Source organism: Methylobacterium sp. 142-1Y (assembly GCF_057747795.1).
Map to the genome: position 1 here is coordinate 3042501 of NZ_CM173224.1, position 55127 is coordinate 3097627.

Annotated in this window: 52 protein-coding genes (1 of these 52 only partly in view); 30 read left to right on the top strand and 22 right to left on the bottom strand. The window is 70.4% G+C overall.

Annotated elements, in window-relative coordinates; genetic code table 11:
* Window positions 1-71: 71 nt before the first annotated feature.
* Both AC3AOF_RS13795 and AC3AOF_RS13800 read right to left on the bottom strand, forming a co-directional pair.
* Complete coding sequence (locus AC3AOF_RS13795) at window positions 72-1352, bottom strand: MFS transporter (protein ID WP_236990266.1); 1281 nt, start codon at window positions 1350-1352, stop codon at window positions 72-74.
* Window positions 1353-1475: 123 nt separating this feature from the next.
* Complete coding sequence (locus AC3AOF_RS13800; RefSeq protein ID WP_488348822.1) at window positions 1476-2018, bottom strand: gamma-glutamylcyclotransferase; 543 nt, start codon at window positions 2016-2018, stop codon at window positions 1476-1478.
* 156 nt (window positions 2019-2174) lie between these two features.
* Between AC3AOF_RS13800 and AC3AOF_RS13805 the strand changes: the two genes are divergently transcribed.
* The 3 genes from AC3AOF_RS13805 to AC3AOF_RS13815 all read left to right on the top strand — a co-directional run bounded on the left by AC3AOF_RS13805 (window position 2175) and on the right by AC3AOF_RS13815 (window position 6212).
* On the top strand, window positions 2175-3332 hold the full coding sequence (locus AC3AOF_RS13805; protein WP_236990265.1) for a DUF2125 domain-containing protein: 1158 nt from the start codon (window positions 2175-2177) through the stop codon (window positions 3330-3332).
* 49 nt (window positions 3333-3381) lie between these two features.
* The gene (locus AC3AOF_RS13810; RefSeq protein ID WP_488348823.1) at window positions 3382-5217 is read left to right on the top strand and encodes an aminopeptidase P family protein; all 1836 of its coding nucleotides are present in this window, start codon (window positions 3382-3384) and stop codon (window positions 5215-5217) included.
* Between the two features lie 488 nt (window positions 5218-5705).
* Window positions 5706-6212: an SgcJ/EcaC family oxidoreductase gene (locus tag AC3AOF_RS13815; protein WP_236990263.1), complete on the top strand. Its 507-nt coding sequence runs from the start codon at window positions 5706-5708 to the stop codon at window positions 6210-6212.
* A 30-nt stretch (window positions 6213-6242) separates the two neighbouring features.
* On the opposite strand, the gene AC3AOF_RS13820 is transcribed toward AC3AOF_RS13815, so the two are convergent.
* Window positions 6243-6413 carry a hypothetical protein gene (locus AC3AOF_RS13820; RefSeq protein ID WP_236990262.1) on the bottom strand — a complete coding sequence of 57 codons (171 nt, stop codon included), beginning with the start codon at window positions 6411-6413 and terminating at the stop codon, window positions 6243-6245.
* Window positions 6414-7242: 829 nt separating this feature from the next.
* On the opposite strand from AC3AOF_RS13820, the gene AC3AOF_RS13825 reads away from it, so the two are divergent.
* The 7 genes from AC3AOF_RS13825 (at window position 7243) to AC3AOF_RS13855 (ending at window position 14193) form a co-directional block, all read left to right on the top strand.
* Window positions 7243-8202 carry a sulfonate ABC transporter substrate-binding protein gene (locus tag AC3AOF_RS13825; protein ID WP_488348824.1) on the top strand — a complete coding sequence of 320 codons (960 nt, stop codon included), beginning with the start codon at window positions 7243-7245 and terminating at the stop codon, window positions 8200-8202.
* Window positions 8203-8337: 135 nt separating this feature from the next.
* Window positions 8338-9183 (top strand): transporter substrate-binding domain-containing protein, encoded by an 846-nt coding sequence (locus tag AC3AOF_RS13830; protein ID WP_488348825.1) that lies wholly within the window; start codon window positions 8338-8340, stop codon window positions 9181-9183.
* A gap of 34 nt (window positions 9184-9217) precedes the next feature.
* On the top strand, window positions 9218-9958 hold the full coding sequence (locus AC3AOF_RS13835) for an amino acid ABC transporter permease (RefSeq protein WP_488348826.1): 741 nt from the start codon (window positions 9218-9220) through the stop codon (window positions 9956-9958).
* A gap of 44 nt (window positions 9959-10002) precedes the next feature.
* Window positions 10003-10725 (top strand): amino acid ABC transporter permease, encoded by a 723-nt coding sequence (locus tag AC3AOF_RS13840; protein WP_488348988.1) that lies wholly within the window; start codon window positions 10003-10005, stop codon window positions 10723-10725.
* 10 nt (window positions 10726-10735) lie between these two features.
* Window positions 10736-11518 carry an amino acid ABC transporter ATP-binding protein gene (locus tag AC3AOF_RS13845; protein ID WP_236990258.1) on the top strand — a complete coding sequence of 261 codons (783 nt, stop codon included), beginning with the start codon at window positions 10736-10738 and terminating at the stop codon, window positions 11516-11518.
* Between the two features lie 4 nt (window positions 11519-11522).
* A complete protein-coding gene (locus AC3AOF_RS13850) occupies window positions 11523-12854 on the top strand; it encodes an MmgE/PrpD family protein (protein WP_488348827.1) in 1332 nt (443 codons plus the stop codon).
* Window positions 12855-12873: 19 nt separating this feature from the next.
* A complete protein-coding gene (locus tag AC3AOF_RS13855) occupies window positions 12874-14193 on the top strand; it encodes an LLM class flavin-dependent oxidoreductase (RefSeq protein ID WP_488348828.1) in 1320 nt (439 codons plus the stop codon).
* Between the two features lie 540 nt (window positions 14194-14733).
* On the opposite strand, the gene AC3AOF_RS13860 is transcribed toward AC3AOF_RS13855, so the two are convergent.
* A complete protein-coding gene (locus AC3AOF_RS13860; protein ID WP_236990254.1) occupies window positions 14734-15438 on the bottom strand; it encodes a class I SAM-dependent methyltransferase in 705 nt (234 codons plus the stop codon).
* A gap of 99 nt (window positions 15439-15537) precedes the next feature.
* Between AC3AOF_RS13860 and AC3AOF_RS13865 the strand changes: the two genes are divergently transcribed.
* The 3 genes from AC3AOF_RS13865 to bioB all read left to right on the top strand — a co-directional run bounded on the left by AC3AOF_RS13865 (window position 15538) and on the right by bioB (window position 17840).
* Complete coding sequence (locus AC3AOF_RS13865; RefSeq protein ID WP_488348829.1) at window positions 15538-16188, top strand: GntR family transcriptional regulator; 651 nt, start codon at window positions 15538-15540, stop codon at window positions 16186-16188.
* A 105-nt stretch (window positions 16189-16293) separates the two neighbouring features.
* Window positions 16294-16851 carry a biotin transporter BioY gene (locus AC3AOF_RS13870; RefSeq protein WP_488348830.1) on the top strand — a complete coding sequence of 186 codons (558 nt, stop codon included), beginning with the start codon at window positions 16294-16296 and terminating at the stop codon, window positions 16849-16851.
* Window positions 16848-17840 (top strand): biotin synthase BioB, encoded by a 993-nt coding sequence (bioB, locus tag AC3AOF_RS13875; protein ID WP_488348831.1) that lies wholly within the window; start codon window positions 16848-16850, stop codon window positions 17838-17840. Before AC3AOF_RS13870 ends, bioB begins: the two co-directional genes overlap by 4 nt.
* A gap of 587 nt (window positions 17841-18427) precedes the next feature.
* Here bioB and AC3AOF_RS13880 read toward each other — a convergent pair.
* From AC3AOF_RS13880 to AC3AOF_RS13900, 5 genes are all read right to left on the bottom strand, one after another.
* Window positions 18428-19651, bottom strand: a complete 1224-nt coding sequence (locus AC3AOF_RS13880; protein WP_236990250.1) for a DUF2336 domain-containing protein — start codon at window positions 19649-19651, stop codon at window positions 18428-18430.
* Between the two features lie 35 nt (window positions 19652-19686).
* On the bottom strand, window positions 19687-20733 hold the full coding sequence (locus AC3AOF_RS13885; protein WP_236990249.1) for a transglycosylase SLT domain-containing protein: 1047 nt from the start codon (window positions 20731-20733) through the stop codon (window positions 19687-19689).
* Between the two features lie 142 nt (window positions 20734-20875).
* A complete protein-coding gene (locus tag AC3AOF_RS13890) occupies window positions 20876-21178 on the bottom strand; it encodes a type II toxin-antitoxin system ParD family antitoxin (protein ID WP_488348832.1) in 303 nt (100 codons plus the stop codon).
* Between the two features lie 513 nt (window positions 21179-21691).
* Window positions 21692-22318, bottom strand: a complete 627-nt coding sequence (locus AC3AOF_RS13895) for a flavin reductase family protein (RefSeq protein WP_488348833.1) — start codon at window positions 22316-22318, stop codon at window positions 21692-21694.
* A 171-nt stretch (window positions 22319-22489) separates the two neighbouring features.
* Entirely contained in the window at window positions 22490-23053 is a 564-nt protein-coding gene (locus AC3AOF_RS13900) for a nitroreductase family protein (protein WP_488348834.1), read from the bottom strand.
* A 164-nt stretch (window positions 23054-23217) separates the two neighbouring features.
* Here AC3AOF_RS13900 and AC3AOF_RS13905 point away from each other — a divergent pair, with 164 nt between their 5' ends.
* From AC3AOF_RS13905 to AC3AOF_RS13925, 5 genes are all read left to right on the top strand, one after another.
* Entirely contained in the window at window positions 23218-25698 is a 2481-nt protein-coding gene (locus AC3AOF_RS13905) for a YfhO family protein (protein ID WP_488348835.1), read from the top strand.
* Window positions 25670-26602 carry a hypothetical protein gene (locus AC3AOF_RS13910; protein ID WP_236990244.1) on the top strand — a complete coding sequence of 311 codons (933 nt, stop codon included), beginning with the start codon at window positions 25670-25672 and terminating at the stop codon, window positions 26600-26602. The genes AC3AOF_RS13905 and AC3AOF_RS13910 overlap by 29 nt, the downstream gene beginning before the upstream one ends.
* A gap of 180 nt (window positions 26603-26782) precedes the next feature.
* On the top strand, window positions 26783-27310 hold the full coding sequence (locus tag AC3AOF_RS13915) for a TadE/TadG family type IV pilus assembly protein (RefSeq protein WP_488348836.1): 528 nt from the start codon (window positions 26783-26785) through the stop codon (window positions 27308-27310).
* Entirely contained in the window at window positions 27310-28041 is a 732-nt protein-coding gene (locus AC3AOF_RS13920) for a TadE/TadG family type IV pilus assembly protein (protein ID WP_236990242.1), read from the top strand. Before AC3AOF_RS13915 ends, AC3AOF_RS13920 begins: the two co-directional genes overlap by 1 nt.
* Window positions 28026-29477 carry a pilus assembly protein TadG-related protein gene (locus AC3AOF_RS13925; RefSeq protein WP_488348837.1) on the top strand — a complete coding sequence of 484 codons (1452 nt, stop codon included), beginning with the start codon at window positions 28026-28028 and terminating at the stop codon, window positions 29475-29477. Before AC3AOF_RS13920 ends, AC3AOF_RS13925 begins: the two co-directional genes overlap by 16 nt.
* Here AC3AOF_RS13925 and AC3AOF_RS13930 read toward each other — a convergent pair.
* On the bottom strand, window positions 29467-30153 hold the full coding sequence (locus AC3AOF_RS13930; protein WP_488348838.1) for a TetR/AcrR family transcriptional regulator: 687 nt from the start codon (window positions 30151-30153) through the stop codon (window positions 29467-29469). The two genes, AC3AOF_RS13925 and AC3AOF_RS13930, sit on opposite strands and share 11 nt — an antisense overlap.
* Before the next feature lie 76 nt (window positions 30154-30229).
* Here AC3AOF_RS13930 and AC3AOF_RS13935 point away from each other — a divergent pair, with 76 nt between their 5' ends.
* Window positions 30230-31363: an HlyD family secretion protein gene (locus AC3AOF_RS13935; protein ID WP_488348839.1), complete on the top strand. Its 1134-nt coding sequence runs from the start codon at window positions 30230-30232 to the stop codon at window positions 31361-31363.
* The gene (locus AC3AOF_RS13940; protein WP_488348840.1) at window positions 31360-32916 is read left to right on the top strand and encodes an MDR family MFS transporter; all 1557 of its coding nucleotides are present in this window, start codon (window positions 31360-31362) and stop codon (window positions 32914-32916) included. Before AC3AOF_RS13935 ends, AC3AOF_RS13940 begins: the two co-directional genes overlap by 4 nt.
* A gap of 10 nt (window positions 32917-32926) precedes the next feature.
* On the opposite strand, the gene gluQRS is transcribed toward AC3AOF_RS13940, so the two are convergent.
* Window positions 32927-33760 (bottom strand): tRNA glutamyl-Q(34) synthetase GluQRS, encoded by an 834-nt coding sequence (gluQRS, locus tag AC3AOF_RS13945; protein ID WP_236990237.1) that lies wholly within the window; start codon window positions 33758-33760, stop codon window positions 32927-32929.
* A gap of 6 nt (window positions 33761-33766) precedes the next feature.
* Between gluQRS and AC3AOF_RS13950 the strand changes: the two genes are divergently transcribed.
* Together AC3AOF_RS13950 and AC3AOF_RS13955 are read left to right on the top strand one after the other, a co-directional pair.
* A complete protein-coding gene (locus tag AC3AOF_RS13950) occupies window positions 33767-34468 on the top strand; it encodes a DNA-3-methyladenine glycosylase family protein (protein WP_488348841.1) in 702 nt (233 codons plus the stop codon).
* Window positions 34469-34519: 51 nt separating this feature from the next.
* Entirely contained in the window at window positions 34520-35200 is a 681-nt protein-coding gene (locus AC3AOF_RS13955; RefSeq protein WP_488348842.1) for an alpha/beta hydrolase, read from the top strand.
* Here the strand turns inward: AC3AOF_RS13955 and AC3AOF_RS13960 are convergent.
* A complete protein-coding gene (locus AC3AOF_RS13960; RefSeq protein WP_488348989.1) occupies window positions 35197-35979 on the bottom strand; it encodes an HpcH/HpaI aldolase family protein in 783 nt (260 codons plus the stop codon). The genes AC3AOF_RS13955 and AC3AOF_RS13960 overlap by 4 nt on opposite strands.
* A 372-nt stretch (window positions 35980-36351) precedes the next feature.
* Between AC3AOF_RS13960 and purC the strand changes: the two genes are divergently transcribed.
* Window positions 36352-37146, top strand: a complete 795-nt coding sequence (purC, locus tag AC3AOF_RS13965; RefSeq protein ID WP_063928401.1) for a phosphoribosylaminoimidazolesuccinocarboxamide synthase — start codon at window positions 36352-36354, stop codon at window positions 37144-37146.
* A gap of 318 nt (window positions 37147-37464) precedes the next feature.
* Here the strand turns inward: purC and AC3AOF_RS13970 are convergent, their stop codons facing one another.
* The 4 genes from AC3AOF_RS13970 to AC3AOF_RS13985 are packed head-to-tail and all read right to left on the bottom strand — an operon-like array spanning window position 37465 to window position 42204.
* Window positions 37465-39087: a glycosyltransferase gene (locus AC3AOF_RS13970; protein WP_488348843.1), complete on the bottom strand. Its 1623-nt coding sequence runs from the start codon at window positions 39085-39087 to the stop codon at window positions 37465-37467.
* Window positions 39084-41054: a glycosyltransferase gene (locus tag AC3AOF_RS13975; protein WP_488348844.1), complete on the bottom strand. Its 1971-nt coding sequence runs from the start codon at window positions 41052-41054 to the stop codon at window positions 39084-39086. The genes AC3AOF_RS13970 and AC3AOF_RS13975 overlap by 4 nt, the downstream gene beginning before the upstream one ends.
* 8 nt (window positions 41055-41062) lie before the next feature.
* A complete protein-coding gene (locus AC3AOF_RS13980; protein WP_236990232.1) occupies window positions 41063-41680 on the bottom strand; it encodes a hypothetical protein in 618 nt (205 codons plus the stop codon).
* A gap of 20 nt (window positions 41681-41700) precedes the next feature.
* Entirely contained in the window at window positions 41701-42204 is a 504-nt protein-coding gene (locus AC3AOF_RS13985; RefSeq protein WP_236992796.1) for an invasion associated locus B family protein, read from the bottom strand.
* A gap of 280 nt (window positions 42205-42484) precedes the next feature.
* On the opposite strand from AC3AOF_RS13985, the gene AC3AOF_RS13990 reads away from it, so the two are divergent.
* Window positions 42485-42850 (top strand): hypothetical protein, encoded by a 366-nt coding sequence (locus tag AC3AOF_RS13990; RefSeq protein WP_236990231.1) that lies wholly within the window; start codon window positions 42485-42487, stop codon window positions 42848-42850.
* A gap of 130 nt (window positions 42851-42980) precedes the next feature.
* Here the strand turns inward: AC3AOF_RS13990 and AC3AOF_RS13995 are convergent, their stop codons facing one another.
* Window positions 42981-43724 carry a M48 family metallopeptidase gene (locus tag AC3AOF_RS13995; RefSeq protein WP_236990230.1) on the bottom strand — a complete coding sequence of 248 codons (744 nt, stop codon included), beginning with the start codon at window positions 43722-43724 and terminating at the stop codon, window positions 42981-42983.
* A 169-nt stretch (window positions 43725-43893) separates the two neighbouring features.
* Complete coding sequence (locus tag AC3AOF_RS14000; protein ID WP_488348845.1) at window positions 43894-45165, bottom strand: polyhydroxyalkanoate depolymerase; 1272 nt, start codon at window positions 45163-45165, stop codon at window positions 43894-43896.
* Between the two features lie 316 nt (window positions 45166-45481).
* Here AC3AOF_RS14000 and AC3AOF_RS14005 point away from each other — a divergent pair, with 316 nt between their 5' ends.
* The 4 genes from AC3AOF_RS14005 to AC3AOF_RS14020 all read left to right on the top strand — a co-directional run bounded on the left by AC3AOF_RS14005 (window position 45482) and on the right by AC3AOF_RS14020 (window position 48308).
* Window positions 45482-46849: an ActS/PrrB/RegB family redox-sensitive histidine kinase gene (locus AC3AOF_RS14005; protein ID WP_236990228.1), complete on the top strand. Its 1368-nt coding sequence runs from the start codon at window positions 45482-45484 to the stop codon at window positions 46847-46849.
* Between the two features lie 43 nt (window positions 46850-46892).
* Window positions 46893-47492, top strand: coding sequence for an ActR/PrrA/RegA family redox response regulator transcription factor (locus AC3AOF_RS14010; protein WP_236990227.1), 600 nt, complete (start codon window positions 46893-46895; stop codon window positions 47490-47492).
* Window positions 47493-47698: 206 nt separating this feature from the next.
* On the top strand, window positions 47699-47992 hold the full coding sequence (locus AC3AOF_RS14015; RefSeq protein ID WP_488348846.1) for a hypothetical protein: 294 nt from the start codon (window positions 47699-47701) through the stop codon (window positions 47990-47992).
* Window positions 47979-48308: a DUF6883 domain-containing protein gene (locus tag AC3AOF_RS14020; RefSeq protein ID WP_488348990.1), complete on the top strand. Its 330-nt coding sequence runs from the start codon at window positions 47979-47981 to the stop codon at window positions 48306-48308. The genes AC3AOF_RS14015 and AC3AOF_RS14020 overlap by 14 nt, the downstream gene beginning before the upstream one ends.
* A gap of 59 nt (window positions 48309-48367) precedes the next feature.
* Here the strand turns inward: AC3AOF_RS14020 and AC3AOF_RS14025 are convergent, their stop codons facing one another.
* A complete protein-coding gene (locus tag AC3AOF_RS14025; RefSeq protein ID WP_488348847.1) occupies window positions 48368-49966 on the bottom strand; it encodes a gamma-glutamyltransferase family protein in 1599 nt (532 codons plus the stop codon).
* 219 nt (window positions 49967-50185) lie between these two features.
* On the opposite strand from AC3AOF_RS14025, the gene AC3AOF_RS14030 reads away from it, so the two are divergent.
* Window positions 50186-50365, top strand: a complete 180-nt coding sequence (locus AC3AOF_RS14030) for a hypothetical protein (protein ID WP_488348991.1) — start codon at window positions 50186-50188, stop codon at window positions 50363-50365.
* A 10-nt stretch (window positions 50366-50375) separates the two neighbouring features.
* Window positions 50376-51935 (top strand): OpgD/OpgG family glucan biosynthesis protein, encoded by a 1560-nt coding sequence (locus tag AC3AOF_RS14035; protein ID WP_488348848.1) that lies wholly within the window; start codon window positions 50376-50378, stop codon window positions 51933-51935.
* 59 nt (window positions 51936-51994) lie between these two features.
* On the opposite strand, the gene AC3AOF_RS14040 is transcribed toward AC3AOF_RS14035, so the two are convergent.
* From AC3AOF_RS14040 to AC3AOF_RS14050, 3 genes are all read right to left on the bottom strand, one after another.
* Window positions 51995-52267 carry a Txe/YoeB family addiction module toxin gene (locus AC3AOF_RS14040; RefSeq protein WP_236990223.1) on the bottom strand — a complete coding sequence of 91 codons (273 nt, stop codon included), beginning with the start codon at window positions 52265-52267 and terminating at the stop codon, window positions 51995-51997.
* Window positions 52264-52545 carry a type II toxin-antitoxin system Phd/YefM family antitoxin gene (locus AC3AOF_RS14045; protein WP_236990222.1) on the bottom strand — a complete coding sequence of 94 codons (282 nt, stop codon included), beginning with the start codon at window positions 52543-52545 and terminating at the stop codon, window positions 52264-52266. The genes AC3AOF_RS14040 and AC3AOF_RS14045 overlap by 4 nt, the downstream gene beginning before the upstream one ends.
* A 318-nt stretch (window positions 52546-52863) precedes the next feature.
* Window positions 52864-55127 carry the 3' portion of a glycogen/starch/alpha-glucan phosphorylase gene (locus tag AC3AOF_RS14050; RefSeq protein ID WP_488348849.1) on the bottom strand. Its footprint extends 262 nt past the window's final position, so the window shows 2264 of its 2526 coding nt (coding positions 263-2526); its start codon lies off the right edge, out of view — the gene reads right to left on this strand; the stop codon is at window positions 52864-52866.

Here is a 55127-nt window from a genome sequence, read left to right on the forward strand (position 1 = left end):
GTGACGGCCGCGATAGCATCACGGCGGCCTCCGGCCTGTCCAGTGGGACCCCGGGGCAATCCCCGGCGCAGTCACGGGCCGGCCGAGGCCTCCACCGCGCCGCGGTGCGGCTCGGCCCCTTCAGGCGGCTTCGACTGGCTGCAGGCGGCCCCGGCGCCGTCCTGCCCTCCGGGGGCGCAGGTCTCCTCCAGCCACAGCGCCAGGACCAGGGCGAGGACGGCGGGAGCCGCCAGGGCCAGGAAGGCCCAGGTCCAGCCGAGATGGAGCGCGAGGAGGCCGCCGACCCAACCCGAGAGGGCACCGCCCACGCCCTGCACCGCCGCAACGGTGCCGAGCGCCGTCTGGGTGCGGCCCGTGCCCCAGGTCAGGTCCGCCACCACCACCGGCACCGCGACGCCGATCACCCCCGAGGCGACGCCATCGAGCACCTCCGCCAGGACGAGCCAGTACGGATCGGACAGGAACGCCGAGAGGAGCGCGCGGACCGGAAGCACTGCACAGGCGACGAGGAGGAGCTGGCGCCGGCCGCGCCGGTCGGCCAGCGACCCGGCAAAGAGCGCCACCGGGATCATCACGGCTTGCGCGACGATGACGTAGCGGGCGGTCCAGCCGGTGCCGTCCTGGCCCGCGGCGACGAGCTTCTGCCCGAGCAGGCTCAGCATCGAGCCGTTGGCGAGGTTGAACAGGGCGAGCGCCGCCGAGAGGATCAGCAGGCGCCGGTCGGACAGGACCTTGAGGATGCCGGAGCGCTCAGGGGTGTCGTCCGGGTCGTCCTCCTTCCAGCCCACGGCGCGGCGGCCGTTATAGGCCTTTTTCGGCGTCGTCAGCGCGGCAATGATGGCGCAGGCCGCGAGACCGCCGAGCACCCAGAAGGCGATGCTCGGACCCATGAGCGGGGTGCCGAAGCTGATCGCCAGCGCCGCCCCCAGGATGCCGACATGGTTCCAGGCCTGGTTGCGGCCTTGCTGCTTCGGAAAAGCCTGCTTGCCGACCATCCCGAGCGTCAGCGCCGTCACCGCCGGGACCACCAGGGTGCCGCCCGCGGCGGCGACGAACTGCGCGGCGAGCACGGTCATGAACGAGCGGGCCGGCAGCAGCAGCAGCGTGCCGACGAGGATCGCCGCGCAGGCCGCCGCGATCAGCAGCCGGGGCCGGCCGAGCCGGTCGACGAGGGCACCGAGCGGCCCGCTCAGGGCGAGGGTGGCGAAGCCCACGATGGTGGTGACGAGGCCGACCTCGCTCGGCCCCCATTGCGCCGCCTGCGCCAGCCAGGTGCCGAGAAAAGGGCCGAGCCCGCCCTGGATGTCGCCGACGAACAGGTTGATCAGGGCGAGGTGGGAGGTGGGATTCATCAATGCGCAGGCGCTCCGGCTCGCCCGTTCGGGCCGTCGTTCGGAATCTTCCGTCCCTATCGACCTAACGCGCCTGAACCGGAAATGATCGCGCGCACGGCCGAGCTCGACCCGGCCGCGCTTTCACGGGCTCGGCACCGCGCAGGCGGCGGCGAGGCGGGCGAGCATCAGGTCGGGGATGCCCATGGCGACGAGCTGGTCGTGAGTGTGGCGGACGTAATCCGGGTTGGCGCCCGAGCGGCCGAGGCCCTGGCGCACCAGCCGCACCAGCTCGGCCTCGGGCAGTCGGCCGGCATATTGCGGGTGACGGCGGTCGACGAGGTAGGTCACCGCCTCGATTCGGCGCCCGTCGTCGAGGGTGACGCCGAGCACCCGCTCGACGTAGACCGCCGTGACCTGCTCGCGCTCGCGCAAGTAAGCCAGCGTAGCGGCGGCCTCCGGGCCCGCGACCCGAAAAACCATGCCGCGGCAGGAGCCGCCGCGGTCGAGCCCGAGCACCAGGCCCGGCCGCTCCGGCGTGCCGCGATGGACGTGCGACAGCACACAGAGCGAGCGGTGATAGCCGCGCAGGCGGCCGGGCCGGCTCTCCACGAAGGGAAAACCCGGCCGCCACATCAGCGAGCCGTAGCCGAACACCCAGAGATCCGACGGTTCGCCCGTCCCCATCGCCTTGCTTCCTCTCGGCAAGTGTCCGTCCGGCACGACCTCGTGAGCGTGCCTGCGAACTTGCATCCCTTGCCGGGCGCGGCCGGTAGCAGCTACGGGGACGCGGTTCAATCCGGGTGGCCCGTGCCGGGCCGCCGCAGAGCCGGGATCATGCCGATGGACAGGCCGACCACCGTTGGGCCGACCGACGAGACGCCGCCGAGCCGGAATCCGGGCCGTGGGCCGGGCCTGCGCCTCGGCCTGTTCGCACCGTTCGCGCTGCTCGTCCTCTTGGGCCTGGCCTGGAGCGCAGGCTGGTTCTGGTTGCGGGGCAAGGCCGAGGGCGAGATCGACGGGTGGTTTGCCCGCGAGGCGCAGGCCGGCCGGCAATGGACCTGCCAGGACCGCTCGCTGACCGGCTTCCCGTTCCGATTCGAACTGCGCTGCGCTTCCTTGAGCTTTGCCCGCTCCGACGTGCGCTTCACCACCGGCCCGCTGGTGGCCGTGGCGCAGGTCTATCAGCCGCGCCACGTGATCCTGGAGGCGACCGGGCCGTTCCGGGTGCAGCAGGGCGGGCTCGACGCGGACGTGACTTGGACCCAGCTGGAGGCGAGCCTGCACGTCACGGGCGACGGTTTCCAGCGCGCCTCCCTGGTGGCGGACGGACTCAAGGGCGCCGTCACCGGCGCCGACCCCTCGCCGATCGACTTCACCGTCGATCACCTGGAACTGCATGCACGGCCGACGCCGGGGCGCTTTGCCGCCGACGGCGCCGTCGACCTGAGCGCCCGGGTGCTGCGGGCGGGCCTGCCCGTGCTCGATCCGATTCTCGGCGGGACCGAGCCCGCCGACATCGCGCTCGACGCCACCGTGACCCGGGCCACGGGCTTCCGCACCCGGCCGGTCCCGCAGGAGCTCGAGCGCTGGCGCGAGGCCGGCGGCACGGTGGAGATCGCCAGCCTCGCCGCCGAGAAGGGCAGCCGGCGCCTGCGGGCGCAAGGGGTCGTCGGCCTCGACGACCAGCACCGCCCGACCGGGCAGTTCGACGTGCGCACCGCCGGCCTGGAACAGGTGATCGCGCCGCTGATCAGCGAGCAGATCGGCGCCCGGCTCGGCGGCGACGGCGCGGCGCTGATCGGCAACATCGTCGGCCAGTTCCTCGGCGGGCGCCGCAAGGAGCCGGCGCCGGGCCAAGGACAGGGGACTGGGGCGAATTCCCAGGACCGGCCCGGCGAGCCGCCGCTCAAGGTGCTGCCGACCGTGCGCCTCACCGGCGGGCGGGTGGTCGTCGGCCCCTTCGCGGTGCCGAACGTGCGGCTGCAGCCCCTGTATTGAGGGGGTTGGGCGGTTGCCGCCCTGCCCGCGGCGTCGTACGCCTGGGAGCATGAGCAAGACCGCCCGCTTCCAGAGCTTCGAGGATCAAAGCCACCGGGAGGGCGCGGCGCGGATCGCCGCGCTCCGGGCCGCGATGGCGCAACGGGGATTTGCCGGCTTCGTCGTGCCGCGGGCCGACGAGCACCAGTCGGAATACGTGCCCCCCAACGCCGAGCGGCTGGCCTGGCTCACCGGCTTCACCGGTTCGGCCGGCACGGCGGTCGTGCTCGCCGACAAGGCCGCCCTGGTGGTGGACGGGCGCTACACCCTGCAGGCCGAGGAGCAGGTGGATACGAGCGTCGTCACCCCGGTGCCGCTCGCCGAGACCAGTGTGGAAGCCTGGATCGAGGCGAACCTGCCGGCGGGCGGGGTGCTTGCCTACGATCCCTGGCTGCACACGCCGGACGGGCTTTCCCGGCTGGAGCGCGCCGCCAAGGGAGCGGGCGGGCGCGTCGAAGCGACGCCGCTCAACCTCGTCGATCTCGTGTGGATCGACAGGCCGGCCGCCCCGCGCGCGCCGGTGGTGCCTCATCCCGAAAACCTGGCCGGCGAGGCGGCCTCCGCGAAGCTCGCGCGCGTCCGCGACGCCCTGGCCAAGGCGCGGCTCGACGCCCTCGTCGTCTCGGACCCGCACAACCTCGCCTGGGCGTTCAACCTGCGCGGCGGCGACGTCGCGCATACTCCCATCGCCCTCGGCTACGCGGTGATCCCGCGGGAGGGCGTTGCGCGCCTCTTCCTCGAGCCCGAGAAGGTGACGGACGAGGCGGCGCGCGCCCTCGACGGCCTCGCCGAGCGGGATGAGCCCGGCGCGCTGCCGGCGGCCCTCGACGCCCTCGGCACCGCCAAGGCCCGGGTGCGGGTCGATGCGGCCACCGGCGCCGTGGCGCTCGGCCGGCGGATCACCGCGGCGGGCGGCACGCTCGATGTCGGTCCCGATCCGATCACCGCCATGAAGGCGGTGAAGAACGCCGCCGAGATCGACGGCGCCCGCGCCGCGCATCGCCGCGACGGTGCCGCCGTGACCCGCTTCCTCGCCTGGCTCGCCCGCGAGGCCCCCGGCGGCGGGGTGTCGGAGATCGACGCGGCGGTGACGCTCGAAGCGTTCCGGGCCGAGACCAATGCGTTACGCGAGATCGCCTTCCCGACCATCTCAGGGTCCGGGCCGAACGGCGCCATCGTCCATTACCGCGTCACCCGCGGCACCGACCGGCGGGTGCAGCCCGGTGAATTGTTCCTGATCGATTCCGGGGCGCAATACGGCGACGGCACCACCGACATCACCCGCACGGTGGCGGTCGGAACCCCGAGCGCCGAGATGCGCGACCGCTTCACCCGGGTGCTCAAGGGCCACATCGCCATCGCGACCGCGGTGTTTCCCCGCGGCACCACGGGGGCGCAGATCGATGCCTTCGCCCGTCGCCCGCTCTGGGAGGCCGGCCTCGACTTCGACCACGGCACCGGCCACGGCGTCGGCGCCTTCCTGTCCGTGCACGAGGGGCCGCAGCGCATCGCCAAGACCGGCACGGCGGCGCTTCAGCCCGGGATGATCGTCTCGAACGAGCCGGGCTACTACAAGACCCGCGCCTTCGGCATCCGGATCGAGAACCTGGTCCTGGTCGAGGAGCGGGCGATGGCGGGCGCCGAGCGCCCGATGCTCGGCTTCGAGACCCTGACGCTCGCCCCCTTCGACCTCGCGCTCGTCGTGCCCGACCTGCTCACCCCCGACGAGACCGCCTGGCTCGACGCCTACCATGCCCGGGTGCGCGAGACTCTCGCCGATCTGGTGGACCCGGAGACCCGCGAATGGCTGATCGCGGCGACGCGGTCGCTCGCCGCCTTCGCCTGAGAGCCTGTCGAGGCGCGTTCGGCTTCCCTGGAGCTTGTCGTTCGAGCGGGGGCAGCATAGCCGGGAACTTTTCGTCCCATCCACGACCTCATCCTGAGGTGCGAACGAAGTGAGCCTCGAAGGAGGGCTCCAGAGATTGCAGAGGCTTCTGGAGTCCTCCTTCGAGGTCAGTCGATCTTCGATCGGCTAACACCTCAGGATGAGGTCGTAGATGGATGAGTATAAAAATTTTTTGTGGAATTGGGCCTCAAATACTCAGTGATCGCTTAACAAATCAATAAATAAACTTTAATTAACTATCACGTATTCTGCAATGATATAAATAATCACTTCTATGAGACGCGAAGCACAAACTTGTTAGCACTATATACTTCGATATAGATCGCAAGAATTGTCCGAGCGTTCGGAACCTTGCGCATTCTTGTCGATTGCGCGGCATTATGTTCGTATTGTCCCGATGCCGATCGCGGCACGGGGACGACCAAATCATGAAGACGACGATTCTCGCGGCCCTGGCCGCAGGGACGATGCTGCTCGCCGCCTCGCCGGGGCGGGCCAAGGCGATGGATTGCGCCGCGGTGACCGAGCGCCAGATCGAGGGCCTGTTCGACCGCTGGAACACGTCGCTGGCGACGCTCGACCCGGCGAAGGTCACGGCGAATTATGCGCCCGACGCCGTGCTGCTGCCGACCGTGTCGAACACGCCGCGCACCGACCGGGCGATGATCCAGGATTACTTCGTGCACTTCCTGGAGAAGCACCCGCAGGGCGTCATCAACACGCATACGATCAAGATCGGCTGCAACCTGGCGACCGATGTCGGCACCTACACCTTCCTGGTCGACGGCAAGAACCCGGGCGAGCACCTGGTCGTGCCGGCGCGCTACAGCTTCGTCTACGTGCTGAAGGACGGCGAGTGGCTGATCGCGCATCACCATTCGTCGGCGATGCCGGAGCCGGTCGTCGCCGTCACCGCCGCCGCCAAGGATCACTGAGCGCCGACATTCGTCGGACGTTTCGCCGCCTCAAGAGGCGTCGCAGGGATCGGCATCCCGGAGATGCGCGCGCAGGGTGATCTCGCGCGTGTCGATGCCGATCCCGGGTCTCGCCTCGCCGGTCGGCGGGCGGGTCGGCATCGTGCCCCAGAACAGCCCGGTGGCGAGGGCGAGGGCGCACAGAGCGGTCAGAACACGCATGTCGGCCTCCTTGCGGCCCGCGGGCCAGATGGATTTTTCGCTGTTCTCATCGGGCCGGGTTGCCGGCCGGTCGCGTGCGATCGTGTATCGGCTCAAGCAACGGCTTCGCGGACTACGATCTTTTCTGCTCCTTTATTCCCGACTGGCGTAAAGATGATCGATCTCGCCGTCATCCGTCATTCGGATGAGGCGTCGCGACGTCGCTTCTGGTTGCCGACCGCTGTCATTGCGCGCGCTTCCCCGTCACGATTTTCGGCTGGGCCGTCCGGGGAAAGGAAAATGCGCGGGTTTTCCCCTCCCCCTCTGCGGGGCAGGGCAATCACAAACAAGAATTGAATGGCAATCCAATTCTCAGAGGGGCTTGAATCGGAGAATTTAATTCCCAAAATTACTGTCAAAAAGCCTTTGTTGGAGGAATTTTTTACTTTAGGCAATACTCATATGCGATCACCCTGCCCTGCGCGGGAGGGTGGCGAGCGGAGCGAGCCGGGAGAGGGGACGCCGTTTCCGGAGAGGTCGCGACCTTTGTGAAGGGCACCACCTGGAGCAGCGCCGCGCTGCTCCTCTCCCGCCGGCTCCGCCGGGCCCCCTCCCCCGTAGAGGCGGGAGGCTTAAGCCCGCGCGACTCCTTCCAACGAACAGCCCTGTGACCGTTTAGAAGAAGTTTTCTTGGCGATCATTTGTCGAAGAAATCGTGTCCATCGCCACAACAGATTTTGGTATTTCGCTTCATTGACCCCAGCAGACAGGAATGAGAAATTCCACAGACTACCGGCGGCCTGCGATGATCGCCGCGCGGCGCCGAATTACCCTTGATGGAGTCTTCACCATGCATCCGACACGCCGCTCCGTCCTGGCGGGGCTGGTGACGGCCGGCGCCCTCGCGACGGGGCCGGCCCGGGCCGCCGGCGAGGCCGCCTTGAGCGAGTTCCGCATCGGCTACCAGAAGATCGGCCTGATCGTCGTCACCCGCCAGCAGCAGCTGATCGAGAAGCAACTCGCCGATCGCGGCGTGAAGGTGCGCTGGTTCGAGTTCCAGGCCGGTCCGCCGCTCCTCGAGGCGCTGAATGCCGGCAGCATCGATTTCGGCTATACGGGCGACGCCCCGCCGATCTTCTCCCAGGCCGCGGGCGGCAACCTCGTCTATACGGCCGCCGCGGCGCCCTCCGGCGAGGGCGAGGCGATCCTCGTCAAGGAGGCGTCGCCGATCCGCACGGTGGCCGATCTCAAGGGCCGCAAGGTGGCGGTGGCCCGCGGCACCTCCTCGCACAACCTGCTGGTCGCCGCCCTGGAGAAGGCGGGCCTGCGCTTTTCCGACATCACGCCGGTCTACCTCTCCCCGGCCGATGCCGGCTCGGCCTTCACCGGCGGCAGCGTCGACGCCTGGGCGATCTGGGATCCGTACTTCGCCATCGCGCAGGCGCGCGACGCCACCCGGGTGCTCACCACCTCGGGCCAGACCCTCGACGTCTCCGGCTACTTCCTGGCCAACAAAACCTTCGCGCAGGCTCATCCGGCGGTGGTGCGCGCGGCCTTGCGGGCGCTGGAACAGGGCGCCGCCTGGGCGGAAGCGCATCGCGATCAGGTGGCGCGGGCGCTCACCGATATCACCGGCATCCCCTACCCGATCCAGAAGGTCGCGGCCGACCGCACCCAGTTCGCCGTCCGCCCGTTGAGCGACGCGATCCTCGCCGGCCAGCAGGCCACCGCCGACCGCTTCCACCGGCTCGGCCTGATCCCGCGGGCGATCACCGTGCGCGATGCGGTGTGGACCGCGCCGCCGGCCTGAGGCGCCCCGCCAGGGAATAACAGGCCGGGCCCTACAAACCCGGACGGCATTCGAGTATGCCGCGCGAGAGACCGAGACCGGGCCGCCGCGGCCCGGCAGGGTGCCGCCCGGCGCCGAGACACCGCGAGACCGTCCATGATCCGCAAGACGACCGGCAAGACGACCCCTTTGCGCGCCGCCGCTCTCCTCGCCGCCCTGCTCGCCGGTATCTCGGGGGCCCAGGCCGATGCCACGCTCGACCGGATCAAGGCCAAGGGGAAGTTCACCGTCGGGGTCATCCTGTCGGGCGCGCCGTTCGGCTCTATCGACCCGAAGACGCAGGAGCAGAAGGGCTTCAACATCGACCTCGCCCGGGCGCTGGCGGACAAACTCGGCGTGGCGCTCGAGACCGTCACGGTGACGCCGCCGAACCGGGTGCAGTTCCTGCAGCAGGGCAAGGTCGATGCGCTCCTCGCCAACATGCAGGTCACCGAGGACCGGGCGAAGATCATGGACTTTCCGCCCACCGTGTTCGACCGCGCCGGCGGCGCCGCGATCGGCCGCAAGGATAGCGGGATCAAGGATTGGGCCGACCTGAAGGGCAAGCCGGTCTGCGTGTCGCAGGGCTCGAACTTCACCCAGCCCTTGATCGAGCAATACGGCGCGGTGGTGAAGGGCCTGCCGAGCCAGCCGGAATCGCTGCTGGCGCTGAAGGGCGGCACCTGCGTGGTGGCGATCCATACCGGTGCCACGCTCGGCCTGATGCTCGAGGACCGGGCCGACGAGTGGAGGAATTACGGCATCCTGATCCCGACCGAGATCGTGCCGGCCGATTCGGTGGTGTGGATCCGCAAGGGCGAGAAGGACACCGCGGCCGCCCTCGACAAGGCCCTGCGCGAGCTGATCGCCTCCGGTAAGCTCCTGGAGATCGCCAAGGCCAACCGGCTCCTCAACACGGCCTTCATCGAAGAGCAGCAGAAGACGCTCTCGGCGGCGCGCTGAACGGGCAAGGCGACACCGGCAAGGCGATACCAGGATGCAGGACGCGGTCCGGGACTTCATCGCCCTGGCGGCCCAGGTCGGGCTCAATTTCGACTTCCTGACGAGCCCGTTCGAGCTGCGGATGTGGCTCGACGGGATGACGACGACGCTCGTCCTCGTCGCGCTGACCATCCCGCTCAGCCTCGCTTGCGGCGTGGGACTGGCGGCGGCGCTAACCTCGAACCGGCCCTGGCTCGCCGGGCCGGCGCGGGCCTATGTCGAGCTCACCCGCAACACCCCGACGCTGGTCCAGCTGATGTTCACGGTGCTCGTGGTCAACATGCTGATCTCGCAGGCGCTGGGTGGCGCGCAGAACAACCCGCTCGGCGCCTATTTCTGGCTCGTCGCGGTCATCAGCCTGCACGTCGCGGCGCTCCATGCCGAGGCCCTGCGCGGCGGGATCGAGGCGGTGCCGGCAGCCACCGTCGAGGCCGCCCGGGGGTTAGGCTTCTCGCGGCTGGAGGTGCTGCGGGTGGTCGAACTGCCGCTGGCTGTCCGCACGGCTTTGCCGGCGATCGTCAACAACCTCGTCAACCTGGTGAAGCTCACGACCATCGGCTACGCCGTCGCGGTCAACGAGATCACCTACGCCTCGCTGATGATCTGGACCCAGCGCGACAACGTCGTCGAATTGATGATCGTGCTGCTCCTGTTCTTCAGTGCCATCAATCTCGCGGTGGCGCGGTTCGGCGCCGCGGTCGAGCGGCGGCTGGCGGTGCCGGGATACGGGCAGTGACGGCGATCTCTCCTTCCGCGCGGCCCTCGTCGGCGCCGCTCGTCATGGCCGCCGGGTTCTGTGCCGCGGTCGCGCTCTGGCTCGTCCTCGATCCGTCGCTGGCGCGGCTCCTCCTCGAATGGCTGCCCTACCTCGCCCGCGGCTTTGCCATGAACATCCTCATCAGCGTGCTCGCCATGGCGTTGGGCACGCTCGCCGGCGTCGCGCTCGGGGCGATGGAGCTCAGCCGGATGCGGCTCGTGCGGGCGCCGGCCGTCGCCTACGTGCAGGTGTTTCGCAATGCCCCGCACCTCGTGCTGATCTTTGCCACCACCTACATCTTTCCGTTCGAGATCGTTGCGTTGGGCCACTACATCCCGTTTCCCGACTGGGTGAAGGCGGTGATCGGCCTGGCGATTCCGGCGAGCGCCCACACCGCCGAGATCACCCGCGGCGCCCTGCAATCCATCCCGACGCCGCAATGGGATGCCGCCAAGGGCCTCGGCTTCTCGCGGATCGAGGCCCTGCGCTTCATCATCCTGCCCCAGTGCCTGCGTCGCGCCCTGCCGCCCTGGATGAATCTCACTGCCTCGATCTGCATGGGCACGGCGCTCGCCTCGCTCGTCGGCGTCCACGAACTGCTGCATGCTGCGACCGATGCCAGCACGGCGGTGAGCCGCACCGACTTCACGGTGCTCACCTACGTCACCGTGCTCTTCGCCTTCTTCCTGTTCTGCTACCCGGTCTCGCGCCTCACGCAGCGGCTCGAGCGGCGGCTTGCGCGATGAGTCCGGACACATGACCGCACCATCTCCTCCCCTCGTCGCCCTCGAGGACGTGCATCTGAGCTTCGGGCAAAACGAGGTGCTGAAGGGCATCGACCTGAATGTCGCCCGCGGCGAGGCGGTGTCGATCATCGGCCCGTCGGGCTCCGGCAAGTCGACGATCCTGCGTTGCATCAACGCGCTGCTCGCGCCGAGTTCGGGCAGAATCACCGTCAACGGCGTGCGGGTCGATACGCTTCGGACCGAGGCCGAACGCATCGCGTTGCGCAAGCGCATCGGCATCGTGTTCCAGCAATACAACCTGTTTCCGCACCTCACCGTGCTCGACAACATCACCATCGCGCCGGTCCGCATCCTCAAGGAGAAGCGGGCCGAGGCCGAGCGCCATGCCCGCGCCCTGCTGGAGCGGGTGCGCCTCGCCGACAAGGTCGCGGCCTATCCGGGCCAGCTCTCCGGCGGGCAGCAGCAGCGGGTCGCCATCGCCCGGGCGCTCGCCATGCGGCCGGACCTGGTGCTGTTCGACGAGGTGACCTCGGCCCTCGACCCCGAGACGGTCGGCGAGGTGCTGGCGGTGATCCGCGGGCTGGTGCGCGAGGGCATGACCAGTCTCCTCGTCACCCACGAGATGCGCTTCGCCGAAGAGATCAGCGACCGGATCGTCTTCACCGAGAACGGCCGCATCGTCGAGGACGGCCCGCCCGAGCAGATCTTCCACCGCTCGCAGAACCCGCGCATCCGGCAATTCGTGCGCGGGCTGGGCGACCGCGAGGCGGTACAGCCCGGCGAAGGGATCTGACCGGATGACGACTTCGCTCACCCACGGCTTCGCCGTCGCCATCGCCACCGCGAAGCCCTCGGAAGAGGCCATCGTCGCGGCGCGGCTCGCGATCCTCGACCTCCTCGCCTGCGCGCTCGGCGGCGCCGACGACCGCTCGACCGGGCTCCTGGTCGAGACGCTCAGGGCCGGCATCGGCCCGTCGGTGCTCATCGGCCGGTCCGGGCGCGCCGACCCCTTCACCGCCGCCCTCGTCAACGGGCATAGCGGCCACGTTCTCGATTACGACGACGTGCATGCCAGCGTCCGCGGCCACCCGACGGTGGTGATCCTGCCGGCCCTCCTGGCCCTCGCCGGCACTCACCCGGTCGCGGCCCGCGACCTGATCGCCGCCTACATCGTCGGCCTGGAGGCGATGGCTCGGCTCGGCCTCGCGCTCGGCGCGCGCCACTACGAGACCGGCTTCCACGCCACCGCGACCCTCGGGCCCGTCGGCGCCGCGGCGGCGGTCGCGCATCTGCTGCGCTTACACCCCGACACGATCGCGGTGGCGCTCGGGCTTGCCGCGACGCAATCGGCGGGACTGCGGCTGCAATTCGGCACCGACGCCAAGCCGCTCCATGCCGGCCTCGCCGCCCGCGCCGGGCTGACGGCGGCGTGCCTCGCGCAAGCCGGCCTGTCCGGCGCGCCGGACTTCCTCGACAGCCCGATCGGCTTCCTCGACGCCTTCGGCTTCGGCGCGACGGCGCCGGACCGCCTGCTCGCCGGCTGGGGCGAGCCGTGGCAGATCCTCAAGCCGGGCCTCACCCTGAAGGCGTTCCCGTGCTGCACGGCGGCGCACCCGGTGGCGGTCGGGGCGCTCGCGCTTCGCGAGGCGGATGCCTTGCAGGCGGAGGCGGTCGATTGCGTCGCCCTCACCTTCCCGCCCGGCGGCGACGCGGCCCTCGTCGTCTCGCGCCCTACCACCGGTATCGAGGCGCGGTTCAGCCCGGAATACGTCTTTGCCGCCGCGCTGACCGACGGCGCGCTCGGCATCGGTCATTTCGATGAGCGGCCGGTGCGGCCGGACCTCGCGGTGCTCGCGGCCCACGTCTCGCGCCGCCACGACGAGGCGGCGCCGCGCCTGTCGGCCGACCCCGCGACCCGGTTCGTGGTCCTCGACGTCACCCTCAGGGATGGCAGGCATATGAGCCGGCGGATCGAGGGCCTGCCGGGCCTGACCGATGCGCGCGAAAAATTCCGCGACGCGACCGGGGGCGCCGAAATCTTTTCCGGAATCCCGGACCTCGTCGCCCGGATGGACGACGACGCCGACCTCGCCCGCCTTCTTGCCTTGCTCGGCCAGAGCCGTTCCTGATCACCTGAAAGGCGCCGTCATGACCGCCCAGTCATCGTCCGTCCCCCGCCGCATGCATCTCGGTCTCTTCCTCCAGGGCGCCGGCCACCACGTCTCCGGCTGGCGCCATGCCGACGCCGAATCGGGCAGCGAGAATCTCGACCTGCTGCTCCGGGTGGTGAAGGCGGCCGAGGCCGCGAAGTTCGACATGGTCTTCCTCGCCGACGGCCTGACCAGCGGCGTCGACGCCCACCCCTCGATGATCGCCCGGTTCGAGCCGCTGACCCTGCTCGGCGCCCTCGCCATGGTGACCGAGCGGATCGGCCTCGCGGCCACTGCCTCCACGACCTACGGCGAGCCCTACCACCTCGCCCGCGCCTTCGCGTCGATCGATCACCTGAGCCACGGCCGCGCGGCCTGGAACATCGTGACCACCTCCTACGCGCGCTCGGCCAACAACTTTTCCAAGAGCCATCCCGAGCACGACGCCCGCTACGCCATCGCGGAAGAGTTCGTCGAGGTGGTGCGTGGCCTGTGGGACAGCTGGGCCGACGACGCCTTTCCGAAGGACAAGGAACGCGGCGTCTATGCCGACCCGGCCAAGGTGCGGGTGCTCGACCACGCCGGCACATACTATTCGGTGAAGGGCCCGCTCAACATCCCGCGCTCGCCGCAAGGGCACCCGGTGCTGATCCAGGCCGGCTCCTCGGGGCCCGGCCAGGATCTCGCGGCGCGGGCCGCCGACATCGTGTTCACCGCGCAGGCGAGCCTGGCCGAGGCGCAAGCCTTCTACCGCAGCCTGAAGGCCCGGGTCGCCGGCTTCAGGCGCGATCCCGCCTCGGTCGCGGTGATGCCGGGCTTCCTGCCGGTGGTCGGGCGCAGCCTCAAGGAGGCGAGCGAGAAGCTGAGCGAGCTCGACCGCTGGACCCCGATCGCGAGCGCGATGCCGCTGCTCGAGGAGCGCATCGGCCATTCCCTGTCCGCTTACGACCTCGACGGGCCGCTGCCCGACCTGCCGGTCTCCGACCAGCTGCGCAGCCGCGCCGAATTGCTGACGGAGCTCGCCCGCCGCGAGGGCCTGACGATCCGCCAGCTCGCCTTGCGCGTCGCGGCCGGCCGCGGCCACCACATCGTGCTCGGCACCGCCACCGACATCGCCGACCGGATGCAGGAATGGTTCGAGGGGGAGGCGGCCGACGGCTTCAACGTGATGCCGCCCTACTTCCCGGGCGGCCTCGACGACTTCGTGGCCGAGGTGGTGCCGATCCTGCAGGAGCGCGGTCTGTTCCGCACCGAATACGAGGGCACCACCCTGCGCGATCACCTCGGAATCGCGCGGCCGGCCTGGCCGGGGGCGTGAGGCGGAGGGCCGCATCATACGCTGTCTGATTGATCGCTCGGCGATTGCTGCGCAATCGCGTTCGCGATGCGGAGATCTGCGTCGCTCAGGCGTGTGAAGCGTACGGCTTCACCGCGCGGGCTCGTGACACGGTTTCCGGACGCGATCTTCCAGAAACCGTACCAGTTCGTCACCGGCTTCGCGGTCCCTGGCGACTGAAACGAAGCTGCGGCTGTCTGTCCCCGTTGCAGCCGTCGAAGGCAGTTCTCGTTCTGGCTCGGGTTCTCTCCTCTCCCCGCGGGCGGGGAGAGGGGGGTTTGTGCTCAAAATTCAGCTGTAAAATCAGCTGCGTGAGATCGGTTTCCATTTAGTCGATCGAAAATCGGCTGACCTCGAAAGAGGGCTCCAGAAGTCATCGCGATCCCTGGAGCCCTCCTTCGAGGCTCCCTCCGGTCGCACCTCAGGATGAGGTTGCGGATGGGACGGCGCACACCGGCCATCAAATCGTTCCGGAGACAGAAGCCGGAACGTGCAACTTGGCTTTGAGCCGCCTTGCCCCCCTCACCCCGCCGGCTTCTCCCATTCCATCGTCACGAACCACGGTACCCGCCGGTAGCGCGCGGCCTTGGCCGGGTCGCCGCCCTGCGGCGCCGGCTCGTCGAAGTGGCGCAAGACCAGCCCCTGCCCGAGCAGCAGGCCCAGGTAGAGCGAGAGCGGCCGGTGCCAGTTGCGGACGCGGATGCCGCGCCACGCGGCCCACTCCCCCCGCTCCTCCAGGTAATCGTCGATCCGGAAACGCCGAACGCCGTCATCGTCCTGCCTCCAGCCGCCAGCCGTGGCGACGCTGTTCAGGTTGGCGATCAGGAGCGTCCCGCCGGGCGCCAGCACCCGGGCCATCTCGGGGATCGCCGCGCGAATGTCCGGGATGTCGATCAGCGTGAGATAGCTGACGACGAGGTCGAAGGCCCCGTCGGCGAAGGGCAGCGACTCCGCGCGGCCGGGCAGATACACGCCCTCCGGGTCGCAGGCCCGGGCCCGGTGCAGCAGCGCATCGGTCGGATCGATTCCGACCGGGGCGATCCCGAGATCCTGCATCCGCCGGCAGAAACGGCCCTCGCCGCAGCCGACATCGAGGGCGCGGCGGAAGCCCCTTCCCCGCAGCCTGGAAAGCATGGCTGAGTCGAGCACGTGTTTGCGGCCGAAATCGCCCGCCTCGCCCATATCGGCGATCCATGCGGCGGCGGACTCGTCCCAGCCGTTGCCCATCGCATCCTCCCCGATTCGCGGATGGCCGAGCCTCGCATGAGGGGCACCGGTCGGCCATGCCGGCGTGACGGCGCGATGGTCATGGATTATCGATAATCCATGACGACAGCCAAGGACGAACCCATCGCCCTGCGGATCAGCCGGGCGCTCGCCGAGCGCATCATCTCCGGCGCCCTGGCGGCGGGCTCCCGCCTGCCGCAGGACGCCGTAGCGGAGGAGTTCGACGCCAGCCACGTCCCGGTGCGGGAAGCCTTCCGCCGTCTGGAGGCGCAGGGGCTGGTGGTGAGCGAGCCGCGGCGGGGCGTGCGCGTCGCGGGGTTCAGCCCGGAGGAGGTGCGCGAGGTGGCCGAGATGCGCGCCGCCCTCGAGGTGCTCGCCCTGCGCCACGCCGCGCCGCACCTCACCCCGGCGATCCTCGACCGGGCCGAGGACGCGACCCGGGCCGGCGACCGGGCCGGCGGCGACGTCCAGGCCTGGGAGGAGGCCAACCGGAGCTTCCACCGCCTCATTCTGGCCCCCTGCGGCATGCCGCGCCTCCTGCGGACGATCGACGACCTCCAGGCCGCCAGCGCCCGCTTCCTGTTCGCCGGCTGGCGTGCCGAATGGGAGGCGCCGACCGATCGCGACCACCGGGCGATCCTCGTCGCCCTGCGGGCCGGCGACGTCGATGCCGCCGCCGCCATCCTCGCACGGCACGTCCAGTGGGTCGGGCATCGGCCGGGGCCCGGCACCACCCGCCGCGGTGGCTAATCGACAAATTATCTATTATTTTCAGAGCGTATTGCCTTGCTACGGCAATCGTGGCTCATTCTGCGCGCCGCCTCGGCATAATTATCTATAAAAATGGAGAGCCCGATGACATCCCTCGTCGTCGGCGCCGCGCCCCTGCGCGCGGCCCGGACCTTCGCCATCGTCCTATCGGGTGTCGTGCTGATCACCATCGCCGCCAAGGTCCGGATTCCGTTCTGGCCGGTGCCGATGACGCTGCACACCCTCGCCGTCATGGCCCTCGCCGTGGCCGCCGGACCCCGCCTCGCGGTCGCGAGCATCCTCGGCTACCTGGCGGCGGGCGCCGCCGGCCTGCCGGTCTTCTCCGGCACGCCGGAGCGCGGTCTCGGCCTCGCCTACATGGCGGGACCGACCGGCGGCTATCTGGCGGGCTACCTCGTCGCGGCCGGGCTGGTCGGCGCCCTCGCCGCCGGGCGCGGGCTCCTCGGCCGGGTCGCCGCGATGCTCGCCGGCCTCGCGGCGATCGATGTCCTCGGCCTCGCCTGGCTCGCCCTGTTCGTGCCGGCAGATCGTCTCGTCGCCCTCGGCCTCGCGCCGTTCCTCCTCGGCGACCTCGTCAAGATCGGCCTCGTCGCCGCCGGATCCTGCGCCCGGCCGGGCCTGCGCCGGGTTTTCGCCCGATGAGCCCGCACCACCAGGACGGGACCGTCCGGCACGACTGGAGCGTGGCGGAGATCGAGGCCCTGCACGATCTGCCCCTGCTCGAACTGGTCGGGCGCGCCAACGCCGTGCACCGGCGCCACCACGACCCGAACCAGATCCACAAGGCGAGCCTTCTGTCGGTGAAGACCGGCGGCTGCCCGGAGGATTGCGCCTATTGTCCCCAATCGGCGCATCACCGTGGCGTCGACCTCGCCCGCGACCGGCTGATGGATCCGGGTGTCGTGCTGGCGCAGGCCGCCCGGGCCAGGGCAGCGGGGGCCGAGCGCTTCTGCATGGGCGCGGCCTGGCGCCAGGTGCGCGACGGGGCCGAGTTCGACGCGGTGGTGGCAATGGTCGAGGGCGTGCGGGCGCTCGGAATGGAGGCCTGCGTGACGCTCGGCATGCTGGAGGCCCACCAGGCCGCGCGCCTCGCCGCGGCCGGGCTGACGGCCTACAACCACAACCTCGATACCGGCCCGGACTTCTACGGACGGATCGTGACCACCCGCCGCTACGAGGACCGGCTCGACACCCTGGCGACGGTGCGGGCGGCCGGCATCGGCCTGTGCTGCGGCGGCATCGTCGGCATGGGCGAGGCGGTGGCGGACCGGGCCGGCCTGCTCCAGGTCCTGGCGGGCCTGACGCCGCATCCCGAGAGCGTGCCGATCAACGCCCTGGTGCCGGTGGAAGGCACGCCGCTCGCCGACCGGCCCCGCATCGACCCCCTCGACCTCGCGCGCATGGTGGCGACGGCGCGGCTCGTCCTGCCGGGCTCGGTCCTGCGCCTGTCGGCCGGCCGCGCACAGCTCGGGCGGGAGGCGCAGATCCTGTGCTTCCTCGCCGGGGCGAACTCGGTCTTCTCCGGCGACACCCTGCTGACGACGCCGAATGCCGAGCACGGCGACGACGCGGTGCTCTTCGCCGCCCTTGCGCCCCGGAGGCGCGCGGATGCCGCGACCGCCCCGGCGTGACGGGCGTCGGCTACGGCGGGACGGATGACCGTCGCATGATGAAACGACGTTCCATCAGGCAAAACCACACGCGGCGCAAGGCAGACCATCGCCATACCGGGATCACGAAAGACCACCCGGCAGCTTAATCCGCCATTGCGAGGATAAAATTCTTCGCGACCCATGCTTGTCCGCGCAGTGTCCGGCATCGTAAGCTCGATGCAACACCAGAATCGGGAGGAATCGATGAGCGTCTCCGCCCATTTCGTTCGGCCGATCTACCCTCACGCCGTGATCGTCTCTCTGGCCGGCTACCTCGCCGCGGCGGTGATGTGCACCGACCGGCGGGCCGGCGGGCGCTGACGCGTCAGTGCCCGTTCGAGCGTCTGCGCCGATCGATCCGGTACAGAGACCGACATCCCTCGGACGTCATTCCGGTGCTCGTCGAAGACGAAAATCCGGGATCCATCACCGCTGCCGGTGCCAAACGAGGCGGCCGGCCTTCCGCCTCGTCCTGAGACGGAGGTGGTGATGGATCCCGTGTTCCGCTGCGCGGCCCCGTGATGACATCGATGGTTTCACGTCGGTGAGCCGACGCGAACAGGCGCTCAGGCCGCGAGCCGCGGCCGGTCCCGGCGGTAGCTGTCGATCAGGCCGGCGGGGATCGTCTCCGGCACGACATCGTCGGTCGCGGCCTCGCTCACCAGGGCGCGGGCGAGCACCCGGGCCTCGTCGCGGGCCGCCTCGGCGTCGAAGCGGTTGAGCAGGGCGACGATGGCGTGGGCGTCGGCGAAGGGCAGCCGCTCGCAGGCGGTAACCGCGCGCTCGATCATCCGCCGCGACAGGCCGGCGCCGCCGCTGTCGGAGAGGCCGCTCGTCTCCTCGTGCCAGGCCGACATCGCCGCCGCGAAGGCGGGTTCGAGGGCCGGCGGCAGGCCGGCCCGGCGGTAGAGTGCCGTCATGCCGCTCCCGCGCGGATCGTGCAGCAGCCCTGCCACCCGCTCGGCGGACAAGCCCGAGAGGTCGGTCAACGCCGCTTCGGTGAAGGCCATCCGGCCCGACAGCAGCGCCCGCAGGATCAGTCCGGCGGTGAGCTGGCCGGCGCCGCGCAAGTGCGCGACGAGGCGGCGCAGGTCGGCGCGGTCGGAAGCCTCGGCGAGGCCGAGGGTCGTGCGTTCCCGCGCCTCCCGGGTCACCCTCTCGCTGCGCTCCCGCGAAAGCCAGCCGCAGCCGCTCACGAAGGCCGACAGCGCACTGGCGAGGCGGGCGGTCACCGCCTGGCGCACGTCGACGGGCAGGTCGGCCCGGGCGAGCAGCGTCTCGCGCAAGGACGCGTCGTCGCCGTGGCGCTCGACCATCCGCAGGAGGCTGCCGCGGGTGATCTCGGCACCCGGATTGGCCGCGAGGGCTCGCAGGGCCTGCGCGCCAGCGATCTCCGCGAGCGCCCCGCACAGCATCGCCGAGAGGTGGGGACGACCCGCGATGGCGATCCGCCCGGCCTCGTCGCCGACGGCGGCGCAATCGACGAGATCGGCATCCGACAGCACCGGCGAGCGCGCCAGCACCAGTGCGGCGATCTCGGCCTGGTCCTGGGCGAGCGCCACCACCAGGGTCCGGGGCGCCTCGGCGGCGTTGGCGCAGGCCTCGGCGAGGGCCCGCCGCACCAGGGGCGAGGGATCGTCGAGAAGCGCCGTGATGGCGGTCTTGGCCTCCCAGCGCGCGGCCGGGTCGAGCTTGGCGTAGAGGTAGGCTCTGGCGAGGGACGAGGCCGCCTCGGCCCGCCTTCCGGCGGATACGTGCTGCGTCCAGAGCAGGAACTGGCGGACGATCATCGGCGCGGCTCCGTGGAGGGGTTTTGGGCGGTCGGTCAGGATTGGATCGACGAGGACGTGAGGGCGGCGCGGCCGCGCCCGCCGAATTCCCGCGGACGGGCGGGCGGCAGGGGCATGCCGGGTGCCGGGGTGTCCCGAAGGGTGTCTCGGAGACCGTCCTCTATCCCGGCCGGGGCGGCCGGCGGGCTCGGCGCGGGTGAAGCGGCAGCGAGGACCGGCCCGTCGCCCGAGCGCGGGAAATAGCTCGGCGCGCTCGCGCCGGTGCTCCGGCTGCCCCACAGGCGGGCGACGCTGTCGGAGACCGGGCCGCGGCGGGCATCGGTCTGGAACAGCGAGCGCAGGCCGCTGCCGGCCTCCGGCGCATAGGCCGAGGGCGCTGCGGCCTGTGCGGCGAGCGTGGTGGTCGTCGCGGTCGGGACGGCGGGGCTGGTGCCGAGCACCGCGTAGAGCTCGGAGGCGCTGCGCGCCCGGCCGGCGCGGTCGTAGAACAGGCCGCGATTGCCGGAGGCCGCCTCCGGCAGGTCGGCGGCGGCGGAGCGCCCGGGGGCGGTCTCGGCGGCACGGATCAGGGTCAGCGCCCCGCGCACCCCGAGGAGATGGGCGGCGTAGAGGTCGGCCCGGTTCGGCTCGCGGCCCAGCGCCTCGGAGAGGGCGTCGGCGTTGCGCCGGGTCAGCGCGCCGGCCATCGCGGAGGCGATCTCCGGGTCCCGCCGCAGGTCGAGGATCGCCTGCCGGGCGGCCGGGTCGCTGACGGTGTAGCCGCCCGACGACCGGGCGGTGATCGCGTCCGCGTAGGAGCCGAGGCCGAGCGACGGACCGTCCTGCTTCATCACCCCGAGCCAGGTCTGCTCGATGAACTGGAACAGGCCGGTCGCCGAGGACGAGCCCGCCTTGGCGCTCGGGTTGAGGCTCGATTCGCGCTGCGCGGTCGAGAGCAGGTAGTCGAAGGCGGCGCCGGTCTTCTCGGCGCCCTGGCGGATCGCGTCGATCACCGGGTTGCCGGACGCCGCACGGGCGGTGGCCTGGGCATTGGCCCCTTGGCTGGCAGTCCCTTGCGACGGCGTGCTGCTGAACAGGAACATGGCGGCCCGGTGGAGCGGCGCCGCAACGCGCGGGCCGGCTCTCTCTTGGGCCGCAGGATGCTGGGATTATGGTAAAGGAAGGTTGAAGGCGGGGTGGGGGCGGTGCGTCCCGCGCGGGTTCCTTCCTCCCCCGCCCCTAGGCTCACAATTTCGACGAGCCACCTACCGCGAAACGGCCGTCTCTCTCGGCCTCGGCGAACAGCTCTTCCAAGAAAGCATCGACTTGTTCCGGAGTCAGGTCGGGCCGCGGATCGTCCAGCGAACGGCGGATGCGAGCGCGAATGGCTTCGAGGCGCTTGGCGTGCTCCTCCTCGCGCTGGCGCTGTTCCAGGCTCATCGCATCGTGCCGGACGTCGCTGAGGGAGGCGTGCTCGCCCGCCGCAACGCTCTCGCGCAGCGGCTCGGATGGAAGGCTGATGCTGGTCGTTTTGTCGGCGACTTGCATCGGGGAATCCTTCGCCGTGTGCTCAAAGAACGGTAGCACGGCCCCGAATCGATGTCGGCTTCTCGTGCGGCCCGGAGAGAGAGACCTAGCTCGTGGGCATGAGAGGCATGGGGCGAGCACGGCGCTCGGAACTCTCACCTGATGCATGAGGCCTCCCGCGGGTGCCAGGACGGTCCGTGGAAAGGTGTAGCGCGGGTTCTTTCCTCTCCCCGCCCGCGGCTATCGCATTTACACATCTCGGCTTGAGTGCTTTCCCCTTCAAAGGTAGCGCGCTTCCCCTCCCCCTTGTGGGGAGGGGTCAGGGGTGGGGGTGGTGCAGGAGGCACCACTCAGCTTTATCCGGCACCACCCCCACCCCTAGCCCCTCCCCAAAGGGGGGAGGGGAAAGCGCGTACATTCACAAAGGGTTGGTTCTCAGAGGAACTGTGTGAATCCGATAGCTGCCCGCGGAACGAGGGGAAAATCCGCACGGGTCCTGTTGCGGATAGCCCCGGCGGCGCGAGGCGCACGCCCTCACCGCTTCGGCGCGTCGCCGCCGCCTGCCGGCCGGCGCATCTCGAAGCGGTTCTCGGATTCGACCGTGAAGTAATCGAAGTAGCCGCCGCGCATGATCGGCCGCATCGCCCCGGTATCGACCCGGCCCTCCGGCGTCACGAAGCGGTCGTCGATATACATCGACACCACCTGGCCGATCACCATGAAGTAGGCCGCCTCGCCCCCGCCGGCGGGCACCAGCGGGATGGTCTGGAGCCATTTGCATTCGAGGGCCGCGGGCGCCTCCGCCACCCGCGGCGGGCGCACCTTGCGCGACGGGGCGGTGGCGAGGTGGGCGAAGTCGAACTCGCTCTCGCCCCGCGGCAGGGGCGCCGAGGACTGGTTCATGCCCTCGCGGGTGTCGAAGGTGGCGAGGCTGCACACGAACTCGCCCCCCTCCTCCGCGAATGTCAGCGCGTCCTTGCGGCCGAAGGAGGAGAACATCACCATCTCGGGGTTGTCCCCGATCCCGTTGAAGAACGAGTAGGGCGAGAGGTTCAGCGCCCCCGAGGCGCCGATCGCGCTGACCCAGCCGATCGGGCGGGGCGCCACCAGGGCCTTGAAGGGATTGTGCGGCAGGGTGCGGGTCTCGGCGTCGTAATGCATCGGCGGCCCCGAAATGCTCTGGAAGCGAATGCTCTGGAAGCGGCGGCCCGTCCGGACCGTCCGCCGCCAGTTAGAGCATTTTCCGACGAAGTGGATACCGGTTCGTCGAAGAAAATGCGGCAAAATCAAAGATCTAGAGCATCACCGGGGCCCGGCGCCAGCCCGCTCGCGTCAGTACCGCGTCACGATCTCGGACACCGCCGGCCGCGGCCGGTCGGGGGGCACCTCGCCGGCCCGGCCGACATGGACGAAGCCCGCCAGCCGCTCGGCCGGGTCGAGGCCGAGCGCATCGAGCACCCGGCGGTCATAGGCCATCCACTCGGTGAGCCAGGCGGTGCGGAACCCGAGCGCGTTGGCCGCCACGATCAGGTTCATGCAGACGGCGCCGGCCGAGAGCACCTGCTCCCAATCGGGGATCTTCACGTGCGGGCCGGCCCGCGACACCACGGCGATCACCAGGGGCGCTTGCGCCAGGCGCCCGGCCTCGAGCGCGAGGCGCTTGTCGTCGGCTTCCCTGTGGTCGGCCCGGTAGGCTTCGGCCACGACCTGGCCGATGCGGGCCTGCCCCTCGCCCTCGATCAGGATGAAGCGCCAGGGCGCGAGCTTGCCGTGGTCGGGCACGCGCGAGGCGGCGGCGAGGATCGTGTCCAGTTCCTCGGAGGAAGGGCCGGGCCCGGCGAGCTGCACCGGCGGCACCGAGCGGCGGGTGCGGAGAAGGTCGAGGGTTGCGTTCATCTCGGCTTCAGTGGCTTGAGCTATAGCGGGCAAACGGAACGACAGGCTGCCATCCTGGCGCCCCGATGCTCCCTTTAAGCACCATTCCGCCCCGGACGGCCACGGCCGGGCGCGACGAATAGCCCTGCGCCGGGAGAGCCGGTGCCGAGGACGCCGACCGCACCATGACGCGCTCCCCCGTTCCCCTTTCATCACCGGCCCATGTCCCACCGGCCCATGTCCCACAGGCCTATGTCCCACCGGCCCATGCCTGGACGCCCCGGGACTTCTGGCTGGCCTTGGCTGCCGTGATGCTGTTCTGGGCCGCCGCCGCCGCGGTGTGGCCGCTCGCCGGCGCCGTGGTGCCGTGGGATTCCAAGAACCACTTCTACCCGATGCTGCGCTATCTCGGCGCCGCGCTCGCCAACGGCGAGTTGCCGCTCTGGAACCCCTACCACTTCGCCGGCCACCCGTCGGTCGCGGATCCGCAATCGCTGCTCTTCACCCCGACCATGCTGTTCTTCGCGTGGCTCGATCCGTCGCCGTCGATGGAGCTGTTCGACGCGGTGGTGTTCGCCCACCTGATCCCCGGCGCGGTCGCGACCCTGCTGCTGTTCCGCCGCCGCGGCTGGCACCCGGCCGGCGCGGTCGCGGCCGCGATGGTGTTCGTGCTCGGCGGCTCGGCGTCGGCCCGGCTCCAGCATACCGGCATGATCATCTCCTACGGCTTCGTGCCGCTCGCCTGGTGGCTCCTGGAGGAGGCGCTGGCGCGCCGCTCCTACGCCTTCGGGCTCGCCTTCGCGGTGGTGGCCGCCGTGATGACGGTGGGGCGCGACCAGGTCGCCTTCCTCTGCGGCCTGAGCCTGATCGGCGTCGCGTTCCACGCGATCCTGACGGCGCCGGCGCCGCTGGCCTACCTGCGCGCGCGGATCGGGGTGCTCGCCGTGATGGGCGTGGTCGGCGGGGCGCTGCTCGCCGTGCCCTCGCTCCTCACCATGCAGTTTCTGATGACCTCGACCCGGCCGTCCTTCGGCTACGGCGCGGCGATCATGGGCTCGCTGCCGCCATCGAGCTTCGCCACCGCGCTCTTCGCCGACGTGTTCGGTTCTCTGCGCTGGACCTACGATTACTGGGGTCCGGACTGGCAATCGATGGACGGCAACACCTGGACCGACCGGGCGGTGAACTACTTGTTCGCCGGGACCCTGCCGGCCGTGCTGATCCTCTGGCACGGTATCGCCGGCGGACGCCTCGCCGCCCGGGAGATCCGCTATCCGGTGATCGTGCTCGCCGCCGCGATCCTCTATGCGCTCGGGCGCTACACCCCGCTCTTCGCGCCGATCTTCGATCACTTCCCCGGCGTCGACCTCTATCGCCGGCCGGCGGATGCGACCTTCGTCATCAATATCGGGCTCGCGCTCACCGCCGGCTATCTCGTCCACCGCTACGTCATCGAGGGCGCGCCCCGGCTGTCTTCGGGCGCGGCGGGCCTCGCGCGGGCCGCCCGCCTCGCCCTGCCGGGCGCGGCGTTCGCCATCCTGGCGGGGATCGTGTGGGTTTCCTACCGCTACGCGGCACGGGGCCACCACCTGCCGGATGCCATCCGCGACGGGCTGATCGGCACCGGCATCGCGCTCGCCGCCGTCGTGGTCATGCTGCGGGCGGGGCCGCGCCGCCGGGCGCTCGCCGCCGCCTGCCTCGTGGCCCTGCTCGGCGCCGAGCTGGTCTGGCGCAATGCCGGCAACTCCCTCAACGCCGAGCCGGCGGGCCGCTACGCGGTGTTCCAGAAATTGCCGCCCGAGCAGCTCCAGGGCCTGACGCTGCTGAAGGCCGAGCTCGACGCGCGCCACGCCAAGGGCGAGCACCCCCGGGTCGAGATCCTGGGCCTCGGCGGCGCCTGGCAGAACGCCTCGATGGTGCTCGGGCTCGAGGATACGATCGGCTACAACCCCCTGCGGCTCGCCGATTACGAGCGCGCGGTGGGCCCCGGCGAGAACGCCGCCGATCCGAACCTGCGCCAGTTCCCAGGGCTGTTTCGCGGCTACCGCTCGCGGCTCGCGAGCCTGCTTGGCCTCGAATACCTCGTCCTCGACCGCCCGGCCGAGCGGCTGCCGAAGCACTTCCCGCAGCTGACCGGCGCCAAGCTGCTCTACGGCTCGGGCGAGATGTGGATCTACCGCCTCGACCCGGCCAAGCCCCGGGCCTACCTGGCGACCCGCCTCGTCCCGGTCGATTCCGAGAGCGTGCTCGACCAGGACGAACTGCCCGACTTCGAGGGCAACGACACCGCGCTCGTCGACAAGGACAGCGTGCCGAAGATCTCGGGCGAGTTCGGCCTCAAGGACCCGGCGGCGCCGGTGACCGCGGCCAAGGGCACGGCGACGATCCTGGCCTATCGCCGCAATATCGTCACGGTGGAGGTCGAGACCGACCGCGACAGCGTGCTGGTGCTGCACGACATCTTCTATCCGGGCTGGCAGGCCCGGGTCGACGGTGCCCGCCGCCCGATCCTGCGCACCAACCTGCTCTTCCGCGGGGTCGAGGTGCCGGCCGGCAAGCACGTGGTCGAGTTCAAGTTCCGTCCGCTCTCGGTCGACAACCTGGTGGCGGCGGCAAGCGAATTGCTGGCGAGGGACGATGACGCGGGCGAGACGGCGGTTCGGTGAGGCCCTGGCGCTCGCGCTCGTCGCAAGCTCCGCCCTGGGACAGATCCCTGCCCTGGGACAGACCCCGTCGCTGCCCGCGGGCGGCGCGCCTCAAGGCATCGCCCCCCAGGGCGTGACCCAGGGGCCGCCCCCGGCGCCGGCGCCCGCCGAGGCCAGCCTGTCCTTGCGGGCGGTGCTGACCAGCGAGGCCAAGCCCCTGCGCGGCGGCCTGACCTGGCGGATCTACGAGGACCGGCCGGAGGGCGGCAAGCCCGTGGTGCTGGCCCGCTCCGAGGAGGCGCAGCCGACCTTCCGGCTGCCGCCGGGTAGCTATCTGGCCAACGTCACCTACGGCTTCGTCAGCACCTCGAAGCGCGTGACCCTGAATTCCGGGGCGGCGAGCGACCAGCTCACCGTCAATGCCGGGGCGTTGCGGCTCGCCGGCGCGGTCGGCGAGGCGAAGATCGCAGCCGGCCAGCTCGCCTTCGCGGTCTTCGTGCCGATCGGCAACAACCCGGAGGGGCGGCTCGTCCGCGACGGCGTCAAGGCCGGCGAGGTGGTGCGCTTGCCCGAGGGGACCTACCACGTCGTCTCGACCTGGGGCGATTCCAACGCGATCCAGCGCGCCGACCTGAAGGTGGAGAACGGCCGCCTCACCGATGCGACCCTCAACCACCGCGCCGCGACGGTAACCCTGAAGCTCGTCGCCGCTCCCGGCACCGAGGCCTTCGCGGGCACCGCCTTCAGCGTGCTGACGCCGGGCGGCGACACGATCCGCGAGGCGATCGGCGCCTTTCCGCAGGTGACCCTGGCGGAAGGCGAGTACCAGCTCATCGCCCGCCACGACGGCAAGGTCTACACCCAGGACTTCAAGGTCGAGAGCGGCGTCGACCGCGACATCGAGGCGATCGCCAAGGATCCGTGACGCCTCCGTGAGCGGCGGCCGGGCGGGCGTCACGGCGGCGCGCCTTTCGGCGAACGGGGTCACGCACGGTTAAGCCTGAGAGTGGCCGGTATGGGCATCTGACGGTAAGGTGCCGGGAGTCTCGGCGGTCAGATTTCCGCGATCTTAACCCGGTGACCCTAGGTTGGCGGCATGCGACGCATGCTAGGCCTCCTCCGCGACGACAAGGGATCGACGACCGTCGAGTTCGCCCTGGTCGGCCTGATGTTCATCATGGCCCTGCTGTTCACGATGGGCGTCGCCCAGACTCTGTACTACAATCAGAAGCTGGACTTCGCGGTCGAGAAGGCGGCGCGGGACATCATCGTCGGCAACTCGCAGAAGTCGAATCCACCACCGACGCTCGCCGCCTTCACCCAGACTTTGTGCGCGATCCTGCCGTCGTCGATCTCCTGCGACGACCTCATCGTCAACCTGTACGTCGTGAACGGGAGCTACTACAGCTACGTCAATTCCGATCAGAGCGGCCTCGCGATCCCGAACCTGACGCCGGGGAGCGGCCAGTTCACGCTCGGCACGCAGGGGCAGTACCAGTACCTCCAGGTGATCTACCCGGTCACCTTCCTGCCGTCCTTCGTGACCAACCTGATCGCCTCCCAGGCCACCTACAAGGGCCAGCCGGCCTATCTGATGATCTCGACCGCCGCCTTCCGCGTCGAGCAATACTGATGCGCGACCGTGTCAGGCTCCGGCTCCGGCGCTTCCGCGCCGCCGATGACGGGCTCGCCGCGGTCGAGGCCGCGCTGATCCTGCCCGTGCTCCTGGTGATCATGCTCGGGGGCATCCAGCTCATTGCCTACATCAACGCGGTGCGCAAGGTCGAGCTGGTGGTGCAGTCGATCAGCCAGATGATCTCGCAGACCACGCCTCCCAGCAATGGCTCTACGACCGTCGCCACCGTCAATGCGAGCGACCTGCATTATAGCTTCGACTCGGCTCTCGTCTTGTTCCCCTACGTGATGGGCGAGGGCAAGCGACAGGGCAAGCAATGGTGGCAGGTCGTCACGATCAACTACGCCAGCATCCAGTTCACGCAAATTGCGACGACCTGCAGCGACAGCAGCGATCTGTCCGCCTGCTACCGCGCCGACGTGGTCTGGACGAGCACGGGCACGACGCAGCCTTCGGGCGGGCCGGCCTACCGGCCCTGCGGCACGCCGCAGATCGCGGCCTCGAACACGGCGGATCCGACCCCGCAGACGCTGCCGCGCTCCCTCTTCGGCCCGGCCTCGATGGTGGTGATCGACGTGGTGTTCACGTTCAACCCGACCTTCGGGGCCAGCTACCTCCCCTCGCTGCGGATCGCCCGCTCGGCCTACATCCAGCCGCGCTACGCCTCGCTCATCAATTTCGACACGAACGGCAACGACGGAATCGCCACGAAATGTCCCGGCTTCTGAACTGTGCATCCCGGTTCGCCGCGGCAGCGGCGTCCCTGGTCCGCGCCCGCGACGGCGGCATCAACATCCTGTTCGGGCTGAGCCTGATCCCGATCGTCGGCCTCGTCGGGCTCGCGGTCGATTACGGCGTCGCCGTCACCGACCGGGCACGGCTCGACCGGGCCGCGGACGCGGCGGCGCTCGCCGCCATCGTGACCGCCAAGGCCTACGTCGCCGCCCATTCGGGCGAGAGCGGCGTGATGAACGCCGCTCTCGCCGCGGGCGCGAAACAGGCCGTCAACACCTTCAACGTCAATGCCGGCAACGTTCCCCTCGCCACCGTGACGATGCAGACGCCGCAGGTCTCGTCCTCGGCCAACGGCCAGACGATCACCGCGTCGATCTCGTACACGGCGACGATCAGCAACAGCTTCTCGAAGCTGTTCCTCGTGCCGACCACGACGGTGACCAATACCGCGACCGCCTCCGTCGACCTGCCGAGCTACCTCGACTTCTACCTGATGGTCGACGTGTCGGGATCGATGGGCCTGCCCGCGACCTCGAGCGGCATGACCCAGCTCGCCAGCGTCAACAACGACATGTATTCCGACTACCAGCAGGGATGCCAGTTCGCCTGCCACTTCCCCGGCAATACCGGCTGGGGCCTGGCGGCGGGCAAGATCCAGCTGCGGTCGGACGCGGTGAACAACGCCGTCTGCTCGCTGCTCCAGCGGGCCTCGAACCAGGCCGTGTCGAACCAGTACCGGATCGGCATCTACCCGTTCGTCAACCAGCTGGCAACGCTCGCCGCGATCACCAGCGACATCAACAGCCTGAAGACGATGGCCCAGTGCACGAATTCCTGGCCGCTCGCCTTCACAAACCTCCTGGATACCGGCACGACGCAGCTCTACTCCCCGGGCGACCCGACCACCGGCACCGGCTCGGGCGGCACCCATTTCGAGGTCGCCTTCCCGCAGATGAAGGGCATCGTCGGGCTCAACGGCTTCGGTGACGGGTCCACCAGCGCGAGCCGCAAGCCCTTCGTGTTCCTCGTCACCGACGGGATGCAGAACGGTCAGCACTTCTTCACGTCGAGCAACGGCAAATACGCCTATCCGGGCAATCCCTCGAAGTTCCCGGGCTATGGCGACGCCTGGTGGGACGGCTCGCAGCCGTCGCAGATCGACCCCAAGAACTGCGACGCTCTTAAAGCCGCCGGCGCGACGATCTCGATCCTCTACATTCCCTACAACCAGATCAGCTTCGTCGATAAGGGCGGCGGCGTCGCCTGGGAGAATGGCCGGGTCAACGGCTTCAGCCCGACCCTGGCGACGCCGCTCCAGTCCTGCGCCTCGCCGGGCTATTTCCGCACCGCCAACGCGCCGGCCGACATCACGGCGGCGCTCAACGCGATGTTCGACCAGGCGCTGAAGGTCGCCCGCCTCATCCAGTAGGGCGCGGCCGCACGCCCGCCAGGAACAACGCCAAGGCGGCCCGGCGGCGCGTCTCCTGCGCCTCCGGATCGATCGCGATGCCGTAGAGCGCCTGCCGCGAGGTCTTGCCGAGCACCAGGTTGAGGAAGAGGTCGGCGGCGATCTCCGGATCCTCGACCGCGATCTGGCCCTGCTCGTCGAGCACCGTAAGGAGGCGTGCCACCGCCCGCACGCCGCGCAGCCAGCCCTCCTCGTAGGCCAGCCGCGCGAGGTCGGGGAAATGCAGCGCCTGGGCGACGATGCAGCGGTTGAGCGCCGCCGCGCCCGGGGCCTGTGCCCGGGCGAGCAGGGTCCGGCTCAGCTCGTCCAGGACCGTTGCGGCGTCCCGCCCCTCTCCCGTCGCTCCTTGCGCCTCCGCCGCCGCCGAGAGCGGCGCCAGCCAGTCCCGGATCCGCTCCTCCAGCACCGCCGCGAACAGCGCGCGCTTGTCGCGGTAGCGGGCATAGAGCGTCGGCTTGCTCACCCCCGCCGCCTGCGCCACCGCGTCGATCGAGGTCGCGTCGAAGCCGTGCTCCATGAACAGCTGCGTCGCCACGGCGACCAGCCGCGCGTCGCGCCGCTCCGCCTCTTCCCGGGTCGGGCGCCCGCCGCTGCGCCGCCCCGCGTCCCTCGCATCGGCGAGCACCGCCTGGGTCATGGATCGTCTCCTTGCTCGACCCCGATGATCGGCCTATCACAACGATACCGTATCGTTTCGTTATCGGCCAGCCGCCATGCAGCAATCCCACGCCATCTCCCCGGCGCCGCTCAAGCGGCGCAAGGGCCGGCTGATCCTCGGCCTCGTCCTTCTCGCGGGTTTGAGCGGCGGCGGCACCTATGGCTGGCACTGGTGGACGACCGGGCGCTTCCTCGAGACGACCGAGGACGCCTATCTCCAGGCCGACAAGGTCACGGTCGCGCCCCGCATCGCCGGCACCATCGCCGCGGTGCTCGTCGGCGACAACCAGCCGGTCAAGGCCGGCACGGTACTGGCGCGCCTCGACGACCGCGAGTACCGGGTGGCGCTCAAGCAGGCCGAGGCCGACGTCGAGAAGGCGCGGGCCCAGATCCTCGGCACCGCCGCGGCGATCACCCAGGCCCAGGCGCAGGTGCAATCGGCGAAGGCCGAGATCGAGAACACCGAGGCCGGGCTCGACTTCTCGACCAAGGAATACGACCGCTACCGCAACCTGCTCCAGACCGGCTCCGGCACGGTGCAGCGCCAGCAGCAGGCCGATGCCGACCTGCGCCAGAAACGAGCGGCGCGGGACAAGGCGGTCGCCTCGCTCGAAGCCTCGACGAAGCAGGTCGAGAGCCTTCGGGCGCTGGAAGCGAGCGCCCGCGCCACCCTGGAGGGCGCCCAGGCCAAGGTCGAGCAGGCCCGGCTCAACCTCAGCTACACGACCGTGACCGCGCCGATCGACGGCACGATCGGCGACCGCTCCCTGCGGGTCGGGCAGTTCGTCTCCGCCGGGACCGGGCTCCTGACCGTGGTGCCGATGGGCCGCGACATCTACCTGGTGGCGAACTTCAAGGAGACGCAGACCGGCCGCATGATCGAGGGCCAGCCGGTCACCTTCACGGTCGACGCGCTTGGCGAGCACGAATTCGGCGGCCGGATCGAGAGTTTCTCGCCCGGCACCGGCGCGCAATTCGCCCTGCTGCCGCCGGAGAACGCCACCGGCAACTTCACCAAGGTGGTGCAGCGGGTGCCGGTGCGCATCGCGCTCGACGGCGACGATCCCCTGCTCCCCCGCCTGCGCCCGGGCCTCTCGGTCGAGGCGACGGTGCATACACATGGCGCGATCGAGCCGGGCGGCGGACATCGCCCCGCCACCGCCCTCGTCAGCGAGGCGCTGCCGCGATGAATCCGGAGACGAAGGCCAGTCCCCGCGACTGGCTCGCGGTGTTCGGCGCGATCCTGGGCGCCTTCACGGCGATCCTCGACATCCAGATCACCAACGCCTCGCTCGCCGACATCCAGGGCGCGCTCGGCGCCTCGACGGAAGAGGGCAGCTGGATCTCGACCGCCTACCTGATGGCCGAGATCATCGTGATCCCGCTCACCGGCTGGCTCTCCTCGGTGATCGGGCTGCGGCGCTATCTCGCCGTCAACACCATCCTGTTCACCGGCTTCTCGCTCGCCTGCGCGCTCTCGACCAACTTGAGCCAGATGATCCTGTTCCGGGCCGGCCAGGGCTTCACCGGCGGGGTGCTGATCCCGACGGCGATCGTGATCGTGCGGACCCGGCTGCCGAAGAGCCAGCAGGCCGTCGGCATCGCGTTGTTCGGGCTCACCGCCACCTTCGCGCCGGCGATCGGCCCGACGGTCGGCGGCTGGCTCACCGACAACCTGTCCTGGCACTACATCTTCTACCTGAACCTAATCTTCGGCCCCCTCGCCGCCGCGATCCAGCTCGGCGCCTTCGAATCGGTGCCGGCGCGCTGGGGCGAATTGCTGAAGGGCGACTGGATCGGCATCGGCCTGATGGCGACCGGCCTGCCGGCCCTGACCTTCGTGTTGGAGGAAGGCCAGCGCAAGGACTGGTTCGGCTCGCCCGTCATCGTCAAGGCGAGCCTTCTGGCGGTTCTCGGCATCGCCGGCTTCATCATCCGCGAGCTGACCGCCGAACGGCCCTTCATCAACCTCAGGGTGCTGGCCAACCGCTCGGTCGGCGGCGCCTGCATGCTGATGACGGTGCTGGGCGCCGTCTCGTTCGGCTCGATCTACATCATCCCGGTCTATTGCGCCCAGATTCAGGGCTACAACGCCGAGCAGATCGGCCACGTGGTGATGTGGTCGGGCCTGCCGCAGCTCGTGCTGTTCCCGATGATGCCGCTCATCATGCGGAAGGTCGACGCGCGGCTCCTCGTCGTCACCGGGACCCTGTTCTTCATCGCGAGCTGCTGGATCAATGTCGGGCTGACCCACGATGTCGGCGCCGACCAGCTGATCCTGCCGCAGCTGATGCGGGCGATCGGCCAGCCGCTCTTCACCATCCCGCTGTCGCAGCTCTCGACCGCCGGCCTGGCGCCGCGCGACACGGCGGATGCCTCGGCCCTGTCCAACATGATGCGCAACCTCGGCGGCTCGATCGGCATCGCCATGCTGTCGACGATGATCGAGCGGCGCGAGCACATGCACTTCTCGGTTCTGGCCGAGGCGATCACCGTCAACGCCACCCGCACCCAGGAGCGCCTGGCGGCTGTGGCGGCGGGGCTGCACGGCCACATCGCCGATCCGCTGGCTGCCAAGGCCGCGGCGGTCGGAATGCTGGCGCAACAGGTGCGGCGCGAGGCCTATGTGATGGCCTACGCGGACGGGTTCTGGCTCGTCGGGGTGAGCCTGGTGCTCAGCCTCGCGGTCGTGGCGATCCTGAAGAAGCCGCCGCGGTCGGGGGGGCCGATCGAGGCGCATTGAACGGGCCGCCTCACGGCTCCCCGGCGAATCCGAGCCGCGCCCGCACCTCCCCCGGGCGCGTCCCGCGCTCGCGCAACGCCGCCAGCGCCTCGGAGCCCAGGCTCTTCGACAGCTTCTGCCCCGCCGCGTCGCGGATCAGGCCGTGATGGTGGTAGCGCGGGGTCGGCAGGCCGAGCAGGCGCTGGAGCAGCACGTGGAGATCGGTGGCGGCTTCGAGGTCCCGGCCGCGAACCACGTGGGTGATTCCTTGCGCGGCGTCGTCGAGCACCACGGCGAGGTGGTAGCTCGTCGGCACGTCCTTGCGGGCGAGGACCGCGTCGCCCCAGCGGGCCGGATCCGCAAACCGGATCGCGTCGGGCTCGCCCGGCGCGAAGGCGGTGTAGGTGTGAGGCCCGGGGCAGAGTGCCAGCGCCCGCGCACTGTCGAGGCGCCAGGCATGAGGCTCCTGCGGGACCGCCCTGCCCCGGCATGTGCCGGGATAGAGCGGCGCCCCGTCCGGATCGCGGGCCTCGCCCGACGCCGCCTGGATCTCCCGCCGGGTACAGGTGCAGGGATAGACGAGGCCCCGCGCCCGAAGATCGTCGAGGGCGGCGCGGTAGGTGGACATCCGGGCCGACTGGCGCCAGACCGGGTCCGGGAAGCTGAGGCCGAGCCAGGCGAGGTCGTCGATCAGGCCGTTCGTCAGTTCCGGCCGGCAGCGGAGCGGGTCGATGTCCTCGATGCGCAGCAGCAGATCACCGTGCAGCGCCCGGGCGAACTGCGCGTTGAGGAGGGCCGAATAGGCGTGGCCGAGATGCAGGCGCCCGTTCGGGCTCGGGGCGAAGCGCAGGCGGGGAGACGGCACGGCGGCATGCGGACGAAGACTGATCCTCACGCCATAAGCCCGCCCGAGGCCGGCGTCACGGGCCCGCTGCTCGATTCCGAGGCCGCCCTGCGCGAGGGGATGGCGGCGCTGGCGGCGCGCGATCCGGTGATGGCGCGGCTGGTGGCGCAAGGCGCGCAACCGGTCTTGCGCAAGCGCGCGCCCGGCTTCGAGGGGCTCGCCGGCATCGTGGTGGGACAGCAGATCTCGACCGCCGCTGCCTCGGCGATCTGGGGCCGGCTGACCGCCGGCCTGCCGGACCTCACCGCCGAGACCCTGACGGAGGCGCCGGACGAGATGTTGCGCGGGGCCGGCCTGTCGGCGCCGAAGATCCGCACCTTGAGGGCGGCGGCGGAGGCCGTCATCGGTGGCGCCCTGCCCCTCGATACCCTGCACACGCGTTCGGCCGACGAGGCCCACCGCCTGATGGTGGCGGTGCACGGCATCGGGCCCTGGACGGCGGATGTCTACCTGCTGTTCTGCCTCGGCCATCCCGACGCGTTCCCCGCCGGGGATCTCGCCCTTCAGGAAGCGGCGCGCCTCGCCGACGGCCTGGAGACCCGGCCGAACCCTGCGGCCCTCATAGCCCGGGCCGAGGCGTGGCGGCCCTGGCGCGGGGTCGCCGCCAAGGTGCTGTGGGCCTATTACCGGGTGGCGAAAGCGCGCGACGGCGCGCCCCTTCCCTCGTAGATCGCGCGACGGCGCGCCCCTTCCGTCCTGAGCCGCATGGAGCCCGACCCGATGCCGATCCTCACCGGCCCGCGCCTGATGCCCCGCTCTGGGGCGAAGCCGCGCCATCTCGTCGTCCTGCTGCACGGCTTCGGCGCCGACGGCAACGACCTGATCGACCTCGCCCAGGAATGGCAGCCGCTCCTGCCCGACGCCGCCTTCGTGGCGCCGCACGCGCCCGAGCCCTGCATCCAGGGTTTCGGCCGGCAATGGTTCTCCCTCACCTTCCGCGATCCGCACGAGCGCTGGCGCGGGGTGAACCGGGCCGGCCCGACGCTGGATGCCTTCCTCGATGCTGAGCTCGAGGCCCTGGGGTTGGGGCCGCACCAATTGGCGCTGGTGGGGTTCAGCCAGGGCTGCATGATGGCCCTGCATGTCGCCTTGCGCAGGCCCGCCCCGGTGGCGGCGGTCGTCGGCCTGTCCGGCATGCTGGTGATGGAGGAGGGCCAGGGGCCCGAGAGCCTGAAGCCGCAGGTCCGGGCGGTGCCGCCGGTCCTCCTCGCCCATGGCGACCAAGACGAGGTGATTCCGGTCGACGCAATGTTCCTCTCCGCGGAAGCCCTGGCGGCGGCCGACGTGCCGGCGGAGTGGCATCTCTCCGCCGGGATCGGCCACGGCATCGACGACGGCGCCCTGCACCATGCCGGGCACTTCCTCGCCGCGGGCTTCGCCCGGGCGGCGCGGCGCGTTTAGCCCCGCGCCTCCTTCAGCGCCGCCGCAGCACCGGCCCGCAGCAGGGCGCCGTCGCCCGAGAGCGCGATCAGGTCGAAGCCCTCGGCGATCAGCTCGCGGGTGCGCGGGCCGGACAGGGAGTAGATGCCGATCCGCTTGCCCGCCGCCCGGGTGCGCGCCATGGCGTGCTTGAGCGCGTCGCGCACCGCCGCGCCGTCGGGGTCGAGGCCGGCGCCGTTCGACAGCGCGATCGAGAGGTCGGAGGGGCCGATGAAGATGCCGTCGATCCCGTCCACCGCGAGGATGTCGTCGAGGGCGCCGAGCGCCTCCCGGGTCTCGATCATCGCCAGCGTCTGGCAGAAGCCGTTGGCCTCCTTGAGATAGGTCTCAGGGGAAAGGCCCGACAGCATCAGGGCCGGGGCCGGGCCCCAGCTGCGCTCGCCGAGCGGCGGGTACTTGGCCATGGCCGCGAAGCGCTTCGCATCCTCCACGGTGTTGACCATCGGGGCGATGATCCCGGAGATACCGGCATCGAGCAGGCGCGACACGGTCGAGAAGCCGCCGACCGGGACCCGCGCCAGGGTCGGCTTGCCGCGGGCCGCGACCAGCGCGACGGTTCGGCTGATGCTGTCGAAGTCGTGGGCGCCGTGCTGCATGTCGAGCGTCACGGTGTCGAACGCCTCGGCGGCGAGCAGCCCCGCGACCGAGGGCTCGGGAATGCCGCACCAGGCGGTGATCAGCGGCTTGCCCTCGCGGAATCGCGCCGCCAGCGCCGCCACCGCGCCGCCCCGTTCCGCCATCGCTCGTTCCGCCATCGTGATCCCTCCCGGATCGGCCGCCGGTTCCCGTGCGGCTCGTACCCGGAGCTTAGGTCAGGCCGGAGGCCTCCGTCGAGGCGCGCAAGCCCCCGTCCGCGACATGCCGCCCCCTCCCGCCACGCTTGCAACTTCGTCACTCGATGAGCATATGGGCGCGACCAACGACCGCAATCCATCGCAGCGGCGTCCGGGCTCTCCCCGGCGCACAGGCTAACGCGTTGTGCTGCCTTCGCGGTTCGGGTAATTTGCCCCCGGCCGCCGGGACGCCCGGAGCGACGCGTCCCCCGGCCCGACCTCCTTACCTCAGAGGTCGCCGCGCCGCGGGTCCCACACGTCGTCAGGAGCCTCGGCCCCATGGACTTCCTCAAACCACGGTACACGCCTATGAACCGCCGCCGTCGCATCTACGAGGGCAAGGCGAAGGTCCTCTACGAGGGTCCCGAGCCCGGCACGCTCATCCAGCATTTCAAGGACGACGCGACCGCCTTCAACGCCAAGAAGCACGAGGTGATCGACGGCAAGGGCGTGCTGAACAACCGGATCTCCGAATTCGTGTTCCAGCACCTCAACGACATCGGCGTGCCGACGCACTTCATCCGCCGGCTGAACATGCGCGAGCAGCTGATCCGCGAGGTCGAGATCATCCCGCTCGAGGTGGTGGTGCGCAACGTGGCGGCGGGCTCGCTGGCAACGCGGCTGGGCCTCGAAGAGGGCACCCAGCTCCCGCGCTCGATCATCGAGTTCTACTACAAGAACGACCAGCTCAACGACCCGATGGTGTCGGAGGAGCACATCACCGCCTTCGGCTGGGCGACGCCGCAGGAGATCGACGACATCATGGCGCTGGCCATCCGGGTCAACGACTTCATGTCGGGTCTCTTCCTCGGCGTCGGCATCCGCCTCGTCGACTTCAAGATGGAGACCGGCCGGCTCTGGGAAGGCGACATGATGCGCATCGTCGTCGCCGACGAGATCTCTCCGGATTCCTGCCGCCTCTGGGACATCAAGAGCCAGGACAAGCTCGACAAGGACCGCTTCCGCAAGGATCTCGGCGGCCTGATCGAGGCCTATACCGAGGTGGCCCGCCGCCTCGGCATCCTGGGCGAGAACGAGAAGGTGCAGACCGGCGGACCGCGCCTGGTGCAGTGACGCAAGGCCGGCTGACGCCGGATTGGGATTGAGGGCGGGGCCGCTTCCGGGAGGGGGCGGCCCCGTCGTCTTTTCAAAGGCTGTAGTCGTAAAACCATAGGTATCACAAAATAGAGCGCATCCCCCTATCCCGTCTGGGAGAGGGGTTAGGGGTGAGGGTGGCGCGCTTCAGTGTAAAGCGCTGAGCGTGGTGCTGGCAGCGGAACGGTCAGTGCTTCACTCGGCAGCGTGTCACCCTCACCCCCTACCCCTCTCCCACGCGGGAGAGGGGATCCCGCGACTTTCTGAAATCAGGTATAACCTCACGGGGGTAGAGCCTCAGCGCAAAGCTGCCCCCTCCCACGCCCTGAGCCGCACATACGTCCCCGCCCGCGGATCGAAGCCGGGATGGTACCAGGGATCGGCATCGAGCCGCGCGCCCCACCGCGCCCGCAACGCCGCCACCTCGGCTTCGTGGCGGCTGCGGGCCTCCGGATTCCAGCGCCGGCTCGCCGCCTCGTGGTGATAGAGCACGGCGCCCGGCACCACCAGGGTCCGGTACCCCGCCGCCTCCAGGCGCAGGCAGAGATCGACGTCGTTGAAATCGACCGCGAAGGTGGTCTCGTCGAACCCGGCGACCGCCCGGAATTTGTCGGCCTCCACCGCCAGGCAGGCCGCCGTCACCGCCGAGACCCGGTGCGTCGCCCGCAAGGAGGCGAGATAGCCCGGCGCCGTGCCGGGGAAGTGGCGGTGGGCGTGGGTGACGAGGCCGCCGGTGCCGAGCACGATGCCGCAATGCTGGATGCGCTCGCGCACGTCGAGGAGCTTCGCGCCGACCGCGCCGATCTCCGGTCGCAGGGCCTCCTCGGCCATCCGCCGCAGCCAGTCGGGCCGGTGGGCCACCACGTCGTTGTTGACGAAGACCAGGAGCCCGCCGCGCGCCTCGTCGGCGGCCCGGTTGTTCATCGCGGCGAAGTTGAACGGGCCGGGGCAGGGCAGCACCCGCACGCCCTCCCCCTCCAGGCGCCGGAAATAGGCGAGCGTGCGCGGATGGCGGCTGTCGTTGTCGCAGACGATGATCTCGAGGGCCGGCCAGTCGGTCTGGGCCCGGATGCTCTCGATGCAGGCCTGCAGCAGCTCGACCCGGTCGCGGGTCGGGATGATGAGGCTGGCGAGCGGCGGCGTGGGCAGGTCGCGGCGCAGGGCCTGGATCCCGCCCCTCGCCTCGACGTGGCCGGCTCCCGCGAGGTGCCGCTCGGCGAGCGTCCGGCGCGATCGGGCCCAGCCCTCGGGTGGCGTGGCCGCGAAGGGCGACCAGGTCGAGAGCAGGCGCGGCAGATGGCGGATCGCCTGCGGGTTTTCGGCCGCGAGCCGCAGCAGCAGGTCGGCGACCTCGGCGCCCGGCAAGGCGGGATCGAGCCCGAGCCGGTCCAGCACCGGCCGGCGGACAGCGACCACCGGGCCGATCGGGTCGGCGGCGAGCAGGTAGTCGGGGTCGAAGGCCGGCCGCAGGACCGGCAGCCGCGGCTCGCCCCTGCCTCCGAGCACCACGGCGTCGCCGTAGAGGGCGCCGAGGCCGGGATCGGCCGTGAATGCCGCGGCGATGGCGTCGAGGGCGCCCGGCACGAGCCGGTGGCCCGGCGCCGTCAGCACGACGAGGGCGGCCGGGGCGGCGGCGCCCGACAGGATCTCGGCCGGGGTGGCGACGCGTAAGCCCGGCACCGCCCCGGCCTCGCCCGCCGGGAGCGGCGGCGGCCGGAAGGCGTGGCGGGCGCCCCACAGGATCGCGGCGCGGTCGCGGGCCCGTACCCGCTTGCCCGCGAGGAGCGCCCGGGCGACGTCCCAGGCCTCGCCCGGGCGCGTCAGCGCCCAAAGAAGCCGGGCGAGCCAGCGCCGGGCGGGCCCGGGCTGTCGGTCCGCGAAGCGCAGGATGTCGAAGGCCGGGTGAGGCGGCAGCCTCATTCCAGCTCCTCCCCGAAGGTCGTGACCGAGAAGGCCGGGTGGTAATACGGGTCGTCCCGGATCACCGGGCGCCAGCGCGCGGCGAAACGATCGCCTTCCGCTTCGAACCGGGCCCGGGCCGCGCCGACGCTGGGCCCTCGGCTGACCGATTCGTGGTGCGCGAGCACGGCCCTCGGGGTCCAGACCGATCGCCAGCCCCGGGCGGAAAGCCGCAGGCAGAGGTCGATGTCGTTGAAATCGACCGGAAACGCCTCGGCATCGAGCCCGCCGACCGCCTCGAACTTGTGCCGCGCCACCGCCAGGCAGGCGGCGGTGACGCCCGCGACCTCGTGCGCGACGGTGAGCCGGCCGAGATGGCCCGGCGTGTCGGCAGGGCGGTTGCGCAGGATGTGCCCGGCCCGGCCGCCGAGCCCGACCACGACCCCGGCATGCTGGATCCGGCCGTTTCCGAACAGGAGCTTCGCTCCGACCGCGCCGACCTCCGGCCGGACGGCCTGACGCACCATCGCGGAGAGCCAGTCCGGGTGCAGCACCTCGACGTCGTTGTTGAGGAGCACCAGGACCGCGCCGCGGCTCGCGCTCGCGCCGTCATTGACGAGGCGGGAGAAGTTGAACGGGCCCGGCCGGTCGAGGCGGCGCACCCGCGGATCGGCGTCCCATTCGGCGTAGAGGGCGGCGACCGCCGGATCGGTCGAGCCGTTATCGACGATGACGAGTTCGAGATTCGGATAGGCGGTGTCGTGCAGTACGCCCCGCACGGCGACGCGCAGCAGTTCCGGCCGGTCGCGGGTCGGGACGATGATCGAGACCGGGGGCGGCGGGTCGGGCAGCGGCCAGTCGAGATCGAGGATGTCGCCGGTCCGCACCATCGCCGCGGGCGAGCCGGCTCGGCGCAGGGCCCGCGACAGGTCGGCGGCGTGGCCGTCGCGATCCGGCGCCTCGGGCGCGGTGCGGCAGAGGATGCGGGGGATGCGTCGGACGCGCTCCGGCCCCGCCAGGGTCGCGGCGAGGAGGAGCGCGCGCGCGCCCTGCCCCGGCGCCAAGCCGCTGCGCGCGACGAGTCCCGCCGCCACCAGGAGCGGCCGCCCGGGATAGAGCGTGGTCAGGGCGAGGTCCGGGCTCCAGCCCGGCTTGAGATGCGGGCGCAGGCCCTCGGGCGTGTCGGCCTCGCTGTCGGCATAGGCGAGGTCGGCGGGCTCCGGCCCGGCGAAGGCGGCGGCGAGATGGGCGAGCGCATCGGGCGCGAGGGCATCGCCGGGACGCAGGAACCCGATCGCCGCTCCCTCCGGCACGGCGTCGGCGGAGATCCGCGGATCGCCGGGGAGGCCGGCGGGCGGCGGGCCCTGCCAGTGCAGAGCGAGGCGCCAGTCGCGGTGGCCCTGCGCCAGCAGGGTCGCGAGGGTGCGCCGGACCGCCTCCTCGTCCCCCGGCCCCGCCTCCAGGATCAGGCCGAGGCCCGGCAGCCCGGGCGGCACCCGGTCGAAGGCGGGCTCGAAGGGCCGGGCATGCTCGGCCTTCCAGGCCGGGTATTGCGCAAGCGGCCTTACGCAGGCGGCGATGCGCAGGGTGTTGCGCAGGCGGCGCGCGTCGCGGCGCAGCCATTGATAGAGCGCGACCGGCAGCTTGTCCGGCCGGCGGCGGGCTCCGATCGCTAGCACGGCCGTCCGGGAGAGAAGCCGCGCCGCCTCTATCCGGAACCCTTCCACTGGGGCGGCGAGCAGGATGTCCGCGGTGCCGGGCGGCACCGGCCCGAGCCAGGAAGCGCGCCCGAGCACCGGGCCGGGCAGCAGCGCATCCTCGTGCGTGCCGTCGGATCGCGGGAAGCGCAGAAGCGGGCGCACGGGCGCGGCGAAGCGGTCGAGGGCATAATCGAGGGCGAGCCAGCGGCCGGCCGTCGGCCGCTCGAAGACCAGGGCGCGGGAAAAATCCGGATCGTCCGGGCGGGGGGCGAGGCGCCAGTTCGCCACCCGGGCGGTCAACCGTCGGCCGGGGCTGAGGCAGCGGGCTTGCGCCGGGGCGCCCGCCCGGGTTTCGGCGAGCTGCCTAGGCCGACCTCGATCTCGAAGTCGCGCGCGAGGTTGGCCGGGACGGAGATCCCGTCCTCCACCACCGTGAAGCTGCCGCTGGCCTGGCCCGCGGGGATCGTCGCGGAGCCCTGGCGGCTGCGCCGGGCGATGATCTGGGTGCCGTTCTTCACCGTGACGGTCACGGGAGCGTTGAAGCGGCCGGGCGCGCCGCCGGGCCCGAGCAGGACCATGCCCTGCACGCCGATGGAGACGATCGTGCCGCCGTTCGGCCCGGGCTGGCAGGAGCGGCTGAGCTGGCCGAGGCGAATCTGCGTCCGCACCGTGCCGCCCGCCATGGTCTGCAGCGAGGAACCGCCCTCGGCCACGTCGATGATCGGGCAGTAGACGTCGTCGGGGCTGGGCGGCGCCTCGGGCGGCTTGGTGGTGCCGCCGTACTTGAAGATGTTGACGAAGGGGTTGCCCTCGTCCGGCGGCGCCGCATTCTGCGCCTGCGCCGGGGCGGCGAGCACGCCCGCCATCAGGGCGAGGCCCAGGGTGGCGAGGCCGCGGAGACAACGAGCCGTCACAATCCTCTCCCGATCGTCGATCACTTCAGGCTGTCGAAGCCTTCCTTGAACCCCTTGAGGGACAGTGGAATGCCCACTCCTTCCTCGGGCGTCTGGAAGACGATGAAGGTGGCCTGCTGGCCGCTCTTGAGCTGGTTGATGAGCTTGTCGTCCATCACCACCTCGGCGACGCAGCCGGTGGAGAGGCAGCGCACGAACGAGGTGCGGCCGATCTCCGCCTGGTCGACCTTCAGGCCGAGGCCGGAGGGCAGGAGCACGCCGAGCGGCGCCACCACCCGCAGCAGGGTGCCGCGGTTGTCGGCGGTCTTCAGCACGATCACCACCAGGGACAGGTTCGGCCGGTCCTCGGCGGCGACGTACTGCACCAGGGCGCATTGCTCGGCCTTGGCGCCGGCGGGCGTCTCGCAGCGCAGCTGCCAGTCGTCGAAGGTCTGCTTGACCGCGCCCTGCGCCAGGGCGGCACCGGCCGGCAGTCCGAGAGCGAGTCCGAGTCCGAGGGCGGCGGCCCGCACCCGGCGTCCGATCCGTCGCAATCTGTCTCCCACGCCGTTCACCGCTCCGCTGCCCCGGCCATCCGCCGGCCCGGGGGCGTTCCGACCACGGGGCCGGGATGCTGTCAAGCCGAGGCGCCCTCCCGTGATCGGGAACCCGTGCCGCCGAACCGGCTTAGCTTGATGATCGAGCCGGGCCGCGTCCGGGGCCGTATGCCGTTAGTGGTTGCGCATGGTTTTACGGTTCATATCGGATCGACCGACCCGGATCAGCCCCGCCCCGCTCGCGAGAGCCGCCCGAGAACCGACGACCATGAGACTCGCCGCCACCTCCCTCGCCTTCCTGGTCCTGGCCGCCGGATATGCCGAAGCCCAGTCGCTGCCGATCGGCGAGACCACCTATGTCGAGCGCTCGCTCAATCGGGATGCGACGCTGACGATCGAGCACCCACCGGTGCCCCGCAACCCGCGCGGGCGCCGGGCCTCGCGCTCGGCCGAGATTGCCGGGTTCTGCCGCGACGGCGGGATCATCCGGCGCCGGGGCGAGAACGGCGAGGTCATCCTGCGTCAGCGCGAGAATTGCGACAGCATCGCGCCCCGCACCCTCAATCCCGGCCACGTCGATCCGCGCCCGGCCTGGCCGGCGGAGCGTGTGGTGGTTGTGCGCACCAAGGGCTGAGCGGCAGAACTGTTTTGATCACGACAGAATGAACACCCTCCGGGTCATTCCGGGCTCCGCTTCGCGGCTCCGGAATGACCCGGAGGGTTTGAGATTTTGCAGGGCCCATCGAAACAGGCTCTCGGCCCGATCAACCGTAGCGGTGCAACTCCGTGCCGTGCCGCTTCAGCCAGGTCTCGGGCTCGTCGTAGCCCGGGGAGAGTTTTTTCACGACGCGCCAGAACCGGTCCGAGTGGTTCATCTCGGCGAGGTGCGCGACCTCGTGCGCGGCCAGATAGTCGAGCACCGTCGGTGGCGCCATGATGAGGCGCCAGGAAAAATTCAGGTGGCCGGCGGCGGAGCACGAGCCCCAGCGGCTGCGGGTGTCGCGCACGGTCAGGCGCTTCGGCGTCCGGCCGAGCGCCCCGGCATGGCGCGCCACCGCTTCGCCGAGGTCGCGACGCGCCTCGGCCTCCAGGAAGTCCCGCACCCGGCGCGCCACGTGGGGCAGGCCGCAGGAGACCGCGATCACCGGCGTGCCGTCCGGCTCCGTCGTGGCCAAGGTCGCACCGGAGGTGGTCGACCAATGCAGGATGCGGTGGGGTACGCCGCGCAGCGGCACCGTCGCGCCCGGTACGAAGGCGATGCGTTCCGGAAGCTTCGCCACCCGGGTGGCGATCCAGGCACCGTGCGAATCGGCGAAGCGTTGCGCGGCGGCGAGGTCGGTGCGCTCCGGCAGCGTGAGCACGATCTCGCCGGTGGCGCTCGACACCCGCAGGGTGATGCGCCGCGCCGCCGCGCGGCGGCGCACGGTGACCGGGTAGCAGGTGCCGGCGTGGATGACGGTGACGTGGGTGGGTTCGGGCGCCGAACGGCGAAGGAGCGCGACTCGCATGCCACCCTTGTACCCGGGAGACCCGGAGCCTGTCAGCGTCCCGGTTCGCCGCGCGAGGCCGAAGAAGCCTGCGAACCAGGCGCGCAGGCGACGCATCGGCGACGTCGTCATGGTGAAAGGGGTGATGGCAGAGGGCCGGCGCCGCCGAGGCGGCGCCGGACGGGGAGGATCAGGAGGCCTCGCGCAAGTCGGCGAGGGCCTGCGTGCCCTGCATCTCGTGCATGAAGGCGGAGATGCGCGGCGCGATATTGGCCCGGAAGCGCGAGCCGTTGAACACGCCGTAATGGCCGACGCCCTGCTGCAGGTGGTAGAGCTTGCGCTCCGCGTCCAGGTTCGGCGTCAGGTCGAGGGCCGCGAGCGTCTGGCCGACGCCGGAGATGTCGTCCTTTTCGCCCTCCACCGCCATGATGGCGCAGTGGCGGATCGCGGTCGGATCGACCGGCTTGTCGCGGTGGCGCATCGTGCCCTTCGGCAGGGCGTGCTCGACGAAGACGGTGTTGACGGTCTGGAGGTAGAACTCCGCCGTCAGGTCCATCACCGACAGGTACTCGTCGTAGAACTCGCGATGCTTCTCGGCCGAGTCGCCGTCGTCGCGCACCAGGTGCTTGAACATGTCCCAATGCGCCGTCAGGTGACGGTCGAGGTTCATGCCCATGAAGCCGGAGAGCTGGAAGAAGCCCGGATAGACCTCGCGCCAGGTGCCGGGATAGCCCGGGGGCACCACGGTGATGCAGTTGCGCTTGAACCAGTCCGAGCCGCGCTCGGCGGCGAGGCAGTTCACGGCGGTGGGCGAGCGGCGGGTGTCGATCGGGCCGCCCATCAGGGTCATCGAGGTCGGCACGCCCGGCATGCCCTCGGCCTCCATCCGGGCGACGGCGGCGAAGACCGGCACCGAGGGCTGGCACACCGCGATCACGTGCAGGTCCGGCCCCAGGGCCTGGAACATCTCGATCAGGTAGTCGATGTAATCGTCGAGGTCGAAGCGGCCGGCCTCGAGCGGCACCATGCGGGCGTCGATCCAGTCGGTGATCATCACCTCGTGGGCGGGCAGCATCGCCTCGACGGTGCCGCGCAGCAGGGTCGCGTAGTGGCCCGACATCGGCGCCACCACCAGCACCTTCGGCTGGGCCTGGGTCGTCGGGCGCTTCAGGGCGCGGTCGAACTTGATCACCTGGCAGAACGGCTTCGACCACACGACCCGCTCGGTCACGTCCGTCACCATGCCCTCGACCACCGTGCGGGGCAGGTTGAAGGCCGGCTTGCCGTAGCGCCGCGTCGTGCGCTCGAACATCTCGCAGGCCGCCGACACGGTCCGGCCGTAGGGCGTGTAGGTGATCGGGTTGACGGGATTCTTGAACACGAGCTGCGTGGCGTCGGCGGCCGCTCGGGCAGGCGTCAACATCCAGTGCGCGGCTTCATACCAGAAATACGAGAGATCCATGACGCCACCGTCCACGATTGACCCAGGGGCGCGCGCACCGCCCGCCGGGAGACGCCTGTCCCGATTGGGAGCCAGGACAATAGAGGTCCGATATTGAAGGGCAACACTTACGGAAATCCAAGGTGTCAAAAGGTGGAACCGTGTCCTTTTTACCTCAACTCCCACGTGTGCCTTGTGCGGTGCGGCATGCAGCCCGGACTCGCCATGCGCCGATCCTGAACCGGCTCCTCCACCGTTAGAGGCAACGCACTGGAGCGCGAAGGGTTTCCGGCTCCGCGCCCTGGCCGGCGGGCGGGCGCGCACTATGGTTTCGAGCATGTTCGAAACCTTGCAGACCGATCTGGTGCGCGATGCCCGCCACCTGCGCCTCGACACTCTGGTGCGGCTGCGCTGGCTCGCGGTGGCGGGCCAGGGCGCGGCGGTGGCCGGCGCCCATCTCGGGCTCGGCCTGCCCCTGCCCTTCGGCTGGTGCTTCCTCGTCATCGCGGCCTCGTCCTGGCTCAACCTCACCCTGCGGATCCGCTACCCGGCCAGTCACCGGCTCAGCGACGACGCCGCGGTGCTGCTGCTCGCCTTCGACATCATCCAGCTCGCCGCCCTTCTCTTCCTCACCGGGGGCCTCCAGAATCCCTTCGCCCTGCTGTTCCTCGCCCCCGTGCTGATCTCCGCCACCGCCCTGCCCCCGGCCCGGACCCTGGCGCTCGGGCTCCTGGCGGTCGGCCTCTCGACGCTCCTCGCCCTGGTCTACCGGCCGCTGCCGTGGTTCGCCGGAGAGACGCTCGAACTGCCGTTCCTGTACGTGTCGGGCGTCTGGACCGCGATCCTGCTCGGAACCGCCTTTACGGGAGTTTACGCCTGGCGCGTCGCCGAGGAGGCGCGCCAGCTCGCCCAGGCGCTGGCCGCCACCGAGCTGGTGCTCGCCCGCGAGCAGCACCTGTCGCAGCTCGACGGGCTGGCGGCGGCGGCCGCCCACGAGCTCGGCACGCCGCTCGCCACCATCACGGTGGTGGCCAAGGAACTCGACCGGCAGCTCGGGCCGACGGCCTCCCCGAGCGTCGCCGAGGACCTGGCGCTGCTGCGCGACCAGGTCGAGCGCTGCCGCGGCATCCTCGCCAAGCTCACATCCCTCGATGCCGACCAGGGCGGCTTCATCGAGACCATTTCCTTGAGCCACCTCGTCGAGGAACTGGTGGCACCGCAGCGCGCGCTCGGCATCGTGCTCGACGTGACGACAAAGGGCGACGGGCCGGAGCCGGCCTGCCGGCGCAACCCGGGCGTGATGTTCGGGCTCGCCAATATCGTCGACAACGCGGTCGACTTCGCGGAAAGCTGCGTGGCGATCGAGGCGCGCTGGAGCCCGGACCGGGTCTCGCTGGAGATCCGCGACGACGGGCCGGGTTTCGCCCCCGACGTGCTGCTGCGGGTCGGCGAGCCCTATGTCAGCACCCGCAGTGCCGCCCAGGAGGGCGGCACCGGCCTCGGCCTCGGCCTCTTCATCGCCAAGACGCTCATCGAGCGCTCCGGCGCGCAGCTGACCCTCGCCAACGCGGTCGATCCCTCGACCGGCGCGGTGGTGCGGATCGCCTGGCCTCGTCACGTTTTCGAGAGGGAGGCCAAAGGCGGTCGAAACACGGGTACGGGGGATGCCGCACCCCTGACGCAGGCTCGCGACGTTCCTATATAGTTCTCTCAATAGACTGATTGAACTTCGCAAGGAGCGTCGCCGGATGACGCAATACGGAACGTTAAGCCCGGAGGCCCCGGCCGGCACCATCCCGGAGGGCGACGCCCTCCTCAACCATGCCGACCGCAGCCTGCTGATCGTGGACGACGACAAGCCGTTCTCGACCCGCCTCGCCCGGGCCATGGAGGCCCGCGGCTACCAGGTCCATGTCGCGGAAAGCGTGGCCGAGGGTGTCTCGGCGGTGGACGCGAAGCCGCCGGCCTTCGCCGTCATCGACATGCGGCTCGGCGACGGCAACGGCCTCGACGTGATCGCCCGGCTGAAGGAGCGCCGGCCGGAGGCTCGCGGCGTGATCCTCACCGGTTACGGCAACATCGCCACCGCCGTCACCGCGGTGAAGCTCGGCGCCTTCGACTACCTGGCAAAGCCCGCCGACGCCGACGAGATCCACGGCACCCTGATGGCCGAGCCCGGCGAGCGGGCCGACCCGCCCGAGAACCCGATGTCGGCCGACCGGGTGCGCTGGGAGCACATCCAGCGGGTCTACGAGCTGTGCGGCCGCAACGTCTCGGAGACGGCGCGCCGGTTGAACATGCACCGGCGGACGTTGCAGCGGATCCTGGCCAAGCGCGCGCCGCGCTGAGGCGGGCTGATGGAGGAGAGCGGAGGGCTTGGCGCCGGGAGGTGCCGGGCCCTCCGCATGTTGGGGATACACTTGGGGAACCCGTGACGACGATTGGGTTCGACAATCCTGGCAGATGATGGCGCGCGTGCCTCTTGCCCGTGACGCGACGTGCGGACGACCCCCACGCCTGATGGTCCTCAAATCCTGTGGGCGGCGCCGTGACAATGCACCTCGCCTATACCTGGCTTCCGGTCGCATCCGCGTCCATCCACGAACTCGACCAAGTCGTGGTTCGCACGAATGTGAAAGGCGATAAGGCAGAAACCATTCGCGAAGGTTCGTGCGGGACGGTGCTATCGATTCTCGGCGACGGTGCAGCGTATCTGGTCGAGTCCGAGAATCAGAGATTTTCAGAGAACGGCCATCCGATCCCGGTCCTCGCGACCGTCGAGCTGGCGAAGCTGGAGCTGATACCGGGGGCAACGCGTGCAGACCTTGCACCCAGTGCCACCCATTAGATTCGCAATCGATACCCTCAAGATATCTGGTTACCTTCCGAAATTGTCCCATCCGAATGGTGGGCCGAAAGCTCGATATTTCATCAACTGCGGTTTTGATCCGTTTGAGCCCAACCTGCTGGCAGCAGCGCTTCTGGCGCATCCGACACTGCCGAGCAGTGTCTCCCAACCACCAAAAGTCACCATCTACGACGTGCGCTTCCTATTCGGAGGGCCGATCGAGTCGCCGACAGGTCTGACCGGGCGCGTGACATCCGTGTGGCAAGTCCTTCCGTCGGATTCCGTTGGACGGCTCATCACCGCCTACCCGTTCTGATCCGGCGTCATCGGCAGGACGACGGTCCGCCGAAGCTGTGACCGGTCGGGCTCGGTAGCTCACAAACCCGCCGCTCCCCCATCCGACCGCGGATCATGCGTCGCCTCGATCCGCCCGTTGCCGGGATGGCGCACCAAGAGGCCGGCATGGCCCAGCGAGTCGATGTACGAGCCGCCCAGCTCCTCGACCTCGTGCCCCATCCGCGACAAGGCCGCGATGCAGGCGGAGTCGAACCGGTCCTCGACCTTCACGGTCATCGAGTTGGCGCCCCAGGTGCGGCCGAACAGGAAGCGCGGGGCATCCACCGCCTCGGCGACGCCCATCCCATACGTTGCATAGCGGGTGAAGACCTGAGCCTGGAATTGCGGCTGCCCGTCGCCACCCATGCTGCCGTAGGAGAGCACCCGCCCGTCGGCCAGCACGGCCATGGCCGGGTTGAGGGTGTGGAACGGCCGCCGTCCCGGCTCCAGCGGATTGACCGCCTGCGGATCGAGGGAGAAAGCGACGCCGCGATTCTGCCAGGTGAGGCCGGTGCGCGGCAGGACGACGCCCGAGCCGAACTCCCAGTAGACCGACTGGATGTAGGACACCGCGACGCCGTTCTGGTCGATCGCCCCCATCCACACCGTGTCGCCGTCGCCGACCGGGCGGACCGGATAAGGCGAGGCCCGGTCCATGCGGATCGCCGCGGCCTCCGCCGCCAGCCGCTCCGGCGCCAGGAAACTCGCGGGGTCGTGGCGCAGGCGGTCGTAATCGGTCACCACCGCGTCGCGGATCCGGAAGGCCCGCTTCGTCGCCTCGATCAGGCCGTGATAATGCGCCGCCGTCTCGGGGCGGATGGTGCCCAGACGCTCGTAGAGACCGAGGATCAGGAGTGCGGCGAGGCCCTGGCTCGGCGGCGGGCAATTGTAGACCGTCCCGCCCGACAGCTTGAGCAACAGCGGCGCCCGCGACACCGCCCGGTAGCGCTCGATGTCGGTGCGGATGACCGGGCTGCCGGCCCGTTCCAGGTCGGCGGCGATCTCGCGGCCGATATCGCCGCGATAAAAATCCTCCAGCCCGGCATGGCCGAGCTGGTCGAGGGTGGCGGCGAGCGCCGGCAGCTTGCGCAGGGTCCCGGCCTTCGGGATCTGGCCGTCGATCAGGAAGGTTTCCTTGAAGCCCGGCTGGTCGTGGAGCGTGTCGAGTTCCTTCGGCACGTAGCGCGCCTCGGAGGGGGATACCGCGACGCCCTCGCGGGCGTGCCGGACGGCATCTGAGAGCAGCAGGTCGAGGGGCAGGCGCCCGCCGAGGTCGCGGGCGATCCCGCGGGCGAGCGCCCAGCCGCCGACCGCGCCGGCCACCGTCAGGGCCGCGTCGGGCCCCCGCTCGGGGATCGTCTCGTAGCCCTTGTCGCGGTAGCGCCGGATCGTCGCGAGGCTGCCGGCCGGGCCGCAGGCCTCGATCGCCCGCACCACGCCGTTCGGGCCGCGGATCAGCCAGAAGCCGTCGCCGCCAAGCCCGTTCATGTGCGGATAGACCACCGCGATGGTCGCCGCCATGGCGAGCATCGCCTCGACGGCGTTGCCGCCCTCCTGGAGGATCGCCCGTCCGGCCTCGGCCGCGAGGTGGTGGGGAGCCGCACAGGCGGCGCGGGAGAAGACGGGGGTCTCGGGCATCGGGGCTTCGGATGACTCTGGGTTTACGGCGACGTGACGAGTTGGCGAGGCGGGTCCCGCGCGGTTGCGCGGTGCCTGCGGTTCAGGCTAGTCCCCGGAGCCATGAAACGATAGGCGCTTCGCTCGCCCGTCGCCCCGCCACACATCAACCAAGGGTCAGGCCGCGTGCCCGCATCACGATCCCTCAAGCCCCGCAGCCTCCTCACCATCCTCAGCATCATGGTGCTGGTCGGCGTCGAGGTCTTCGCGGTGGCGATCGCGGCGGGCTGGGCGCTCGCCGGCATCTTCGAGCTCGGCGACACCGTCGGCCACGTGCTGATGGGGCTGTTCAGCCTGCTGGCCCTCTACCTCATGGTCCAGCTGTGGCAACGGGCCACCAGCATCGAGCCGATCCGCTAAGGGCCCGCCGATGATCGACCGCCGCACGCTGCTTGCCGGCGCCGCGCTCCTGCTCGGTTCCGGCCCTCAAGTTTTGAGCGCCGAGCTGCCTCTCGGGAAACCGGAGGTCTTCAGCTTCGACGCCCTCAAGGCGCGGGCGCGGGAGATGGCCGGCCGGCCCTACGCGGCGCCCGCCATCCCCGACCGCGACGTGCTTCAGGCGATCGACTACGACGCCCACGGCAAGCTGAAATTCAAGCCCGACCACGCGCTCTGGGCCGACGGCCCGAGCGCCTTTCCGGTCACCTTCTTCCATCTCGGCCGCTACTTCCAGAAGCCGGTGCGGATGCACGTGGTCGAGGGGGATCAGGCGCGGGAGATCATCTACGACCCGGCCGCCTTCGAGATGCCGGCGGATTCGCCGGCCCGGCGGCTGCCGCCGAATCCGGGCTTTGCGGGCTTCCGCTTCCAGGAGCGCCGCGGCGGCCCCCTCGACTGGCGCCGCAACGACTGGGTCGCCTTCCTCGGCGCCTCGTATTTCCGGGCGATCGGCGAACTCTACCAATACGGCCTCTCGGCAAGGGGCCTTGCCCTCGACACCGTGATGCCGGACCGGCCGGAGGAATTCCCGGACTTCACCCATGTCTGGTTCGAGACCCCGGCGGCGGAATCCGACACCGTCACGGTGCTGGCGCTCCTCGACGGGCCCTCGGCCGCCGGCGCCTACCGCTTCAAGATGCGCCGCACCAAGTCGGTGGTGATGGACATCGAGGCAAGCCTGCACCTGCGCAAGGATGTCGGCCGCTTCGGCCTGGCACCGCTGACCTCGATGTACTGGTTCTCCGAGACCGCCAAGCCCACCGCCGTGGACTGGCGCCCGGAGGTGCACGATTCCGACGGCCTCGCGCTGTGGACCGGCACCGGCGAGCGGATCTGGCGCCCGCTGCGCAACCCGCCCCGCACCATGGTCTCGGCCTTCTCCGACGAGCGCCCGCGCGGCTTCGGCCTGATGCAGCGCGACCGCCTGTTCGACCACTACCAGGACGGCGTCTATTACGACCGCAGGCCCTCGCTCTGGGTCGAGCCCCTGGGTGATTGGGGCAAGGGCAGCGTCCAGCTGGTCGAGAACGCCACCGACGACGAGATCCACGACAACGTCGTGGCGATGTGGGTGCCAGCTACGCCCGCTCGCGCCGGGTCCTCGCACGATCTCGCCTATCGCCTGCACTGGGTCGCGGACGAGCCCTATCCGAGCAACCTCGCCCGCGTCGTCGCCACCCGCGAGGGCAATGGCGGCCAGGCCGGCACCGACCGGCCGAAGGGCGTGCGCAAGTTCGTGGTCGAGTTCCTGGGCGAGCCGCTCGGCCGCCTGCCCGCCGGGGTGAAGCCGGAACCGGTGCTCACCGCGTCGCGCGGCGCCTTCCCCCTCGCCCGCACCGAGGCGGTACCGGACGACGTGCCGGGCCATTGGCGGGCCGAGTTCGACCTGGCGGTGACGGGGGCGGAGCCGGTGGAGTTGCGGCTGTTCCTGCGTCGCGGGGACGAGACCCTGAGCGAGACCTGGACGTATCAGTACATTCCGGCGGCGTGACGCCGTTGCTTCCTGGATCATCGTCCGACGAAACGGCCATCGGATCGTCGGACAATGATCTAGTCATCGTAGTGCCATCGACATTGCGCGATCTCGAGGGTATGGGTCGAGCTAGAACCACTCACGCGATAGACGAGTCGGTGCTCCCCCGAGATCCGGCGCGACCACCAACCCTTGAGCTTGAACTTCAAAGGCTCGGGCTTGCCCGTCCCCGTGAAGGGGGTGCGTTTGATCTCCTTGATGAGAGCATTGATCCGTTCCAGCGTGGCCGTGTTCTCACCCTGCCAGAACAAATAATCGCTCCAGGCATCGTCCGAGAAGGTCAACTTCATCCCCCGGCGGCCCCCTTGGGCTGATCGGGTTCGATGAGCGCGCGCTCGATCGTTTGACCTGCGTCGAGCTGCTCGATCGACCGCATCAGTCGCCGGGCGTTGGCGGGCGTGCCCAGCAGGTGCAGGGTCTCCCGGAGGCTCTCCAACTCGGCGAGTGGCAGCAACACCAGCGGTTCGTGACCCTGGCGGGTGACGACAAGCTCTTCCCGGTCACGCTCGACCCTGTCGAAATGGGCGGCGATGCTCTGTCGAAAGTCGGTCAGGCTCACATGGGTCATGGCTGGTCTCTGTACGCCATCACGTACATAGCTTGTGCCGACATTGCCGCCAAGGGGCCGTGCATCGTGAGCTGTCGGTATCACGTGTGGACCTCGTCGGCTCTCGGTGTCCGCCGCCACACAGTCCGGGGCCGAGTTGCCTTCGCAGGGCACATGGATGCCCCTATCCCAGCCGGGCGCGTGTCCAGCACTGTGCGCTTGCTCCAGGCAGGGCAAGATCGAGGCAGGCCGTGGTTTTGCGGCTCGCCCGGACGGTCGCAAAGAAGCCCCGCGGCTCCCGCCGCGGGGCTTCTTGCGTTCATCTCAGGTCAGGCTGCTTCAGCCCACCCGCACCCGCCAGATCTCCTCGGCGTATTCCCGCATGGTCCGGTCCGACGAGAACCACGCGGTCCGCGCCGTGTTGAGGATCGCCGACTTCCACCAGGTCCTGGGCTTGCGCCACGCCGCATCGACCTCGCGCTGGGCCCGCCAGTAATCGTCGAAATCGGCGGTGAGCAGGAAGCGGTCGCCGTGGGTCAGTTCGTCGACGAGCGGGCGGAAGCGGCCCGGCTCGCCCGGCGAGAACCCGCCCGCGGCGATTATGTCGAGGGCAGCCCGCAGGCGGGGCGAGGCCGCGATGGCCCGTCCGGCGTAGCCCGGCTGGCTCTGCGTGCGCTGGACGCCGGCGGCGTCGAGGCCGAAGATGAAGATGTTGTCGGGACCGACATGGTCCTTGATCTCGATATTGGCGCCGTCGAGCGTGCCGATGGTCAGCGCGCCGTTGAGCGCCAGCTTCATGTTGCCGGTGCCCGAGGCCTCCAGGCCGGCGGTCGAGATCTGCTCCGAGAGGTCGGCGGCCGGGATGATCGATTCGGCGAGGCTCACCGAGTAGTTCGGCACGAAGGCCACGGTCAGCCGCCCGGCCACGTCCGGATCGGCATTGACGCGCTTGGCGACGTCGCTGGCGAGCCGGATGATCAGCTTGGCCTGATGGTAGCTCGGCGCCGCCTTGCCGGCGAAGAGCTTGACCCGGGGCGTCCAGTCCCGGTGCGGCTCGGCCTTGATCGCCTGGTAGAGCGCGACCGTCTCCAGGATGTTGAGGAGCTGGCGCTTGTACTCGTGGATGCGCTTGATCTGGACGTCGAACAGGGCGTCGGGATCGAGGGTGATGCCGGCGCGCTCCTCGACCACGCGGGCGAGCGCCTCCTTGCGCTCCCGGCGCACCGCCGCGTAGCGCGCCTGGAAGGCGGCATCGTCGGCGAAGGCGGCGAGCCCTTCGAGGTGGCGCGGATCGTCGAGAACCTTCGCACCGACCGCCTCGACGGCGAGCGCGGTGAGCCCCGGATTGGCGTTGTGGAGCCAGCGCCGGAAGGTGATGCCGTTGGTCTTGTTGACGATCTTGTCGGTGTCGAGGGCGTGGAGCGGCGCGAACACCGTCTGGCGCATCAGCTCGGTGTGGAGCGCCGAGACGCCGTTGACCCGGCGCGCGCCCAGGAAGGCGAGATGGCCCATGCGGACGCGCTTGCCGTGGCTCTCGTCGATCAGCGAGACCTCGGCGAGGTGCTCGGGCGAGCTGCCGTGCTTCGCCACCTCCTCGAGGTGCATCCAGTTGATCAGGTAGATGATCTGCATGTGGCGCGGCAGCAGCCGCTCCATCAGCTCCACCGGCCAGGTCTCCAGGGCCTCCGGCATCAGGGTGTGGTTGGTGTAGCCCAGCGTCTGGGTGGTGACGTGCCAGGCATCCTCCCAGGCCATGCCGTGCACGTCGACGAGGAGGCGCATCAGCTCCGGCACGGCGATGGCCGGGTGGGTGTCGTTGAGCTGGATCGCCGCGTGGTCGGGCAGCGAGCGCAGGTCGCCGCGCTCGACGACGTGACGGCGCACCAGGTCCTGGAGCGAGGCCGAGGTGAAGAAGAACTCCTGGCGCAGGCGCAGTTCCTGGCCGGCCGGCGTGCCGTCGCTCGGATAGAGCACCCGCGAGATCGCCTCGGCCCGGGCGCGCTCGGCGACCGCGCCGACATGGTCGCCGGCATTGAAGCGGGCGAGGTCGATCGCCTCCGGCGCGCGGGCGGCCCACAGGCGCAAGGCGTTGACGTGCTTGGCGCCACGGCCGATCACCGGGGTGTCGTAGGGCACGGCGCGCACGGTCTCGGCCGGGCGCCAGACCCGGCGCAGCGTGCCGTCGGGCTGGACGCTCATGGCGACGTCGCCGCCGAAGCCGACATCGCAGGCGGCCTCCGCCCGCTCGAACTCCCAGGGGTTGCCTTCGGACAGCCAGGTCTCCGGCACCTCGCGCTGCACCCCGTCCTCGATCACCTGCCGAAACAGGCCGTGATCGTAGCGGATGCCGTAGCCGTAGGCGGGAATCGCCAGGCTCGCCATGCTCTCCATGAAGCATGCGGCCAGCCGTCCGAGGCCGCCATTGCCGAGCGCCGCATCAGGCTCGGCACCCGCCACCGCGTCGAGATCGACGTCGAGGCCCGCGAGCGCCGCCCGCACGGTCTCGGCAACGCCGAGATTGCCCATCGCGTCGGAGAGCAGGCGGCCGATCAGGAATTCGAGGGAGAGGTAATGCACGCGCTTCGGGGGCACGATCCCGGCCG

What these genes read in the sequence shown, in the direction of transcription:
- AC3AOF_RS13850 (WP_488348827.1), top strand. Translation starts at nt 11,523, where the DNA reads ATGACGACTTCGCTCACCCACGGCTTCGCCGTCGCCATCGCCACCGCG.
- AC3AOF_RS13865 (WP_488348829.1), top strand. Translation starts at nt 15,538, where the DNA reads ATGACGACAGCCAAGGACGAACCCATCGCCCTGCGGATCAGCCGGGCG.
- AC3AOF_RS14000 (WP_488348845.1), bottom strand. Translation starts at nt 45,165, where the DNA reads ATGGATCTCTCGTATTTCTGGTATGAAGCCGCGCACTGGATGTTGACG.
- AC3AOF_RS13885 (WP_236990249.1), bottom strand. Translation starts at nt 20,733, where the DNA reads ATGTTCCTGTTCAGCAGCACGCCGTCGCAAGGGACTGCCAGCCAAGGG.
- AC3AOF_RS13900 (WP_488348834.1), bottom strand. Translation starts at nt 23,053, where the DNA reads ATGAACGCAACCCTCGACCTTCTCCGCACCCGCCGCTCGGTGCCGCCG.
- AC3AOF_RS13860 (WP_236990254.1), bottom strand. Translation starts at nt 15,438, where the DNA reads ATGGGCAACGGCTGGGACGAGTCCGCCGCCGCATGGATCGCCGATATG.
- bioB (WP_488348831.1), top strand. Translation starts at nt 16,848, where the DNA reads ATGAGCCCGCACCACCAGGACGGGACCGTCCGGCACGACTGGAGCGTG.
- AC3AOF_RS14035 (WP_488348848.1), top strand. Translation starts at nt 50,376, where the DNA reads ATGATCGACCGCCGCACGCTGCTTGCCGGCGCCGCGCTCCTGCTCGGT.
- AC3AOF_RS13915 (WP_488348836.1), top strand. Translation starts at nt 26,783, where the DNA reads ATGCTAGGCCTCCTCCGCGACGACAAGGGATCGACGACCGTCGAGTTC.
- AC3AOF_RS13925 (WP_488348837.1), top strand. Translation starts at nt 28,026, where the DNA reads ATGTCCCGGCTTCTGAACTGTGCATCCCGGTTCGCCGCGGCAGCGGCG.
- AC3AOF_RS13820 (WP_236990262.1), bottom strand. Translation starts at nt 6,413, where the DNA reads ATGCGTGTTCTGACCGCTCTGTGCGCCCTCGCCCTCGCCACCGGGCTG.
- AC3AOF_RS14040 (WP_236990223.1), bottom strand. Translation starts at nt 52,267, where the DNA reads ATGAAGTTGACCTTCTCGGACGATGCCTGGAGCGATTATTTGTTCTGG.
- AC3AOF_RS13840 (WP_488348988.1), top strand. Translation starts at nt 10,003, where the DNA reads ATGGCCGCCGGGTTCTGTGCCGCGGTCGCGCTCTGGCTCGTCCTCGAT.
- AC3AOF_RS13935 (WP_488348839.1), top strand. Translation starts at nt 30,230, where the DNA reads ATGCAGCAATCCCACGCCATCTCCCCGGCGCCGCTCAAGCGGCGCAAG.
- AC3AOF_RS13815 (WP_236990263.1), top strand. Translation starts at nt 5,706, where the DNA reads ATGAAGACGACGATTCTCGCGGCCCTGGCCGCAGGGACGATGCTGCTC.
- AC3AOF_RS13955 (WP_488348842.1), top strand. Translation starts at nt 34,520, where the DNA reads ATGCCGATCCTCACCGGCCCGCGCCTGATGCCCCGCTCTGGGGCGAAG.
- AC3AOF_RS13825 (WP_488348824.1), top strand. Translation starts at nt 7,243, where the DNA reads ATGCATCCGACACGCCGCTCCGTCCTGGCGGGGCTGGTGACGGCCGGC.
- AC3AOF_RS13995 (WP_236990230.1), bottom strand. Translation starts at nt 43,724, where the DNA reads ATGCGAGTCGCGCTCCTTCGCCGTTCGGCGCCCGAACCCACCCACGTC.
- AC3AOF_RS13930 (WP_488348838.1), bottom strand. Translation starts at nt 30,153, where the DNA reads ATGACCCAGGCGGTGCTCGCCGATGCGAGGGACGCGGGGCGGCGCAGC.
- AC3AOF_RS13805 (WP_236990265.1), top strand. Translation starts at nt 2,175, where the DNA reads ATGGACAGGCCGACCACCGTTGGGCCGACCGACGAGACGCCGCCGAGC.
- AC3AOF_RS13990 (WP_236990231.1), top strand. Translation starts at nt 42,485, where the DNA reads ATGAGACTCGCCGCCACCTCCCTCGCCTTCCTGGTCCTGGCCGCCGGA.
- AC3AOF_RS13800 (WP_488348822.1), bottom strand. Translation starts at nt 2,018, where the DNA reads ATGGGGACGGGCGAACCGTCGGATCTCTGGGTGTTCGGCTACGGCTCG.
- AC3AOF_RS13880 (WP_236990250.1), bottom strand. Translation starts at nt 19,651, where the DNA reads ATGATCGTCCGCCAGTTCCTGCTCTGGACGCAGCACGTATCCGCCGGA.
- AC3AOF_RS13855 (WP_488348828.1), top strand. Translation starts at nt 12,874, where the DNA reads ATGACCGCCCAGTCATCGTCCGTCCCCCGCCGCATGCATCTCGGTCTC.
- AC3AOF_RS13950 (WP_488348841.1), top strand. Translation starts at nt 33,767, where the DNA reads ATGCGGACGAAGACTGATCCTCACGCCATAAGCCCGCCCGAGGCCGGC.
- purC (WP_063928401.1), top strand. Translation starts at nt 36,352, where the DNA reads ATGGACTTCCTCAAACCACGGTACACGCCTATGAACCGCCGCCGTCGC.
- AC3AOF_RS13910 (WP_236990244.1), top strand. Translation starts at nt 25,670, where the DNA reads ATGACGCGGGCGAGACGGCGGTTCGGTGAGGCCCTGGCGCTCGCGCTC.
- AC3AOF_RS14045 (WP_236990222.1), bottom strand. Translation starts at nt 52,545, where the DNA reads ATGACCCATGTGAGCCTGACCGACTTTCGACAGAGCATCGCCGCCCAT.
- AC3AOF_RS13970 (WP_488348843.1), bottom strand. Translation starts at nt 39,087, where the DNA reads ATGAGGCTGCCGCCTCACCCGGCCTTCGACATCCTGCGCTTCGCGGAC.
- AC3AOF_RS13960 (WP_488348989.1), bottom strand. Translation starts at nt 35,979, where the DNA reads ATGGCGGAACGGGGCGGCGCGGTGGCGGCGCTGGCGGCGCGATTCCGC.
- AC3AOF_RS14025 (WP_488348847.1), bottom strand. Translation starts at nt 49,966, where the DNA reads ATGCCCGAGACCCCCGTCTTCTCCCGCGCCGCCTGTGCGGCTCCCCAC.
- AC3AOF_RS13845 (WP_236990258.1), top strand. Translation starts at nt 10,736, where the DNA reads ATGACCGCACCATCTCCTCCCCTCGTCGCCCTCGAGGACGTGCATCTG.
- AC3AOF_RS14010 (WP_236990227.1), top strand. Translation starts at nt 46,893, where the DNA reads ATGACGCAATACGGAACGTTAAGCCCGGAGGCCCCGGCCGGCACCATC.
- AC3AOF_RS13870 (WP_488348830.1), top strand. Translation starts at nt 16,294, where the DNA reads ATGACATCCCTCGTCGTCGGCGCCGCGCCCCTGCGCGCGGCCCGGACC.
- AC3AOF_RS13795 (WP_236990266.1), bottom strand. Translation starts at nt 1,352, where the DNA reads ATGAATCCCACCTCCCACCTCGCCCTGATCAACCTGTTCGTCGGCGAC.
- AC3AOF_RS13920 (WP_236990242.1), top strand. Translation starts at nt 27,310, where the DNA reads ATGCGCGACCGTGTCAGGCTCCGGCTCCGGCGCTTCCGCGCCGCCGAT.
- AC3AOF_RS14015 (WP_488348846.1), top strand. Translation starts at nt 47,699, where the DNA reads ATGCACCTCGCCTATACCTGGCTTCCGGTCGCATCCGCGTCCATCCAC.
- AC3AOF_RS14005 (WP_236990228.1), top strand. Translation starts at nt 45,482, where the DNA reads ATGTTCGAAACCTTGCAGACCGATCTGGTGCGCGATGCCCGCCACCTG.
- AC3AOF_RS13835 (WP_488348826.1), top strand. Translation starts at nt 9,218, where the DNA reads ATGCAGGACGCGGTCCGGGACTTCATCGCCCTGGCGGCCCAGGTCGGG.
- AC3AOF_RS13890 (WP_488348832.1), bottom strand. Translation starts at nt 21,178, where the DNA reads ATGCAAGTCGCCGACAAAACGACCAGCATCAGCCTTCCATCCGAGCCG.
- AC3AOF_RS13895 (WP_488348833.1), bottom strand. Translation starts at nt 22,318, where the DNA reads ATGCATTACGACGCCGAGACCCGCACCCTGCCGCACAATCCCTTCAAG.
- AC3AOF_RS13940 (WP_488348840.1), top strand. Translation starts at nt 31,360, where the DNA reads ATGAATCCGGAGACGAAGGCCAGTCCCCGCGACTGGCTCGCGGTGTTC.
- AC3AOF_RS13830 (WP_488348825.1), top strand. Translation starts at nt 8,338, where the DNA reads ATGATCCGCAAGACGACCGGCAAGACGACCCCTTTGCGCGCCGCCGCT.
- AC3AOF_RS14030 (WP_488348991.1), top strand. Translation starts at nt 50,186, where the DNA reads ATGGTGCTGGTCGGCGTCGAGGTCTTCGCGGTGGCGATCGCGGCGGGC.
- AC3AOF_RS13905 (WP_488348835.1), top strand. Translation starts at nt 23,218, where the DNA reads ATGACGCGCTCCCCCGTTCCCCTTTCATCACCGGCCCATGTCCCACCG.
- AC3AOF_RS13810 (WP_488348823.1), top strand. Translation starts at nt 3,382, where the DNA reads ATGAGCAAGACCGCCCGCTTCCAGAGCTTCGAGGATCAAAGCCACCGG.